Source organism: Prevotella sp. ne3005, assembly GCF_900110085.1.
GTDB lineage: Bacteria > Bacteroidota > Bacteroidia > Bacteroidales > Bacteroidaceae > Prevotella.
Map to the genome: position 1 here is coordinate 1 of NZ_FOCK01000004.1, position 57,671 is coordinate 57,671.

53 protein-coding genes and 2 tRNA genes (1 of these 55 running past the window's edge) are annotated in these 57,671 nt (G+C 49.1%); 40 read left to right on the plus strand and 15 right to left on the minus strand.

From position 1 onward, the window contains the following. Positions 1–584: 584 nt before the first annotated feature. Positions 585–782: a DUF4248 domain-containing protein gene (locus BMY16_RS16035; RefSeq protein WP_091841055.1), complete on the minus strand. Its 198-nt coding sequence runs from the start codon at positions 780–782 to the stop codon at positions 585–587. A 359-nt stretch (positions 783–1,141) separates the two neighbouring features. Here BMY16_RS16035 and BMY16_RS06470 point away from each other — a divergent pair, with 359 nt between their 5' ends. The 18 genes from BMY16_RS06470 (at position 1,142) to BMY16_RS06550 (ending at position 18,074) form a co-directional block, all read left to right on the plus strand. Then, positions 1,142–1,693: an HU family DNA-binding protein gene (locus BMY16_RS06470; protein WP_139207152.1), complete on the plus strand. Its 552-nt coding sequence runs from the start codon at positions 1,142–1,144 to the stop codon at positions 1,691–1,693. A 76-nt stretch (positions 1,694–1,769) separates the two neighbouring features. After that, positions 1,770–1,886: a smalltalk protein gene (locus BMY16_RS15455; RefSeq protein ID WP_170836028.1), complete on the plus strand. Its 117-nt coding sequence runs from the start codon at positions 1,770–1,772 to the stop codon at positions 1,884–1,886. Between the two features lie 218 nt (positions 1,887–2,104). Beyond that, on the plus strand, positions 2,105–4,402 hold the full coding sequence (locus tag BMY16_RS06475) for a trypsin-like peptidase domain-containing protein (protein WP_091841059.1): 2,298 nt from the start codon (positions 2,105–2,107) through the stop codon (positions 4,400–4,402). A gap of 162 nt (positions 4,403–4,564) precedes the next feature. Next, positions 4,565–4,987 carry a type II 3-dehydroquinate dehydratase gene (gene aroQ, locus BMY16_RS06480; protein WP_091841061.1) on the plus strand — a complete coding sequence of 141 codons (423 nt, stop codon included), beginning with the start codon at positions 4,565–4,567 and terminating at the stop codon, positions 4,985–4,987. A 24-nt stretch (positions 4,988–5,011) separates the two neighbouring features. Then, positions 5,012–5,644: an O-methyltransferase gene (locus BMY16_RS06485; RefSeq protein WP_411267775.1), complete on the plus strand. Its 633-nt coding sequence runs from the start codon at positions 5,012–5,014 to the stop codon at positions 5,642–5,644. Positions 5,645–5,680: 36 nt separating this feature from the next. Then, positions 5,681–6,016, plus strand: a complete 336-nt coding sequence (gene rbfA / locus BMY16_RS06490) for a 30S ribosome-binding factor RbfA (protein WP_091841064.1) — start codon at positions 5,681–5,683, stop codon at positions 6,014–6,016. Between the two features lie 87 nt (positions 6,017–6,103). After that, the gene (locus tag BMY16_RS06495; RefSeq protein ID WP_091841066.1) at positions 6,104–7,333 is read left to right on the plus strand and encodes an FtsX-like permease family protein; all 1,230 of its coding nucleotides are present in this window, start codon (positions 6,104–6,106) and stop codon (positions 7,331–7,333) included. A 1-nt stretch (position 7,334) separates the two neighbouring features. Next, positions 7,335–8,237: a site-specific tyrosine recombinase/integron integrase gene (xerA, locus tag BMY16_RS06500; RefSeq protein WP_091841067.1), complete on the plus strand. Its 903-nt coding sequence runs from the start codon at positions 7,335–7,337 to the stop codon at positions 8,235–8,237. A gap of 142 nt (positions 8,238–8,379) precedes the next feature. Next, positions 8,380–11,196: a M16 family metallopeptidase gene (locus tag BMY16_RS06505; protein ID WP_091841069.1), complete on the plus strand. Its 2,817-nt coding sequence runs from the start codon at positions 8,380–8,382 to the stop codon at positions 11,194–11,196. Positions 11,197–11,254: 58 nt separating this feature from the next. After that, positions 11,255–12,511, plus strand: coding sequence for a methionine adenosyltransferase (gene metK, locus BMY16_RS06510; RefSeq protein WP_091841070.1), 1,257 nt, complete (start codon positions 11,255–11,257; stop codon positions 12,509–12,511). A gap of 3 nt (positions 12,512–12,514) precedes the next feature. Beyond that, complete coding sequence (locus BMY16_RS06515; protein WP_091841072.1) at positions 12,515–13,537, plus strand: DUF4271 domain-containing protein; 1,023 nt, start codon at positions 12,515–12,517, stop codon at positions 13,535–13,537. Positions 13,538–13,544: 7 nt separating this feature from the next. Then, positions 13,545–14,294, plus strand: a complete 750-nt coding sequence (locus BMY16_RS06520) for a uroporphyrinogen-III synthase (RefSeq protein WP_091841074.1) — start codon at positions 13,545–13,547, stop codon at positions 14,292–14,294. Between the two features lie 5 nt (positions 14,295–14,299). Further along, complete coding sequence (rnpA, locus tag BMY16_RS06525; RefSeq protein ID WP_170836029.1) at positions 14,300–14,686, plus strand: ribonuclease P protein component; 387 nt, start codon at positions 14,300–14,302, stop codon at positions 14,684–14,686. A gap of 3 nt (positions 14,687–14,689) precedes the next feature. After that, positions 14,690–14,920, plus strand: a complete 231-nt coding sequence (gene yidD, locus BMY16_RS06530) for a membrane protein insertion efficiency factor YidD (protein ID WP_170836030.1) — start codon at positions 14,690–14,692, stop codon at positions 14,918–14,920. Between the two features lie 35 nt (positions 14,921–14,955). After that, entirely contained in the window at positions 14,956–16,251 is a 1,296-nt protein-coding gene (gene tyrS, locus BMY16_RS06535; RefSeq protein ID WP_091841076.1) for a tyrosine--tRNA ligase, read from the plus strand. Between the two features lie 59 nt (positions 16,252–16,310). Beyond that, positions 16,311–16,381 (plus strand) — tRNA-Gln (locus BMY16_RS06540). 25 nt (positions 16,382–16,406) lie between these two features. Continuing rightward, positions 16,407–17,249 (plus strand): 5-dehydro-4-deoxy-D-glucuronate isomerase, encoded by an 843-nt coding sequence (gene kduI, locus BMY16_RS06545; RefSeq protein ID WP_091841077.1) that lies wholly within the window; start codon positions 16,407–16,409, stop codon positions 17,247–17,249. Between the two features lie 21 nt (positions 17,250–17,270). Further along, positions 17,271–18,074: a gluconate 5-dehydrogenase gene (locus BMY16_RS06550; RefSeq protein WP_091841079.1), complete on the plus strand. Its 804-nt coding sequence runs from the start codon at positions 17,271–17,273 to the stop codon at positions 18,072–18,074. A 65-nt stretch (positions 18,075–18,139) separates the two neighbouring features. On the opposite strand, the gene BMY16_RS06555 is transcribed toward BMY16_RS06550, so the two are convergent. After that, complete coding sequence (locus BMY16_RS06555) at positions 18,140–18,409, minus strand: HU family DNA-binding protein (protein ID WP_091841081.1); 270 nt, start codon at positions 18,407–18,409, stop codon at positions 18,140–18,142. 254 nt (positions 18,410–18,663) lie between these two features. Between BMY16_RS06555 and BMY16_RS06560 the strand changes: the two genes are divergently transcribed. The 4 genes from BMY16_RS06560 to BMY16_RS06575 all read left to right on the plus strand — a co-directional run bounded on the left by BMY16_RS06560 (position 18,664) and on the right by BMY16_RS06575 (position 24,656). Further along, positions 18,664–19,602, plus strand: a complete 939-nt coding sequence (locus BMY16_RS06560; protein WP_091841482.1) for a rhomboid family intramembrane serine protease — start codon at positions 18,664–18,666, stop codon at positions 19,600–19,602. Continuing rightward, complete coding sequence (locus tag BMY16_RS06565; protein WP_091841082.1) at positions 19,599–20,693, plus strand: endonuclease/exonuclease/phosphatase family protein; 1,095 nt, start codon at positions 19,599–19,601, stop codon at positions 20,691–20,693. Before BMY16_RS06560 ends, BMY16_RS06565 begins: the two co-directional genes overlap by 4 nt. 115 nt (positions 20,694–20,808) lie before the next feature. Next, complete coding sequence (secDF, locus tag BMY16_RS06570) at positions 20,809–23,838, plus strand: protein translocase subunit SecDF (protein ID WP_091841084.1); 3,030 nt, start codon at positions 20,809–20,811, stop codon at positions 23,836–23,838. Between the two features lie 218 nt (positions 23,839–24,056). Next, positions 24,057–24,656: a hypothetical protein gene (locus tag BMY16_RS06575; protein ID WP_091841085.1), complete on the plus strand. Its 600-nt coding sequence runs from the start codon at positions 24,057–24,059 to the stop codon at positions 24,654–24,656. Positions 24,657–24,717: 61 nt separating this feature from the next. Here the strand turns inward: BMY16_RS06575 and BMY16_RS06580 are convergent. Both BMY16_RS06580 and BMY16_RS06585 read right to left on the minus strand, forming a co-directional pair. Next, positions 24,718–24,789: transfer RNA gene (locus BMY16_RS06580), tRNA-Arg, on the minus strand. Positions 24,790–24,859: 70 nt separating this feature from the next. Beyond that, on the minus strand, positions 24,860–27,667 hold the full coding sequence (locus BMY16_RS06585) for a family 43 glycosylhydrolase (RefSeq protein ID WP_091841087.1): 2,808 nt from the start codon (positions 27,665–27,667) through the stop codon (positions 24,860–24,862). A gap of 147 nt (positions 27,668–27,814) precedes the next feature. Between BMY16_RS06585 and BMY16_RS06590 the strand changes: the two genes are divergently transcribed. Continuing rightward, complete coding sequence (locus tag BMY16_RS06590) at positions 27,815–29,848, plus strand: hypothetical protein (RefSeq protein WP_091841088.1); 2,034 nt, start codon at positions 27,815–27,817, stop codon at positions 29,846–29,848. 105 nt (positions 29,849–29,953) lie between these two features. Here BMY16_RS06590 and BMY16_RS06595 read toward each other — a convergent pair whose 3' ends face one another. The 3 genes from BMY16_RS06595 to BMY16_RS06605 all read right to left on the minus strand — a co-directional run bounded on the left by BMY16_RS06595 (position 29,954) and on the right by BMY16_RS06605 (position 32,585). Further along, entirely contained in the window at positions 29,954–31,135 is a 1,182-nt protein-coding gene (locus tag BMY16_RS06595) for a MalY/PatB family protein (protein WP_091841090.1), read from the minus strand. Further along, complete coding sequence (locus BMY16_RS06600; protein ID WP_091841092.1) at positions 31,132–31,977, minus strand: DUF3737 family protein; 846 nt, start codon at positions 31,975–31,977, stop codon at positions 31,132–31,134. The genes BMY16_RS06595 and BMY16_RS06600 overlap by 4 nt, the downstream gene beginning before the upstream one ends. Positions 31,978–32,096: 119 nt before the next feature. After that, positions 32,097–32,585, minus strand: a complete 489-nt coding sequence (locus BMY16_RS06605) for a DUF3836 domain-containing protein (RefSeq protein ID WP_091841094.1) — start codon at positions 32,583–32,585, stop codon at positions 32,097–32,099. A 144-nt stretch (positions 32,586–32,729) separates the two neighbouring features. Here BMY16_RS06605 and BMY16_RS06610 point away from each other — a divergent pair, with 144 nt between their 5' ends. Both BMY16_RS06610 and BMY16_RS06615 read left to right on the plus strand, forming a co-directional pair. Continuing rightward, positions 32,730–34,028, plus strand: coding sequence for a sensor histidine kinase (locus BMY16_RS06610; protein ID WP_091841096.1), 1,299 nt, complete (start codon positions 32,730–32,732; stop codon positions 34,026–34,028). Then, positions 34,025–34,726 (plus strand): response regulator transcription factor, encoded by a 702-nt coding sequence (locus BMY16_RS06615; protein ID WP_091841097.1) that lies wholly within the window; start codon positions 34,025–34,027, stop codon positions 34,724–34,726. Before BMY16_RS06610 ends, BMY16_RS06615 begins: the two co-directional genes overlap by 4 nt. An 11-nt stretch (positions 34,727–34,737) precedes the next feature. Here the strand turns inward: BMY16_RS06615 and BMY16_RS06620 are convergent, their stop codons facing one another. Genes BMY16_RS06620 through BMY16_RS06635 form a run of 4 tightly spaced genes read right to left on the minus strand, consistent with a single transcriptional unit; the run spans position 34,738 to position 37,976 of the window. Continuing rightward, the gene (locus tag BMY16_RS06620; RefSeq protein ID WP_091841099.1) at positions 34,738–36,006 is read right to left on the minus strand and encodes an outer membrane beta-barrel protein; all 1,269 of its coding nucleotides are present in this window, start codon (positions 36,004–36,006) and stop codon (positions 34,738–34,740) included. Then, a complete protein-coding gene (locus tag BMY16_RS06625) occupies positions 36,003–36,548 on the minus strand; it encodes an RNA polymerase sigma factor (RefSeq protein ID WP_091841101.1) in 546 nt (181 codons plus the stop codon). The genes BMY16_RS06620 and BMY16_RS06625 overlap by 4 nt, the downstream gene beginning before the upstream one ends. Positions 36,549–36,557: 9 nt before the next feature. After that, the gene (locus BMY16_RS06630; RefSeq protein ID WP_091841103.1) at positions 36,558–37,172 is read right to left on the minus strand and encodes a hypothetical protein; all 615 of its coding nucleotides are present in this window, start codon (positions 37,170–37,172) and stop codon (positions 36,558–36,560) included. 3 nt (positions 37,173–37,175) lie between these two features. Then, complete coding sequence (locus BMY16_RS06635; protein WP_091841104.1) at positions 37,176–37,976, minus strand: DUF4377 domain-containing protein; 801 nt, start codon at positions 37,974–37,976, stop codon at positions 37,176–37,178. 185 nt (positions 37,977–38,161) lie between these two features. Here BMY16_RS06635 and BMY16_RS06640 point away from each other — a divergent pair, with 185 nt between their 5' ends. Next, positions 38,162–38,746 carry a hypothetical protein gene (locus BMY16_RS06640; RefSeq protein WP_091841106.1) on the plus strand — a complete coding sequence of 195 codons (585 nt, stop codon included), beginning with the start codon at positions 38,162–38,164 and terminating at the stop codon, positions 38,744–38,746. Positions 38,747–39,630: 884 nt separating this feature from the next. On the opposite strand, the gene BMY16_RS06650 is transcribed toward BMY16_RS06640, so the two are convergent. Continuing rightward, positions 39,631–40,488 carry a VapE domain-containing protein gene (locus tag BMY16_RS06650; RefSeq protein WP_244512960.1) on the minus strand — a complete coding sequence of 286 codons (858 nt, stop codon included), beginning with the start codon at positions 40,486–40,488 and terminating at the stop codon, positions 39,631–39,633. A 329-nt stretch (positions 40,489–40,817) separates the two neighbouring features. Between BMY16_RS06650 and BMY16_RS15460 the strand changes: the two genes are divergently transcribed. The 3 genes from BMY16_RS15460 (at position 40,818) to BMY16_RS06660 (ending at position 42,870) form a co-directional block, all read left to right on the plus strand. Continuing rightward, positions 40,818–40,958: a hypothetical protein gene (locus tag BMY16_RS15460; protein ID WP_170836031.1), complete on the plus strand. Its 141-nt coding sequence runs from the start codon at positions 40,818–40,820 to the stop codon at positions 40,956–40,958. Continuing rightward, a complete protein-coding gene (locus BMY16_RS15920) occupies positions 40,955–41,080 on the plus strand; it encodes a hypothetical protein (RefSeq protein WP_262987322.1) in 126 nt (41 codons plus the stop codon). The genes BMY16_RS15460 and BMY16_RS15920 overlap by 4 nt, the downstream gene beginning before the upstream one ends. Before the next feature lie 743 nt (positions 41,081–41,823). Beyond that, entirely contained in the window at positions 41,824–42,870 is a 1,047-nt protein-coding gene (locus tag BMY16_RS06660; RefSeq protein WP_091841112.1) for a Fic family protein, read from the plus strand. Between the two features lie 51 nt (positions 42,871–42,921). Here the strand turns inward: BMY16_RS06660 and BMY16_RS06665 are convergent, their stop codons facing one another. From BMY16_RS06665 to BMY16_RS06675, 3 genes are all read right to left on the minus strand, one after another. Then, positions 42,922–43,557, minus strand: a complete 636-nt coding sequence (locus tag BMY16_RS06665; protein WP_091841114.1) for a hypothetical protein — start codon at positions 43,555–43,557, stop codon at positions 42,922–42,924. 108 nt (positions 43,558–43,665) lie between these two features. Beyond that, on the minus strand, positions 43,666–44,658 hold the full coding sequence (locus BMY16_RS06670; RefSeq protein ID WP_091841116.1) for a GNAT family N-acetyltransferase: 993 nt from the start codon (positions 44,656–44,658) through the stop codon (positions 43,666–43,668). A gap of 15 nt (positions 44,659–44,673) precedes the next feature. Beyond that, positions 44,674–45,498: a glycerol acyltransferase gene (locus tag BMY16_RS06675; protein WP_091841117.1), complete on the minus strand. Its 825-nt coding sequence runs from the start codon at positions 45,496–45,498 to the stop codon at positions 44,674–44,676. A 285-nt stretch (positions 45,499–45,783) separates the two neighbouring features. On the opposite strand from BMY16_RS06675, the gene mraZ reads away from it, so the two are divergent. The 11 genes in view from mraZ to BMY16_RS06730 are tightly spaced (at most 34 nt apart) and all read left to right on the plus strand, a layout consistent with a single transcriptional unit that may run on beyond the window. Next, complete coding sequence (gene mraZ, locus BMY16_RS06680) at positions 45,784–46,239, plus strand: division/cell wall cluster transcriptional repressor MraZ (RefSeq protein ID WP_091841119.1); 456 nt, start codon at positions 45,784–45,786, stop codon at positions 46,237–46,239. Further along, positions 46,236–47,162 carry a 16S rRNA (cytosine(1402)-N(4))-methyltransferase RsmH gene (gene rsmH / locus BMY16_RS06685; RefSeq protein ID WP_091841120.1) on the plus strand — a complete coding sequence of 309 codons (927 nt, stop codon included), beginning with the start codon at positions 46,236–46,238 and terminating at the stop codon, positions 47,160–47,162. The genes mraZ and rsmH overlap by 4 nt, the downstream gene beginning before the upstream one ends. Before the next feature lie 2 nt (positions 47,163–47,164). After that, positions 47,165–47,659, plus strand: coding sequence for an FtsL-like putative cell division protein (locus tag BMY16_RS06690; RefSeq protein WP_244512961.1), 495 nt, complete (start codon positions 47,165–47,167; stop codon positions 47,657–47,659). Continuing rightward, positions 47,656–49,779 (plus strand): penicillin-binding protein, encoded by a 2,124-nt coding sequence (locus tag BMY16_RS06695; protein ID WP_091841122.1) that lies wholly within the window; start codon positions 47,656–47,658, stop codon positions 49,777–49,779. The genes BMY16_RS06690 and BMY16_RS06695 overlap by 4 nt, the downstream gene beginning before the upstream one ends. Positions 49,780–49,799: 20 nt before the next feature. Continuing rightward, positions 49,800–51,251 carry a UDP-N-acetylmuramoyl-L-alanyl-D-glutamate--2,6-diaminopimelate ligase gene (locus tag BMY16_RS06700; protein WP_091841124.1) on the plus strand — a complete coding sequence of 484 codons (1,452 nt, stop codon included), beginning with the start codon at positions 49,800–49,802 and terminating at the stop codon, positions 51,249–51,251. 14 nt (positions 51,252–51,265) lie between these two features. Further along, positions 51,266–52,537: a phospho-N-acetylmuramoyl-pentapeptide-transferase gene (mraY, locus tag BMY16_RS06705; protein ID WP_091841125.1), complete on the plus strand. Its 1,272-nt coding sequence runs from the start codon at positions 51,266–51,268 to the stop codon at positions 52,535–52,537. Positions 52,538–52,545: 8 nt separating this feature from the next. Beyond that, on the plus strand, positions 52,546–53,877 hold the full coding sequence (gene murD, locus BMY16_RS06710) for a UDP-N-acetylmuramoyl-L-alanine--D-glutamate ligase (protein WP_091841127.1): 1,332 nt from the start codon (positions 52,546–52,548) through the stop codon (positions 53,875–53,877). A 3-nt stretch (positions 53,878–53,880) separates the two neighbouring features. Next, positions 53,881–55,137, plus strand: coding sequence for an FtsW/RodA/SpoVE family cell cycle protein (locus BMY16_RS06715; protein WP_091841128.1), 1,257 nt, complete (start codon positions 53,881–53,883; stop codon positions 55,135–55,137). A 34-nt stretch (positions 55,138–55,171) separates the two neighbouring features. Beyond that, a complete protein-coding gene (gene murG / locus BMY16_RS06720; RefSeq protein WP_091841130.1) occupies positions 55,172–56,275 on the plus strand; it encodes an undecaprenyldiphospho-muramoylpentapeptide beta-N-acetylglucosaminyltransferase in 1,104 nt (367 codons plus the stop codon). After that, the gene (gene murC / locus BMY16_RS06725; RefSeq protein WP_091841131.1) at positions 56,272–57,645 is read left to right on the plus strand and encodes a UDP-N-acetylmuramate--L-alanine ligase; all 1,374 of its coding nucleotides are present in this window, start codon (positions 56,272–56,274) and stop codon (positions 57,643–57,645) included. Before murG ends, murC begins: the two co-directional genes overlap by 4 nt. Positions 57,646–57,659: 14 nt before the next feature. Then, on the plus strand, positions 57,660–57,671 hold the 5' end (the start) of the coding sequence (locus tag BMY16_RS06730; RefSeq protein WP_091841133.1) for a cell division protein FtsQ/DivIB. The gene runs 744 nt beyond the window's last position; only the first 12 of its 756 coding nucleotides appear in the window; its start codon is at positions 57,660–57,662; the stop codon falls past the right edge of the window.

The window sequence follows — 57,671 nt, forward strand, 5'->3', positions numbered from 1 at the left end:
GCCTCGGGATGCTTGATCATATCCCTGTTGAAGTCGAGGCTGTCTCGCAGATAATCATCTGCTGACGATGGGAACCCTGCCTTGATGGACGGTGCAAACAGCAGATCCAGCCTCTCTTTGAATTCTCCTTTTATCAGTTTCATGTCATTATCATTCTTTTCACGCTGCAAATATAATAAAAGGGCTGTACCAAAGGTCGGTACAGCCCTGAAACTTTAACTATCTTTATCAATTTCTCCACGCGGTTACGCGGTTACACGGTTTCATTTTGGATTTCGTAGTTTGGTATTTGGGTGTGAAAAGGGTCTTATAGATTTATTATATATTATAATATATAATAAATTAATATATAATATATAATAAATAATATAGATGTTTTGAATCTCTCCCTTCTTCTTCTCTCCCTCTTCTCGGAGCTGGGCTGAAAATCGGAAAAACAAAATGAAACCGCGTAACCGCGTAACCGCGTGGATTTTTACTTTACTCCGACTAAAGTAGGAGTTTACTCCATGTAAACCTTTGGTTTACTACGGGTAAACATTTCGACACCCTTCGACAAGCTCAGGGACCGAAGAAGGGCACCCTTATGGGCGCCCTAGGTGTTGGTAGATCATGGAGACCTCGTTTGGAAGAAACGTCCGTCGGCGCAGTTTAACTAAGTGTGCCAGATCGGGATCGTCACTGAGCAATGGCTTGAGTTTCTGCCATGCTGAACGTGGTTGGATGTAAGGAAAGTAGAGTTGGGCGAGTTCCATGCGCCCCATAGTGGTTGATGTTTGCATAATAGATAGATAAGATTGGTTGTTTTTCTAAAAGCACTGCAAAGTTACTAAAAATCGGTGAGATTACCAAAAGAAAAGCGCAAATTATTTGGTATAAGTACTAATAAGTACTCGTAATTACTCATAAGTACTTTTAAGCATCATTTTTGCTTGCATATATCAGAAAAAATGGTTAACTTTGTACTCGCAAACAAGAAGTTGCGAGTACGAGTGAAGGCTGCGGCTCAGCATAGCTCGAGCGAGCTCGGCTCTGCATTCGCCTTGCACTTCCCTTGCAATGCATTTGGGAAATGGTACCACCTAGATTGCAAAGAGAGAACACTAATCATTAATCACTAATCACTAAACACTAAAAAAATATGGCAAGTGAAGTAATTGCATTTCCGGTGAATCTCCGGAAGAACAAGAACCAGTACAACGCCGGTTACGGCCAGTACTATCCCGAGGCTGACACCAAGGAGCCTCTGAGTCTGAAGGGTTTTGCCCATCACCTCGCTGAGCATGGCAAGCTCGTGGACTACCCCATGGCGGTGCTCGTGTTGCAGAACATCGTCAGCTGTCTGAAGGAGATGGTGACGCAGGGACAGCCTGTGAAGCTGGATGGCTTCGGTACCTTCAGCCCCAGCATCGAGAGCGACGGCAAGAAGGCGCAGGACACGGTGGAGAAGTCGCTCAATGTGGGCATCGACAACCTGATTGCGGGTGTACACCTGCGCTTTACCCCCGAGAACTCGAAGGGCGAGAAGCTCACCTCGCGTGCGCTGAAGGACGAATGTACCTTTAAGGCCGCCTACGTGATCGAGTCGAAGAAGAAGACCATCGATGGCAAGGAGCGTACCTATCAGGAGAAGATTCCTATCAGCTCGTTCGCAGTAGCAACTCATCAGGATTCCACTTCAGGAGGCGAATAAGCGAGAGGGGCGAAAGCCCCCACTCGCTTAGCTCGAGAGTTAAAAGTAAAAAGTTAAAGCAGAAAGGAGGTAAAAAATGAAAAAGAATGGTGTTTGGGAGGTTGTGCTCCGCATTTTTATCGCAGCAGCTACAGCAGCTCTGACGGCACTCGGAACTACCAGTTGCATGGGTAATGGCCCCATCTGGTTTTAACTGAAAGACAACAAATGGGAGTATCTTTGCAAACAAGGCATCCGATTCGGGTGCCTTGTTTTGTTTTAATAATCTATAGATTCTATTCTATATAGGTTCAAAATGAGCAAGAAAGCTCTACATGAATTTAAATTTATGTTAATAATGTGAAAAGGAGCAATCATTTAAACTAAAAAGCGTATATTTGCATCATAATACTAATCTAAAGAATTATTAATATGATCATTAAAAGATTATTTCATGTATATATTGTTGTCATTGTATCAATGATAACGTGTAGCACTATTAATGCTCAACCTAAATGGGTTAAAGTAAAAAACCAAAATTGCGAATATTACGAACCATATTATGTAGAAGGCTTCGAAGCTCATTGGGATGGCGGAAATAATAACGGGAAAGCCAATGGTGATGGAGTTTTAGAGAAATTTGTAAAAGGGCGTAAATACGGAATATATCAAGGTCCAATTGTAAACGGGCAGGTTAATGGCATGGCGACGTACACCTATTTTGGTGACGATGGAACAAAAAAAGTATATAACTGCATTTTTGAGAATGGAGAAGCTATTGGTAAGGGTACTATTAAATTTTTTGCCCCAAATGGCCAAATAACTTCATATGAAGGCGAAATTGTAAATTACTATAGCCACGGTTTTGGACAAGCGAAGTACCCAGATGGTTCCTCTTTTGAAGGACTATTCCGGATGAACCAACCATTCACCGGACAATTTAAAGTTATAAATAGCAAAGCATTCTGGATATACCAAGGTTCAAGAGTTGACAAATTACCCAAATCATATAAACCCAATTATTCTCCTCAAATAGGTACTCAATTAACCGAATACTTTGATGAAGAATGGAAACGTTGTAATTTAAGCAACGCTAAATTTTACAGGATAGTAACATACAAAGCACCAAATCGTCCACAAGGTAAAATTCGTGATTACTACATTTCTGGTAGACTCCAATCTGAATTTGATTGTGTTTACATTAATTATGATGATGATAACCTGAATTTTAATTCAGGGGAAACAATATGGTATTATGAAAATGGACAAATCTCAAGAAGGTGTAACTTTAAAAATAATATAATTATAGGCAAAGATATAAATTATTTCGATAATGGAAAAACAAATATTATAATAGAATATGACAACGAAGGAAGAATCTTATCGCATAAAAGATGGTACAAAAGTGGTAAACCAAACATCGTTGCTGATTATAAGGATGGAAGACTTATAAATGACCGATACACCGAATTTGACGAAGATGGCTTAGCCTGCCAAGTGATGGATGAGAATTTCAATCTTAATAAACAAACATGGGAAAGTAAGGACGATAATGCAAAATCAGAAGTATCGTCAAATCGCCTTTTTATTTCTGATGAAGGCGGGAACACAACAATAAGAACTAATTATATCGAGATTAACCAAAATGAAGATTTTTCTGTCGAGGGCATCGTGGATCTTTTAGATGAAAAAAACAACAATGTGGGATATGGTTTAGTTCTCGGATTTAAAGACTGGTCAAACCATTGTTTCTTTATCATTTCAGGAGATGGTCAATATAAAATTCAAAACACCTTTGAAGGCATAAACATAGTCATAAAAGATTGGTCAACATCTTCTGCAATTAATAGAGGTAAAGCAAGAAACCTTTTAAAGGTTATGAAAATTGGAGATAAAATGATGTTCTCAATCAATGGAACATTGGTTGAAAACATTGAAGCCATTCGATTCCGCGGTGGTTATACGGGTATGTTAGTTGGTGGCAAAGGGAATTTTTGTCTAGAGAACTTGTTATATAAAGAATATTTTTCATCTCAAGCTGCAAATTCTAGTAATCAACAAACGCCTTCTGAAAAATCCACAAAAGAAGAGCAGTGGGATGGGAACGGCACTGGATTCCTTATTGATAGTAGAGGTTATTTTGCTACAAATCATCACGTAATAAATGGTGCGAAAAAGATACAAATAAATATCATTAGAGATGGCTTGTTATGTAAATATAATGCCGAAGTGGTGCAAGCTGATCCACAAAATGATCTTGCAATAATCCGTATTAACGATCCCAAATTCACATCATTCAATAAAATTGCATACAATTTCAATACATCCGTAAAAGATGTAGGTACAAGCGTGTTCGCCCTTGGTTATCCAATGGCAAGCATTATGGGCCAAGAAGTAAAATTTACGGATGGAAAAATTAGCGCCAGAACAGGAATTCAAGGAGATGCTACAGTTTATCAAATCTCAGTTCCTATCCAACCTGGAAATAGTGGCGGTCCATTATTTGATTATGATGGCAATCTTGTAGGTATAACATCTTCAGGACTGAATAGGGCTTTACAAACAGAGAATGTTAATTATGCTATAAAGTCTTCTTATCTGAATGCTCTTATAGATGTTCTGCCTATTAGATTAAATATACCCAATGATATAACAATAAAAAACAAGTCTCTTACTGAAAAGATAAAGATCTTAGACGACTATGTTGCTCTTATTTTAATTAAAGAATAGAAAAATCGAGATTTGTACAGGGAATCCCTTGACTCTACAGGTCGCACTGATAGGCATCGAGCGATGTCTTTCTCCATATTCGCATGCAAAATTACGTTATTATTTTGAGATTTAGAAAAAATATCGTAATTTTGCAGCCGTATTATATATAATAAGGTGAAAATGAAGATTCAGATTATCAACGGACCGAACCTCAACCTGCTGGGGCAGCGTGAGCCAGGCATCTATGGCACAGAGTCGTTTGACAACTATCTGCCAGAGTTACGTAAGCGGTTTCCCGAGCTGCAGATAGACTACTATCAGAGCAACGTGGAGGGCGAGCTGATCAACAAGATGCAGGAGACGGGCTTCTTTGGCGGCTACGACGGCATCGTGCTCAACGCAGGGGCCTATACCCATACCAGCGTGGCCCTGCACGACTGCATCAGGAGTCTGAAGTGCCCCGTCGTCGAGGTACACATCTCGAACGTACACCAGCGCGAGGAGTTCCGTCATAAGTCGCTGATCTCGGCTGCCTGCAAGGGTGTGATCTGCGGATTCGGACTCGACAGCTACCGTCTGGCCATTGAGGCGTTGAAGAAGTGAATAGTGATTAGTGATTAGTGAATAGTGAATAGTGAGTTAGAGCAGTACGTTCTGGGGCATATTGAGCCGGAACCGGAGTATCTCTATAGGCTTTGGCGGGCGACGAACATCCACACCATCCACGGAAGGATGGCCAGCGGACATCTGCAAGGACGACTGCTGAAGATGCTCGTGAAGATGATCCGCCCGAAGAACATTCTGGAGATAGGAACGTTTAGCGGCTACAGCGCCATCTCGATGGCAGAGGGCCTCGACGACGACGGACGACTCTACACCTACGAGATCAACGACGAGATGGAGGACTTCACCCGCCCCTGGATAGAGGGTTCGGAGGTGGCCGACAAGATTGAGTTTATCATCGGCGACGCCCTGACAGAGGCTCCCAAGCTCGGCATCGCGTTTGATATGGTCTTCATGGATGGCGACAAGCGCACCTATCGCGACTGTTACGAGATGGTGATGACGATACTGAAGCCTGGCGGATTCATCCTCGCCGATAACACGCTCTGGGACGGACACGTGGTAGACCCTGCCTACGATAAGGACCACCAGACGCAGGGCATCGAGACGTTTAACGATTACATTGCCCAGGACTCAAGGGTGGAACAGGTGATATTGCCGTTAAGAGACGGACTGACGCTCATTAGGAAAATGTAAAAAGGTAAAAAGGTAAAAAGGTAAAAAAAGTAAGATATGCAAGAGACAAGACAAAACAAGATTGCGCGACTGCTCCAGAAGGAGCTCTCGCTGATATTCCAGCAGCAGACACGCGCCACACACGGTACGATGGTATCGGTGACGCGTACGAAGATATCCCCCGACCTGAGCATCTGCACAGCCTATCTGAGCGTGTTCCCCAGTGAGAAGGGCGAGGAGATTCTGACCAACATCAACGCTAACACCAAGTCCATACGTTATGAATTAGGTACGCGCGTGAGAAACCAGCTGCGCATCATCCCCGAGCTGCGATTCTTCATCGACGACTCGCTAGACTACATCGAACACATCGATGAACTGTTGAAAAAGTAAAAAGGTGAACTTTTGGAACAGCGAGAGCCATCAAGCTTGCTTGTTTGGCCGAGTCGTGACAAAAGTGCATATCGAACAAAGTGAGATATGAACTTCCCATTCTTTATAGCCCGTAGGTACTTATTCTCTAAGAAGTCGACCCACGCCATCAATGTGATCAGCGGCATCTCCATCATCGGTGTCGCTGTGGCAACGATGGCCCTGATGGTGACGCTCTCCGTATTCAACGGTTTCCACGACCTGGTGGCTTCTTTCTTTACGGATATCGATCCGCAGCTGAAGGTGGTTCCTGTAGAGGGAAAGACGGTGGCTGCCGACGATCCTATACTGACGGAGATTCGCCAGCTGCCACAGATCGACGTGGCCACCGAGACGGTTGAGGATATGGCGCTCGCCATCTATAAGGACCGTCAGGCGACGGTGGTCATCAAGGGCGTGGAGGATAATTTCCAGCAGCTCACCCACATCAATGATATCCTCCTGGGCAATGGCGAGTTCTGTCTTCACGCAGCAGATATGGACTATGGCATTCCGGGAATCCGTCTGGCAGAGATCCTGGGCATGGGCTACACCTATGACGAGCCCCTGCATATCTATGCGCCCCGAAGAGAGGGCCAGCTCGACATGGCCAATCCAGAGGAAGCCTTCGAGGAGGATGACCTCTATTCGCCAGGGGTGCTGTTCAACGTCAAGCAGTCGAAGTACGACCAGAAGTATATCCTCACCAGCATCGCTTTTGCCCGAAGGCTCTTCGGACAGCAGGGCATGCTCTCGTCGTTGGAACTGAGGCTGAAGCCAGGCAGCAGCTTCGACGGGGTGAAGAAGGAGATCAAGCGCCTCTGTGGCGACAAGTTCCTGGTAAAAGACCGTTTCGAACAGCAGGACGACACGTTTAAGATCATGAAGATTGAAAAGCTGATAGCCTACATCTTCCTGACCTTTATCCTGATGGTGGCCTGCTTTAATATCATCGGCTCGCTCTCCATGCTCATCATCGACAAGAAGGACGATGTGGTGACGCTGCGCAACCTCGGTGCTTCCGACAAGCAGATTGTGCGCATCTTCCTTTTCGAGGGGCGTATGATCTCTGCCATCGGTGCCATCGTGGGCATTGGTCTGGGGCTCCTGCTCTGCTGGGCTCAGCAGCAGTTCGGCTTGGTGGGGCTCGGATCGTCGAGTGGCTCGTTTATCATCGATGCCTACCCTGTGAGCGTGCATCCTGAGGATATCATCCTCATCTTCTTTACCGTCCTGATTGTAGGCTTCCTCGCAGTCTGGTACCCCGTCCACTACTTCGCCAAGCGTCTGCTTTCGTAGAATGAGCAACAGCAAAGACATCGTCAAGAGTTACGTGCGCTATCTGAAACTGCAGCGCAACATGTCGGTCAATACGCTCGACGCCTATCAGCGCGACCTGCGGAAACTGCTCGACTATCTGGAGCATGAAGACAAGAGCGTGAGCGACGTGACGCTGGAAGACCTGGAGCACTTCGCTGCAGGACTGCACGACATAGGTATCCATCCCCGTAGCCAGTGCCGCATCCTGAGCGGCATCAGGGCTTTTTTCAGATTCCTGCAGCTGGACGGCTATCGCGACGACGACCCCACGGAACTGCTGGAGTCGCCACAGATAGGCGACCATCTGCCTGAGGTGCTCTCAACGGCAGAGGTAGACCAGCTGGAGGCCAGCATAGACCTCTCGAAATGGGAGGGCCATCGCAACAGGGCCATCATCGAGGTGCTCTTCTCGTGTGGCCTGCGCGTCAGTGAACTGGTGAACCTGCAGCTGTCGCAACTCTATCTGGAGGAGGAGTTCGTCAGAGTGCTGGGTAAGGGCAGTAAGGAACGGCTCGTGCCCATCTCCAAACGGGCCATCCAGGAACTAGGCTATTGGTTTGACGACCGCAACCACATGACGATCAAGCCCGGTGAGGAGGACTACGTGTTTCTGAACCGCTACGGCAAGCACCTGACCCGGACCATGATCCTCATCATGATCAAGCGACAGGCCGAGGCGGCAGGCATCACCAAGACCATCTCACCCCACACGCTAAGACACTCGTTTGCCACTGCCCTGCTCGAAGGCGGTGCCGACTTGCGCGTCATCCAGGCACTCCTGGGTCATGAGAGCATCGGCACAACAGAGATCTACACCCATCTGGACACATCGCAGCTGAGACAGGAGATCCTGGAGCACCACCCGAGAAACATGAAAAGGTAAAAAGGTAAAAAAGTAAGAAGGTAAAAAGGTAAAAAGGTAAAAAGGTAAAAAAGGTAAAAAGGCGTAGTTTTTTCGATATTGCTGCGTCTAATCCATAAAAAAGGTGTATCTTTGCACCCAAGATTCCAAAAACCAAAATCTTATGAAGATGAAGAAATTACTCATGACCCTGCTGCTGGCGATAACTGGAGCAGTGACAATGACGGCTCAGCAGATGCCGCCGATTCCCGCAGATCCCGATGTACGTGTCGGAAAACTGGACAACGGACTGACGTATTACATCCGTCACAACAACTGGCCCGAGAACCGTGCCGAGTTCTACATTGCCCAAAAGGTGGGCTCTATTCAGGAAGATGACGACCAGCGCGGACTGGCCCATTTCCTGGAGCACATGGCCTTCAACGGCTCGAAGCACTTCAAGGGCAACGAGCTGCTGCGCTGGTGTGAGAGCGTGGGCATCCAGTTTGGTGGCGACCTGAACGCCTATACCAGCATCGAGGAGACGGTCTACAAAATCAGTAATGTACCCACCACCCGTGAGGGCATCATCGACTCTTGTCTGCTGATACTCTACGACTGGGCCGACGGACTGCTGCTGGAGCAGGATGAGATAGAGAAGGAGCGTGGCGTGATCCACGAGGAGTGGCGCCTGCGCACCAGTGCTGAGATGAGAATGCTCGAGCGCGACCTGCCCAAGCTCTATCCAGGTTCGAAGTTGGGCTACCGCATGCCTATCGGACTGATGGAGATTATCGACAACTTCGAGCGTCCGTTCCTGCAGGCATACTATGAGAAGTGGTATCGTCCAGACAACCAGGGTATCATCGTGGTGGGCGACGTGGACGTAGACAAGATTGAGCAGAAGATCAAGGATCTCTTCTCGCCCATCGTACTGCCAGAGAACCGTGCACTGGTAACGAAGGAGCCTGTGCCCGACAATGCCGAGGCTATCTACGTGATCGACAAGGACAAGGAGCAGCGCACCAACCAGGTGTGGGTGATGATGAAGCACGAGGCTTTCCCCGACTCACTGAAGGGAACCATAGCCTTTATGGTGGCTAACTATAGGAAGAGTGCAGCCCTCTCCATGCTGAACGACCGACTGAAGGAGTATGCCGAGAAGCCCGAGAGCCCGTTCCTGAGATCTTCAGCTTCGTATAGTGAGTATCTCTATTCAAGTGGCGCAGATGCCTTCGAGCTGGACGTTTATCCCAAAGACGGACAGACAGAGGCTGCCGTTCAGGCTGCATTGACCGAAGTCCGCAGGGCTGCTGAATTCGGATTCACGCCTACGGAGTACACACGCTTTAAGCAGGACTACATCAGCCAGCTCGACAAGCAGTACTCTAACAAGGACAAGCGTTACAACTCACAGTTCGTGGACCAGTATGTGGAGAACTTCCTGAACAACAAGCCCTTCCCCAGCATCGACTACTCATACTCGACAATGAAGCAGATAGTACCGATGCTGCCCGTTGACGTCGTGAATGCCATCATGAAGGAGTACTTCCTGACCAACGACAGCAACCTCGTGGTATTCAGCCTCAACACCGAGAAGGAAGGAGCTGTCTATCCTACGGAGGAGGGTCTGAAGGCTGCCATTGCCGCTGCACGCACAGCCCAGATTGAGGCCTACGTAGACAATGTGAAGGACGAGCCGCTGATCACCACACTCCCCAAGAAGGGTGCTATCACGAAAGAGACGAAGAACGACCTCTTCGGCTATACCGAGCTGGAGCTCTCGAACGGAGCAAAGGTTGTGCTGAAGCAGACTGACCTGAAGAAAGACCAGGTATTGATGCGCGGTGAAGGATTTGGAGGCTCAGCACTCTATGGCGAGAAGGACTTTGCTAATATCAAGATGTTCAACAACGTGATTGACGCCAGCGGTCTGGGTAACTTCTCCCACACAGAACTGGAGAAGGCACTCGCAGGCAAGATTGCAAGTGCATCGCTCTCAATAGAGCCCAACCGCGTACGTGTCAACGGCAGCTCTACGCCGAAGGACGTGGAGACCATGCTCCAGTTGGCATATCTCTACTTCACCAACATCGCCAAAGACCAGAAGTCGTATGACAACCTGATGCAGACCGCTGAGTTGAACCTGAAGAACCGCCTGTTGCAGCCCGAGTCAGTGCTTCAGGACTCGATGACAGCCACGCTGACCTGCAAGAATCCGCGCTTTAAGCCTATGGCAACGGAAGACCTGCCACAGGTGAACTATGACCGTATCCTCCAGATGGCCAAGGAGCAGACCGCTAATGCCGCTGCCTTCACCTTTACCATCATCGGTAACTACGACGAGGAGACGATCCGTCCGCTGATCGAGACCTATCTCGCATCACTGCCCGCTCAGAAGAACGTGGTGAAGAGTCAGGATGTATCCACCGATTTCAAGGGCGTCGCCATCAACAGCTTCAAGCACAAGGCTGAGACACCCAAGGCCTATGCCATCATGGAATGGTATACGAAGGGCATGGCTTATACACCCGAGAATGACATCAAGATGGACATGATTAGCCAGATTCTCGACATGGAGTATCTGAAGAAGATCCGTGAGGATGCCAGTGCCGCCTATACGGTGCAGTCAATGTCTTCCATCAACCGCAACGACTTCGAGACGACGGCTCAGATCCTCGCCATCTGTCCCATGAAGCCCGAGAAGGGCGATATAGCCATCACGATTCTTCGTGACGAGGTGGCAGCCCTGGCCAAGACCTGTGATGCCGACAAGCTGCAGAAGGTGAAGGAGTATATGCTGAAGAGCCACGCCGACCAGCTGAAGCAGAACAACTACTGGCTTGGTGTCATCAACGCTTGGCGTAAGTGGGGCATCGACTTCCACACCGACTACGAGAAGCTGGTGAATGCCCAGACACCGGAGAGCATCAGTGCTTGTGTTGCTGAAGTGCTGAAGGCCGGCAACCGCGCTGAGATCATCATGCTCCCCGCAGAGTAATGGAAAAAGGGAAAAAGGTAAAAAAGTAAAAAGGTAAAAAAGTAAAAAAATAGAGAGAATGAGTTATTTGTTTTCATCAGAATCAGTATCTGAGGGCCATCCCGACAAAGTGGCCGACCAGATTAGTGACGCAATACTAGACCAGTTCCTGGCATACGACGACAAGGCTCGCGTGGCCTGTGAGTCGTTTGTCACCACAGGTCAGGTGGTCATCATGGGTGAGGTGAGCAGCGATGTATATATCGACCTGCAGACCATCGCCCGCAATACCATCAAGCGCATAGGCTATACCAAGGCCGAGTACCAGTTCGACGGTGACTCGTGCGGTATCCTGAGTGCCATCCACGAACAGAGTGCCGACATCAACCGCGGAGTGGATAACGGCAATGAAGACGAGCAGGGTGCCGGCGACCAGGGTATGATGTTCGGTTATGCCACCAATGAGACGGAAAATTATATGCCCGTCAGCCTCGACTTGGCACACCTCATCATGCGCACTCTGGCCGATATCCGCAAGGAGGGTAAGGAGATGACCTACCTGCGCCCCGATGCCAAGAGTCAGGTGACAGTACAGTACAGCGATGCCGGCATCCCCGAGCGTATCGACACCATCGTCGTCTCTACCCAGCACGATGAGTTTGACGAAGACGAGAAGATGCTCGCCAAGATCAAGGACGACGTGATCAATATCCTCATCCCCCGAGTGAAGCAGCAGATACATTCGCAAAAAGTGCTCGATCTCTTCGGACTCGATATCAAATACTACGTGAACCCCACTGGTAAGTTCGTGATTGGCGGTCCTCACGGAGACACTGGTCTGACGGGTCGTAAGATCATCGTCGACACCTACGGTGGCAAGGGTGCCCATGGTGGCGGTGCCTTCTCTGGCAAGGACTCGTCTAAGGTAGACCGTAGTGCTGCCTACGCAGCCCGTCATATTGCCAAGAACATGGTGGCAGCAGGCGTTGCCGACGAGATGCTCGTACAGGTGAGTTATGCCATCGGTGTGGCCAAGCCCATGAACATCTATGTGAACACCTATGGCCGTAGTAAGGTACAGATGAGCGACGGTGAGATCGCCAAGAAGATTGAAGAGCTGTTCGACCTTCGTCCGAAGGCTATTGAGCGCACGCTGAAATTGCGCCAGCCGATGTACAGTGAGACTGCCGCCTATGGACATATGGGCCGTAAGTCGGAGATCATCAAGAAGACCTTCACCAGCCATTACCACGAGACGAAGACCATCGACGTGGAGCTCTTCACTTGGGAGAAGCTGGATCGCGTAGACGATATCCGCAAAGCATTCGGACTATAAGCTATGCTGGAACAGGATAGCATCACTATCAATGAATCAACGACCGTCATTGCCAATGACACGATGACGAGTCGCCCGGCAAGACCGCAGACACCCTATCAGGTGCTGCGGTCATTGCCGAAGGATGCTACGCCTGCCCAACAGGACTCTGCCATCCAGGCATGGTTTGAGCCTGGAGAGATCCACTACAGTTCACAGCCCGACACGCTGCACCTGCCAGGTCACGAGATTCCACGCGACCTGAAGAAGGTGGACCTGCCACAGTATTATCGCGAAAACTTCTTCTCTGCCAACACGCTCTACCATCCAGAACTTGACGGCGGACGCAATGGCGTGGCGGGCGACCCCGTACCCTACGCCATCCACAACGACCATATCATTACTGGTATTCTGATCTGCAGCTTCCTGCTCATCATGTTTGCCCTGTCGCGCATCTCCAGTTTCATGATCAACCAGGCCAAGCACTTCTTGTACATGCCAAAGGTCGAGCAGGAGTATACGGAGACGGGTACGGAGGTTAAGTTCCAGTTGGGATTCTCAGTCATCACCAGCCTTTATTACGCCCTCCTCTTCTATTTCTATGCGACCCGGAGGATTGCCGATACATTCATTCTGTCGTCAGAATATGCCATATTGGGTATCTACTTTGGAACCATGGTGGGCTACTTTGTCATCAAGGGCCTACTCTATACAATAGTCAACAATGTATTCTTCAGTCCAAAGAAAAATTTACAATTCCTAGGCACATTGTTGTTTATCGTTGCCATTGAGGGGGTGTGTTTGTTCCCTCTGGTGTTATTGCTGGCATACTTCCAGTTTTCCATGCAGAATGCTATCATTTATTGTATTTTTATACTCACTTTAGCCAAAATACTGACATTTTACAAGTCTTATACCATCTTTTTTAAGCAAAATAGGCTTTTTCTGCAAAATATTTTGTACTTTTGTGCCCTCGAAATGGTACCTTTAGTCATGATTTGGAGCGGACTAGTAGGAATCACATATATTTTGAAAGTAAATTATTAGGACACAGATGATCAAGAAGATTTTGGTTTCACAACCTAAGCCAACAAGTGAGAAGTCGCCATATTTTGATATCGCGAACAAATTCGGAGTAGAACTGGTCTTCCGCCCCTTTATTAAGGTGGAGCCCATTAGTTCGAAGGATTTCCGTGCACAGAAAGTGAGTATCCTGGATTACACCGCAATCGTATTCACTTCGCGTCACGCCATCGACCATTTCTTCAATATGGCCAAGGAACTGAGAGTTGCGATCCCCGAGGAGATGAAGTACTTCTGTGTCACAGAAACCATCGCCCTCTATATACAGAAATATGTGCAGTATCGCAAGCGTAAGGTATTCTTCGGAGAGACAGGCCGCATTGACGACCTCGTGCCTACGATGGTAAAGCACAAGACTGAGAAATATCTCGTTCCGATGAGCGATGTACACAACGATAGTCTTGCCCAGCTTCTCGACTCCAAGAAGCTGCAGCACAAGGAGTGCGTCATGTACAAGACCGTCAGCAACGATTTCACCCCTGAAGAGGTTAAGACATTCGACTATGACATGCTGATCTTCTTCAGTCCCTCTGGAATAGAGTCGCTCTGCAAGAACTTCCCCAACTTCAAGCAGGGTAAGATTGCCATTGCGACCTTCGGACCCACTACCGCCAAGGCAGCGAAAGAGGCTGGACTGAGACTGGACATCGAGGCTCCCTCAGAGAAATATCCCTCGATGACGGGTGCCCTGCAGCATTATCTGCTTGAGAAACAAGGTTAGGGAGTATGATGATGGCTCCTACCTTCAGGAAAAAGGAGCGCATCGTCAGCAACCTGCTGATAGAAACGCTCTTTGAGAAAGGCAACAGCCAATCGCTGGCAGCCTATCCGCTAAGGGCTGTTTTCCTGAAAAAGGAACGCCAGCAAGGACATGCCCCTGTACAGATTCTTATCAGTGTACCGAAAAAACGGTTCAAGCACGCTGTAGACCGCAACAGGGTAAAGCGGCAAATCCGAGAGGCCTATCGTCTTCACAAGCAGTTGCTCAGCAACTGTATTACGGATGATCAGGAATTACTGATTGCCTTTATCTGGCTCTCCGACAGTCATTGTCCGAGCAACGAGGTGGAAAAGCGAATGATCAGTCTGCTGCAGCGCATAGCAAAGAAGTGAAAAGTGAAGTGGTTGTCTCACATATTGTCCTCTCTGCTGGTACTACCCATCCGTTTCTATCAGCTGTGTATCTCTCCCCTGCTCGGGCCGTCCTGCCGATTCCAGCCCACCTGCAGTGAATATGCACGTCAGGCCATTATGAAGCACGGCCCCATCAAAGGATTGGGATTGGCCATCTGGCGCATCTTAAGGTGTAACCCCTGGGGAGGCAGCGGATACGATCCGGTTCCCTAATAATATATAAGGTATATAATAATAGAAAAAGAGATATGAAGAATTTTGTTGAAGAACTGAAATGGCGTGGCATGCTGGCTCAGATCATGCCAGGGACAGAGGAACTCCTCCAGAAGGAGATGGTAACGGCCTACTTAGGTACCGACCCCACAGCCGATTCTCTGCACATCGGACACCTGTGTGGTATCATGATGCTCCGTCATCTGCAGCGTTGCGGCCATAGGCCCATCATCCTTGTGGGTGGTGCTACAGGTATGATTGGCGACCCTTCGGGTAAGAGTCAGGAGCGTAATCTGCTCAATGACGAGACCCTGCGCCACAATCAGGAGTGCATCAAGAAACAGGTGGCCAAGTTCCTCGACTTCGAGTCGAAGGAGCCTAATGCCGCTATCATGGTTAACAACTACGACTGGATGAAGAACTTCACCTTCCTCGACTTCGCCCGTGAGGTAGGTAAGCACATCACCGTCAACTATATGATGGCCAAGGAGAGTGTACAGCAGCGACTGAACGGTACAGCCCGTGACGGTCTGAGCTTTACAGAGTTCACCTACCAGCTGTTGCAGGGTTATGACTTCCTCTATCTCTACCAGCACTATGGTGTGAAGCTGCAGTTAGGCGGCAACGACCAGTGGGGAAACATGACCACGGGTACGGAACTCATCCGTCGCACCCTCGGCAATGAGGTGGAGACTTTCGCCCTCACCTGTCCGCTCATCACGAAGAGCGACGGTAAGAAATTCGGTAAGACCGAGAGTGGTAACATCTGGCTCGATCCCGCTCGTACCACTCCTTATAAGTTCTATCAGTTCTGGCTCAACGTCAGCGACGAGGATGCCGAGCGCTATATCAAGATCTTCACCTCACTGGAGAAGGATGTTATTGATGCTCTTATCGAGGAGCATAAGCAGGATCCGGGACGCCGTGTACTGCAGAAGCGCCTGGCAGAAGAGGTTACAGTCATGGTTCACTCTCAGGAGGCCCTCGACACAGCCATTGAGGCTTCAAACATCCTTTTCGGCAAGTCGACGAAAGAGGGATTGGAGAAACTCGACGAGCAGACTTTCCTCGATGTGTTCGACGGCGTGCCTCAGTTCGAGATTAGCAAGGATCAGTTAGGACAGCCTGCTATCGAGCTGCTGACCACAATGGCTCCCGTCTTCCCTTCAAAGGGTGAGATGCGCAAGATGGTACAGGGTGGTGGTGTCTCTCTGAACAAGGAGAAGCTGACCGACCAGAACCGTGCCATTACAGCCGAAGATCTCATCGATGGCAAGTATCTTTTGGCCCAAAAAGGCAAGAAGAATTACTATCTGCTGATTGTAAAGTAAGAAAGATAAGTGAAAATTTGGCGGAATGCCAAATTTTCACTACCTTTGCAACCGCATTCTGGACGATGGTGTAATGGTAACACTACAGGTTTTGGTTCTGTCATTCCCGGTTCGAATCCGAGTCGTCCAACTCTACAGGAACAAATCACAAGCTTATGAAGACTAACTACGAGATACGATATGCTGCCCACCCGGAAGATGCCAGGCATTATGACACAGCCCGGTTACGCCGTGACTTCCTGATTGAGAATTTATTCGTCTCTGAGGAGGTGAATATGGTCTACTCCATGTATGACCGTATGGTCGTAGGTGGTGCAATGCCCGTTAGTGAAGCTCTGAAGCTTGAAGCTATCGATCCATTGAAAGCCGACTTTTTCACCACCCGTCGTGAGGTTGGCATCTACAATGTAGGTGGCTCTGGAATGGTCAAGGTGGGCGAAGAGATCTTTGAGTTGGGTTATAAGGAAGCACTTTATATCGGGCGTGGCGACCGCGATGTCATCTTCAGCAGTAAGGATGCCCAGAAGCCTGCCAAGTTCTATTTCAACTCCACCACTGCCCATACAGCCTATCCCAGCCGTAAGATTACGAAACAGGATGCTGTTGTGGCACACATGGGAAGCCTTGAGATGTCGAACGAGCGCAACATCAATAAGATGATTGTGAATCAGGTGCTCCCCACCTGTCAACTGCAGATGGGAATGACCGAGCTGGCCACAGGCTCAGTATGGAACACCATGCCAGCCCATGTCCACTCACGCCGCATGGAGGCCTACTTCTATTTCGAACTCCCCGAGGATCAGGCTGCCTGCCATTTTATGGGGGAACCGCAGGAGACACGTCACATCTGGCTCCACAACGAGCAGGCGGTGATTTCACCGGAATGGAGCATCCATAGTGCAGCTGCCACCCACAACTACACCTTCATTTGGGGTATGGGCGGCGAAAACCTCGACTATGGCGACCAGGACTTTTCAAACATTACTGATTTAAAATAAACTTCTAAAACAAAACAAATTATGGCAAATTTATTTTCCCTCGAAGGTAAGAACGCCTGGATCACAGGTGCCTCTTACGGTATTGGTTTCAACATTGCCAAGGCTTTCGTAGCCGCAGGCATTAAGACCATCATTTTCAACGACATTAACGAAGCAGCCCTGCAGCGCGGTCTCGACAACTACAAAGAGGCTGGCATCGACAACGTGAAGGGTTATGTTTGTGACGTAACTGACGAGAATGCCGTAAAAGCACTCGTAGAGAAGATCCACCAGGAGGTAGGTCAGATTGACATCCTCGTCAACAACGCCGGTATCATCAAGCGTATCCCCATGCACGAGATGAAGCGTGCCGAGTTCCAGCAGGTCATCGACATCGACCTCGTTGGTCCGTTCATCTGCTCTTCAGCCGTTATTCCTGAGATGATGGAGCGTCGTGAGGGTAAGATCATCAACATCTGCTCGATGATGTCTGAGCTGGGTCGTGAAACGGTATCTGCCTATGCAGCTGCCAAGGGTGGTCTGAAGATGCTTACCCGCAACATCTGCTCAGAATATGGTGAGTATAATATCCAGTGTAACGGTATCGGCCCGGGCTATATTGCTACCCCGCAGACGGCACCACTCCGTGAGCGCCAGCCAGATGGCAGCCGTCATCCCTTCGACAGCTTCATCTGCGCCAAGACACCTGCAGGGCGCTGGCTCGATCCTTCAGAGCTGGGTGGTCCCGCTGTATTCTTGGCTTCACACGCCTCTGACGCTGTCAACGGCCACGTGCTATATGTGGATGGTGGTATCCTCGCTTACATTGGCAAACAGCCGAAATAAACAATACAACATAAAAGAAGGGGTTCCGATTGGAACCCCTTCAATTTTTATTTACAATTCGAAGATTACAAAGCAGCTGTGAGCTCAGCACCAGCCTTGAACTTAGCCACCTTCTTAGCAGCGATCTTGATCTTAGCCTTAGTAGCGGGGTTGATACCCTCACGAGCTGGGCGCTCGTTTACGCTGAACGTACCGAAACCTACAAGCTGAATCTTGTCACCTGCTACGAGAGCATCCTTGATGGCTGCAACTGTTGCGTCGAGAGCCTTCTTTGCGTCTACCTTTGAGAGACCAGCACCTGCTGCAATCTTCTCGATTAATTCTGTTTTGTTCATAATTGAGATAATTTTAAAGAATTATTAATAGTAATAACTAATATTTAGTCGAATTCTTTGGCAAATATAGTAGAAAGTATTCAAACAAACAACAAAAAAACGGAAAAAATTACTTTTTTATTGAAAAATAGTTGTATTCAGGCATATTTCAGCATAAAAAAGAGATAATTTTAGTAATTTTGCGACCGAATAGCGTAATAAAGCGCAAAAGCAGAGAATAGAAATTCATTAAATAGTAAATCGATAATCAAATGATGTTCCGCATACCAACTATCACGAAGAATCTGCTGATCATTAACTTGATCGCATTTTTAGCCACAATCGTTCTTGAGTTAAGGGGAATCGACCTGAAAGATATCGGTGGCCTCCACTTTTTCATGGCCAGCGACTTCCACCTGTACCAACTGGTGACCTATCTTTTCCTCCACGCCAATTTCATGCATATCCTGAGTAATATGTTCGGACTCTGGATGTTCGGTTGCGTGATTGAGAACGTATGGGGTCCTAAAAAATTCCTTTTTTATTACATCTCATGCGGCATAGGAGCTGGATTACTACAGGAGATTGCCCAACTTGGCTCGTTTTATATGACCATCACAGCCCAAGACCCAAGTGTCAGTTTTGGTGAAATCTTTGCCATCGGACAGCAACTGAGTCATCAACTGAATGCCTGGACCACCATCGGTGCATCGGGCGCCGTCTATGCTGTGATATTGGCTTTCGGTATGAGCTTCCCCAACGAGCGGCTCTTTATCATCCCGTTCCCCTTCCCCATCAAAGCCAAGTGGTTCGTACTGTTCTATGTCGCCATAGAGTTCTTCTCAGCCCTTGGCTCTTCTGGCGACGGTGTAGCACACACAGCCCACCTTGGCGGTATGCTCTTCGGATTCCTGATGATACGATACTGGAACCGTCATCCCAGTTCTGGATTCGACCGCGGAAGAGGGCAGCAGTTCTTCGAGAACCTGAAACGCAACTTCGAACAGCGTCAGCGCCAACACCAGCAGAACAACAATAATCACATGCATGCTGAACGGGGCAGTTCTAAGGAAGACGACCGCGAGTTTAATGCCCGTAAACGTCAGAATCAGGAGGAGATAGATGCCATTCTCGACAAAATCCGCAAGAGTGGCTACGACAGTCTGACCAAGGAAGAGAAGAAGAAGCTCTTCGACGCAAGCAACCAACGATGATCAAGCAACTGAAGTCATTTACCATCAATATCGTGGCAGGCGCCAATGCGGCGACTATCCTGCTCATGGTGCTGTCGGGCTATTCCGACCGCATTCATCCACAGGAATATCCCACATTGTCGGTCATGGGCATGGCTTTTCCTGTGTTCCTGATTGTCAATCTGCTGTTTCTCTTCTTCTGGCTGACGTTCAAGTGGAAGAAAATGTGGATTCCCATCCTTGGATTTGCCCTCGTCTATGTGCCACTGACCGTCTACATGCCCATCCACAAGACACAAGAAGTGCCAGAGGGAACCATCAAGCTCCTATCATACAACGTATGCCAATATGGTGGTAACTATAAGTATGAGTATGGTTTCGAGACGGTTTATGAGTATTTGAAAGATCAGGATGCCGACATTGTCTGCCTGCAGGAGGACGTGGACTCTTGGCGCAGGTTCTGCTTCCAGTGGTATAAAAAGATCTACGCCTACAACGACACGACCATCTTCCGCAACGACCGCAATGGCATGAACGGCGTGGGCATCCACACGAAATACCCCATCCTGAAGAAAGAGCGCATTCCCTATAAGTCGGTGGGAAACGGGTCGGTGGCCTACTATCTGAAAATACAAGACGATACGGTCATCGTCATTAACAACCATTTGGAAGGCACCCATCTTTCTAATGAAGACCGTGATAACTATAAACGCATGCTAAAGGGTGAGATGAAACGCGACACCGCCAAGGCAGAAACGCTCATGCTGATTGAAAAGCTGGGGAAATATGCTGCCAAGCGGGCGCCTGAGGCAGAGGCTGTACACAACTATATCAAGAGCCACCGCCAGTACCCGATAATTGTCTGCGGCGACTTCAACGACAACCCCATCTCCTACTCCCGCCGAACCATCGCCCAGGGACTCACAGACTGCTTCAAGGAAACAGGCTGCGGCATCGGTTTGTCATATAATCAGAAAGGATTTTTCTTCCGCATCGACCACATTTTCTGCTCCGATGATTTCACGCCCTACAATTGCGAGATAGACTCCAAAATGGACGCAAGTGACCATTATCCTATCATTTGCAGGCTAAAATTAGTCGATAAACCTTAAAAAAACGACGAAAATCGCCTATAAATTTTTCCTTGTCTAAAAAAATGTCTATATTTGCACGCTAAAATTGTACGCGAACAGAATTAAATATAAATAAATAACATTAAAAATCAAAATGCAAAACAAAGGAATTGTAAAGTTTATCGCAGTGCTTCTGATTCTCGTGTGCTGCTTCTACCTTTCCTTCTCATTCGTGACACGCCACTACGAGAGTAAGGCTGCCGCTATGGGTGAGGAGGCAGGTGCGGAGTACCTCGACTCAATCAAAAACGAGAAGGTGTATATGGGCATCTATTCTCTGAAGCAGTGCCGTGAGATGGAGATTGGCCTGGGTCTTGACCTGAAAGGCGGTATGAACGTGATTCTTGAGGTGTCAGTGCCTGATGTGGTGGACGTGCTCGCCGACCACAAGACCGACGCAGCCTACAAGAAGGCTATGGAGCTCGCCAAGAAGGAAGAAGAGACCAGTCAGGCAGACTTCGTTTCTCTGTTCGTGAAGTATTGGAAACAGGAAGGCAACGGCCGTCCCCTCGCCGCCATCTTTGCTACCCAGCAGATGAAGGGCAAGGTCAGCACACAGTCAAGCGACTCCGAAGTGGAGGCTGCCATCCGTGCTGAGGTTCAGAGCGCCGTTGACAACTCATTCAACGTAGTCCGTAACCGTATCGACAAGTTCGGTGTTGTACAGCCGAACATCCAGAAGCTCGAAGGCCAGAGCGGCCGCATCATGGTCGAGATGCCTGGTATCAAGGAGCCCGAGCGCGTTCGTAAGCTCCTCCAGGGTTCTGCCAACCTTGAGTTCTGGGAGACCTACAACAGCAATGAGATCACCCCGCTGCTGGCTCAGTTGAACCAGCGCTATGCCGCTCAGGGCGGTGAGGCCACAGCCGACACTACAGCCGTAGAGGCTACCGCTGAGGCTGCTGCCGACACCGTGAAGGCTGCTGCTGGTGACCTGGCTGCCAAGCTCGCCAAGAAAGACGACAAGGCTCAGGACAGCAAGGCCATCGAGGCTGCCAAGAAGCAGAACCCCCTGTTCTCTATCTTCCAGCCCACACAGGGTAACACCCTCGCCGTTGTTGGTTATGCCAATGCCCGCGATACTGCAGAGATCAACAAGATCATCTACTCTGAGCTTGCCCGTCAGATTCTGCCTGCAGAGCTGAAGCTCCGCTGGGGTGCCAAGCCCGAGGACTTCGGAGGTCAGGACACCAAGGGTGACATCTTCGAGCTCTATGCTCTGAAGATCACCGAGCCTTCAGGTCGTGCTCCGCTGGAGGGTGATGTTATCACCAGCTCTAAGGATGACTTTGAGCCCAACTCTGGCCGTCCCTGCGTATCTATGCAGATGAACTCTGACGGTGCCCGCCGCTGGAGCCAGATCACCAAGCAGAATATCGGTAAGGCCGTAGCCATCGTGCTCGACGACGCCGTCTATACTGCTCCCCGCATCCTCACTCAGATCGACGGCGGTAACTCTCAGATCACTGGTAACTTCACCATCGAGGACACCAAGGACCTGGCTAACACGCTGAACTCTGGTAAGATGCCCGCCCCGACTCGTATCGTACAGGAAGAGGTGGTTGGTCCCTCACTCGGTGCCCAGTCCATCCAGCAGGGTATCATGTCATTCATCGTGGCCTTCGTGCTGCTGATGATCTACATGATCATGCTTTACGGTTTCATCCCCGGTATCCTCTCCGATATCGCCCTGCTCTTCAACCTGTTCTTCACACTCGGTATCCTCACCTCATTCCAGGCAGCCCTGACGATGCCCGGTATCGCCGGTATCGTGCTGACCCTCGGTACTGCTGTGGATGCCAACGTGCTGATCTACGAGCGTATCAAGGAAGAACTGAAGAAAGGTCTTGGCGTGAAGGAAGCCCTCAACAAGGGTTATGCTAACGCCTTCAGTGCTATCTTCGACTCTAACTTCACCTCTCTGATCACTGGTATCATCCTGCTCTACTTCGGTACAGGTCCTGTCAAGGGCTTCGCCACCACATGGATCATCGGTATCGTCTGCTCATTCTTCACAGCCGTATATCTCACTCGTATCGTCTACGACTACATGCTGAAGAAGGACAAGTGGACCAACCTCACCTTCGTGACTGGCTACTCTAAGAACCTGATGCAGAATGCCCACTACAACTTCATGGGTACCTATAAGAAGTCGTTCATCGTCTACGGTGTGTTCGCCATCCTGTTCTGCATCTCATTCGCCGTTCGCGGCCTGAGCCAGAGCATCGACTTCACCGGTGGTCGTAACTACGTGGTGACCCTCGACAAGGAGACTCCCGTTGAGACCGTTCGTCAGGCTATGGCTGGTGCTTTCGTTAACACCATGGGTGAGAAGGCCAATCAGGAGGCCAACACCTCTGTCATCGCCCTGGGTACCGATGGTAAGACCGTACGTATCTCTACCAACTGGGATATCGAGTCAAACAATCCTGAGGTCGACGACCAGGCAGAGACCATCCTCTTCAACACCCTGAAGAAGGCCGGCCTCGTCAGCCAGGAGAACGTTGAGCACTTCAAGAACCCCGACGTTCGTGAGGGTGGTTCAATCATCTCTTCTCAGAAAGTAGGTCCTTCAGTGGCTAAGGATATCACCTATGGCGCTATCATCAGCGTACTCATTGCCCTGGTGGCCATCTTCCTCTACATCCTGCTGCGCTTCCGCAACCTCGCCTTCTCTGTAGGCGCCATCGTTGCCCTGGCCCTCGATGCACTGGTTGTGCTCGGCCTCTACTCTGCCCTCTGGGGTATCCTGCCCATGTCGCTGGAGATCGACCAGGTATTCATCGGTGCCATCCTGACCGTGATTGGTTACTCTATCAACGATAAGGTGGTGGTGTTCGACCGTATCCGTGAGAACATCGGCCTCTATGGCAAGCGTGACCGCCAGCAGTTGTTCAACGACTCGCTGAACCAGACTCTGGCCCGTACCATCAACACCTCTGTGACGACCTTGATCGTGCTGCTGGCTATCTTCATCCTCGGTGGTGATAGCATCCGCTCGTTCTCATTCGCCATGATCCTGGGTGTTATCTTCGGTACCCTCAGTTCACTCCTCATCGCCGCCCCCACGGCCTACCTGACCATGGGTCGCACCATCAAGGAAGACGAGACTCCCGAGAAGTAAGGCTTACACCTTATTAATATATATAGGAAGGCTGCACTCGAAAGGTGCAGCCTTCTTTTTTCTCTTAAAAAAGAGTAAATTGAGAGAATTTACACACCTAAAGCAGAAAAAAACAGCAATAATGTGCTGACATATCGAAATTCTTCGTAACTTTGCAGTCGAAAATTAGTTAGTAACCATTTTAAGTTTTTTTCGACTTGACTAAGTTTAGTACAAAAATGATGGCCCTTGCGGCACTGGTGCTGGCCCTGATGATGACCAGCTGCGGAAATCGTGCCCAAACGGTAGCACAGGCCGAACCTCAGGTTGTAGACAGCTCTGAAGATCTGGCCTTGACAGGCGTGATGAATATGGAAATGCGCACAGAGGCCGAAAAGGGAATGGTTCTCGAAAGAGTAAAGGACATCTACCGACTGGTGAAATCCGATTATATGCTCCATGGAGGTTCCTATGAGAACGAGTTATTTGATAAAGCCTTCTGTTCCAAATCATGGAACAAACTGCTCATGGCTGTGCGCTGCAAGGAAGAGCAGACTGGCTCACTCTTCTTCGAGATGAACCATTGGTCGATGACTCGCTACTCAGGCGTCCTGTTGTCATTCGATGAGTTTGAAGTGGAGTCGCTTGACCTGTTCAGCGACGTCAAGCGCGCAACGGTGACGTTTACCGTTTATGAGTCCGACACCTACACACCAGCCCGTATCTACCTTGTTTACGAAGATGGCCGCTGGATGATTGACGACTTCCGCAATCTGAAATACATGATTGACGTACGCAATGCCATGTGGGACTACATTGCCAAGCCGGATATGATTTAATTCCCCCATTACACAGATAAAGATTTCCCCAGCCATCACCGGCTGGGGATTTTTCGACTAGTACCCCGACCGAGAATCGAACTCGGAACTAAGCTTTAGGAGAGCCTTGTTATATCCATTTAACTATCAGGGCGCACAGTATCCTGCAAAAGGGAAACAAATTTGTGGCTGCAAAGATACAGCATTTTTGGCGGACTACCAAACTAATGGGCGACTTTTTGCTGAAAATAGTCAAATCGGGCCTCTCCGCTGATGCCGTAACAGAACAATCCCGTGCGGATGCCCTTCCAATAGCCAGCACGCATGGGGAAGGCCTCACCAGCTGAGATGAAGTGCTCGCCATCGAGGCTGTAGAAGAACTGGTGGCGGTTTTGCTGCGAGTCGTTCGTGACGCGAAGCCACACTTTCGTGAACCGTCCTTTCCTGACCAGTTGCCGTTGTCCGCCAGCCTCCACGCAGATGCCATCCTTGCACAGACCGACAGCACGAAACAGCTTGCCAGAACAGAAGAGGCCAGCGAAGTTGTCGCCAGAGGAAGAGGTGACCAGCGTCGTACTCTCACTCTGCCAACCCACGATCTTCTGCGTGAGCATATTTCGACAGGTCTTCAGACTGTCGGCAGGCATGGCCTTGAGCGTAAGACAGCCTTTGTTCAGATTCCAATGGGAGGCGACGGGATTGTGGTTCCACTGCCACTGCAGGCCGAGGGGGCCAGAGAAGTCGTCATCGGTCTGAAGCAGAGGAGCAGAGGGCGATGGAATGGGCTTTGTCCATGCTGCCACAGGCTCGCCGACTCCATTGCCATCGTAGTCGACACCCATCAGCGGCCAGTCGTCCTGCCAGCGGGCAGGCTGGAGATGGACCACACGACCCAGAACGGGCGTTTCCTGAAAATGATAGAACCACCAACTGCCGTCAGGTGCATCAACCAAAGCTCCCTGATGGGGACCGTTGACCTTCGTGGAGCCCTGCTCCAGCACCACACGGCGCTGATAAGGACCATAGATGTTGCGCGAACGGAGTACCGTCTGCCATCCCTGACCTACACCTCCCTCTGGGATAATCAGGTAATACCAGCCATGACGCTTCAGGAACTTCGTACCCTCAGCCACAGGCCCTTCGTAGACCGTGGTACCCTCATCGAGCAGCGTCTTGCCATCAGTAGACATCTTATGTACGATGATAGGGCCTGCCCCATGACGGCTGCGCCCCAGATAGGCTTGTCCATCTTCATCCCAGAAAGGACAGGGGTCTTCCCATTTCTCCACACGACGCACGAGATGGAGAGGCGACCAAGGGCCGTGGGGATCTTTGGCAGTAGACATATAGAGACCCTCTTCGGGGGTGCAGAAGTAGACGTAGTAAAGTCCGTCGTGATAACGTATGGCTGGTGCCCACGATCCTCCTGCATAATGCTGATTGCCGTCCCATCCAGGCTCATCGAAGCGTGAATAGATCTGGCTGATATATTGCCAGTTCACCATGTCATCGCTCTCCAATACCTGCATGCCGAGGAAATGGAAGTCGGATGCCACCATATAATATTTCGCGCCCACACGGATGACATCGGGGTCGGAGAAATCGGCATTCAGCACAGGATTACGGTAGGTGCCGTCGCCCTGATCGCCCCAGCCTTCCGTATCTATCTCCACAAAGTCGGGACGGGCATCGGGCTCATCCGTCAGGATGCGCACATTCTCAAAGCTCACGTTGCGGGCATGGCGCACAAAGAATCCCTTGGCGGGCAGGTTGCCCCACATCGTGGCTTCAGGATAGGCTTTCTCCTTCTCATTGGCGATGGAATCGTAGATTTCTGCCAATTGCGCGGCCTTTATACCCCCCTTATGGTGGAGGGAGATGTTGGATAGCGACACATGGCGCACAGGATAGTCGGGCAGGCCCGTAATGCTGCATCCCATGGTGCCCGCATTCCGAATCTGGATATTGTCAAGATGCACACCATCGATACGCCCCACATGGTCGATGGGAACGATCGTCTCCATATTAGCCCCGCCAGAGAGATAACCCCGTCCACGATTACCCAAGCGGATGAAGATGGGCGACTCGGTGCCCTCAACGGTGACATCAGAGACATTGACATTTTCCAATACACCACCATCGACGATCTCCAGCGAGATGGCCGAAGAACCTATCCACTGACCGAAGAACTTCTCTTTCTGATCACTGCTGGGCTTCACCACAATGCCCGAGATGTTGATGTTGCGGAAGCCACCATTGGTCTCTGTTCCCAGTTTGACAGCATTGCAATGGCTCGACACCACACAATCGGAGATACGCACATTCTCACACAAACGGGGCGAAGTGGACTTCAGGGTGATGCCGTCATCATCGCTATCGGCCATGATCCCTTTCACAATCACATCGTGGCAGCCATCGATATCAAGGGCATCATTATTATAGTTATTGCGGTTAAAAACCTTGATTCCATCGATGCGCAGGCGGTTGCAGGCCAGATAGTGCTGCATCCAACAGCCACTGTTTTTCAGCGTGATATCCTTCACCGTGATGTCCTCGCTCTGGATGAACCGCAGCAGGTGGGGACGGGTGATGCCCTCATCGTTCCACGAGAGTTTCTGAAACGCCCTGCCCCGTCCATCGATAGTGCCATGACCAGAGATCACCACATTCTTGACCTTATCGGCATAGAGGAGTTGGATAGTGGTGGTATGGGTGCGCAGCGACACATAGTCCGATTTCATCGGCAGATAATCCTTCAAGTCAGTACTGCCGTAGAGCGTGGCCCCCTGCTCCAGATAGAGATGCACATCACTCTTCAGGATCACCGTACCTATTTTATATATACCAGCAGGCACCACCACACGTCCGCCACCGGCCTTCGAGCAGTCGTCGATGGCTTGTTGGAGTGCAGCAGTGCTATGCTTGGTGGTATCGCTCTTGGCACCATAGTTCATGATGTTATAGTCAGCCGCCTCCGATGGAATGGCCATGAACGCAAGGAAGGCATTCAACAGAAAAAACAGTCTTTTCATCGTAGAAATAGTCTTAAGTGTTCAAGTAATCGTATCATTTTGTTTTATTGATGTTGCAAAGATACATTATTTTCCGTAAAAACCATTTCCGAATCTGATTTATTTGCTAACTTTGCACAAATTTCATTCTTAAAACCAATCACTTATATGAAACGACTATTCATTCTCCCCCTTCTGCTGCTGGCTGCCCTTTCGGCTCAGGCGCAGAACCCCTATCTCCCCTTGTGGGAACATCTGCCCGATGGCGAACCACGTGTATTCGAGGATCCCGACCAGCCTGGCAAGTTCAGAGCCTATATCATCGGCTCGCACGACACCAATTACTCGGCCTACTGTGGTAGCGACATCCGCATGTGGTCGGCTCCCGTTGAGGATCTGAGCCAGTGGCGCGATGAAGGTCCTATCTTCACGCATTACGTCGATGGTCAGTGGGACACGATGTTTGCCCCCGATCTGGTGGAGGTTAAAGACAAGGCCACAGGTAAGAAGACCTATTACCTCTATCCCCACTCCCGTGGTTGGCGGCGCGTGCCGATGGTTTGTAAGGGCGATCGCCCCAATGGGCCTTTCACTCCCATCAACCTCACAGAAGACGGGCGCCAGTGTGTAGAGGGCTCACTGATTGATTTCGACCCCTCCGTATTCATCGAGACAATCACCAATAAGAAGGACAAGGACTTCGATAAAGGTTTCCGTGCCTATGTGTTCTACGGTTTCCAGCACTCTACGGCTTGCGAGCTCGACCAGAACACGATGTACTCGAAGCGCGAGGGCACAGAACTCATCGACCCGTTTATCCCTGCCAGCAGCGCCGACGGCCGTCTGCTCGACAAGGAGGGCTCAGAGTACAAGGCCCTCTATCAAGGGCAGAACCCGCTCGACTTCAACTTCTTTGAGGCCTCAAGCATCCGTCAGGTAGGCAATAAGTATGTGATGGTATTCTCCGGCTACAGCGGTAAGGAATACGGACTGAACAACACTAACTCTGCCCTGCGCTATGCCTTTGGCGACTCTCCACTGGGTCCCTGGCGCTCAGGTGGTGTACTGGTTGACTCTCGTGGTGTGGTTCCTGGCGAGGACGGCTCAAAGCTCATCACCACCAATGCAGGCCACAACACCCATGGCTCGATTCAGGAGATCAATGGTCAGTGGTATGTGTTCTACCACCGTCCCCCACGTGGCTTCGGCTTTGCCCGTCAGGCCATGGTGGCTCCGGTAAAGATTACCTGGGACAAGAAGCCTGTGGCCAAGGGCGGCATGGTGAAGATTACGGGTTATGACCCCTATGCCAAAGACAATGAATGGACGGCCAAGGCTGCCGACGGCAACGAATATACTGGTGCCGAGGTTACCTCCGAGGGCTTCCAGATTTTTGGTCTGCCTCCTTATCAGTATTACTCTGCTGGTTATGCTTGTTTCTGGACAGGTGGCACCAACAGCAACGAGTGGATGCAGGACAACCATGACATCTGGAACAACTCGATGGATCTCGCCGGAATCACCAATGGTGGTATCGTGGGCTTTAAGTACTTTGGCTTTGGCGGTCTGGCTCAGGCCACGAAAGGTCTCAAGGCTTTTACTGGCATCCAGAAGGGCGATGGCGCTGTATTAAACCTGAACCTGACAGCAGGCGGACATGGTGCCTTTAAGATCCACGTCAAGTTGGACGATCCCTGGAAGGGCGATGAAATCGCAGTATTTGAGATTCCTTCCGATGCGCCCAAGACTGCCATGATGTATCAGCAGCCTGTACCAGCCGTTGAGGGGCTTCAGGGCAAACACGCCATCTACCTCGTGGCAGAAGGAGCAGACATCCAGGCGCCTCAGCGCCCACAATGGGGTCCCCGCAGGCCCCAGCGCCCCCAGGGTCTCTTCGACCTTCACGGCATTGGATTCTCGAAGGGCGAAGCAGCCTTTGAGGCCCCCGTTGTACCTCAGGTAACGATAGAGGCCGACGGTCAGACGCTGATCATCCCTGCCACGCCGATCCGTTTCACCAATCTGAACGGCTATACCGATCAGACGCGCTATCAGGTGTATGGTAAGCTCTGTAAAGACTCCAAGCTCACTGCTACAGCCTCCGATCCATCGGTGAAATTTGAGATTAGTCCCATTGTCGAGGGCCGCGCTACCATCAAAGCCACCTACAACGGACTGACCAAAATATTCCTGATCAACTAAGGGATGACCTCCCTTAAAGTAAAACAACTTGTTTTACCTTCGTTAAGATAGTCTTTTACACGCTAAGGAACTATCTCTTTCTGGGTAAAACAAGTTGTTTTACTTTTAGCCTAAATACTTCTTGATTCTCTGGAGGGCATCTAAGAGCCGACTGCGCTGGATGGCAATGTTGAAGCGCACATATCCCTCACCCGTCTGGGGGCCATACATCGTGCCTGGATTAATCCACACCTTAGCCTCTGCAAGTAACTGATCGCAGAGCTCCTGCGAGGTGATGCCCATCGCAGAGATATCCACCCAGGGAAGATAGGTTCCTTCGAGACGGCACACCTTCCATTGGGGGATGTTTTCTCCGATGAAATCGCACAAAAGCTGATAATTGCCCCAGAGATACTGGTTGAGTTCATCGATCCAATCTTCACTCTCGTTATAGGCAGCCTGAAGGGCCACAATACCGAAGGGATTCACGTCGCACACCTCATTAATATTGATGGCACGATCGATTCTACGACGCCACGAGGGATGCGAACAGATGATGTTGGCAATCTGAAGACCAGCGGTATTGAAGTTCTTCGAGGGTGAGTTCATCACCACGCCATCGTCGGTAATCGTTCCAAAGGGCACAAACTCATGGCCAGGCATGATAAGTTCGCAGTGGATCTCGTCGCTTGCAACCTTCACCCCATGCCGTTTGCAGATGTCATACATCCGCTGCAGCTCCTCCTTGGTCCATACGCGCCCTGAGGGGTTATGAGGATTACAAAGCAGGAAGAGTGTGGTCTTCTCATCGGCACATTTGGTTTCGAAATCATCGAAGTCCACCTCGAAAGTATCGTCTACGGCCTTCAAGGGCGACCCCAACACCTCACAGCCATTGTTCTTGATACTGGAGAAGAAGCAGTTATAGGCCGGCGAGAGGATAAGCACCTTTTCCCCAGGCATGGTGAGCGCCTTGATGACACACGACATGGCAGGCACCACAGCCGTGGTGTAGAGGATCCACGAACGCTGGATATCCCACTGATGACGACGATGGAACCAGGAGATCACAGCCTCGTAGTAGCTCTCTGGCACGATATTGTAGCCAAATACGCCATGCTCCACGCGTTGCTGCAGGGCCTTCTGGATGGCAGGAGCCACACGGAAGTCCATATCGGCCACCCAAAGGGGAATGACCTCAGGCGACGGACTTATTCCCGAGCTTTGCTCGCCTACCCGTGGCCTTTCATCCCATTTCACGCAGTTAGTACCTCTGCGCTCGATCAATTCGTCAAAGTTGTACTTCATTTTCTAACCTCTATCACGCAATTGTTTGGTTGGCGCACATTCTCATCGATAGTGATACTACCGATGGAATCGGCGATAATATGTCCTGAGGTGGGATTCTTGATGTTCTCGATATGCCCCTTGATATCTGCCTCAACGGTGGAATACTCAAACATACGGTCACACATCGGATCGATGGTACAGTTCTCCAACACGAGGTTCTGTGTGTAGCAAAGCAACTGCTCTCCAGCCAAGTGACAATTCACAAGGCGCACGTTCTTCGAATGCCACGCCAGATACTCACCATCGAGCACAGAGTCGTAGACCGTTACATTCTCACACTCCCAGAAAGAGTCCTTGGTCAGGATATTGGCGTGATGGATCTCTACGTTCTTGCAGTATTGGAACACATACTTCGAGTCGCTCTCCAAGCCATCGACGTAGATATTCTCCGAGAACATAAACGGATAGGTGCCGCCATGCAGCTTCACGTTCTTGAGCTTGATACCATTCACTTTCCAAAAGGTCTCATCGGCATCAGTGATCTCCACATTCTCGAGTTCGAGGTTGTTCATCTCCCGGAAGAACTTCGGCCCGTCGATGCGTGAGTTCTTCATCACCATGTCGTTGGAATACCAGATAGCAGAACGGGAGCCAAGGGCGAAATAGCAATTCTCAATATACGACTTGTCCACGTGCCACCAGGGATATTTGCCATAGAACTTACAGTCGTAAGCCTCCATATTCTGACATTGCTTGATACCCGACTCGCCATCGGTGATCGTTACATTCTCCAGTCGCAGGTCATGGCAAGCGAATAAAGGGCGCTCACCTCCGAATTTCTTGTCCTTAATTAATTCCATTGTTTTGTATTGTATTGTTTCGGTTGCAAAGTTACAAATAAAAATCCGTAATCTTTCTACCAAGATCACGGATTCTTTAACCGATTTAAGGGTTTTTATATTTTGTAGAGAGAGATTTTTCAATTATTGGTGGCCAGCAGATGACTGTCGAGCGATTCCATCACCATCATACGACTGGACAGATACATATTATCCTGGGTCTCATTCATCTTATACGTCTTAACAGAAGTCAAAGTGGGAGCTACCTGACGATAGAGGGTCACCTCTGAGGGCAGATCGTAAGCCTGCTTCTCGTCATTCCACTGGCTAACCTCCACATTATAACCATTCTTGTAATATTTGTAAGAGAGGCGGGTGCTCTTCTTCCACATCTTCTTGGCCTCATCCCAGCTCAGCATCTCCTTGTTGGAGAGACGGCCCTGCTCGTCGTACTCATAGCGGTATTCCATCTTCTGGGTCATCTGCTGATCAGCATTCTGGGCATACACCTCAATCTTGTTAACCACTCCGTCCTCCATGTCACCGTTGTACATGTAGTTTGCATCGTTGCTGTTGATGGCGTTGAAGTACATTGTCAGTACTGTTGCTGCTGTGATAATTGATTCCATAACTCTTTGCTTTAAAAATTAAACTTTGCCTGTTAGACGTTGCAAAGGTATGAAAAACTACATGCATTTAAGGTTATTTAAATGTTATCTTTAGGTTAAATCTTTTGGCCGAATCATTTTTTTGTGTTACTTTTGCCCTCGGTTATGCAGAAAAACAAGTATAAATATGTGTCTGTAGGGGCGATGGTGGCGGTGATGCTGCTATTGGGTCTCTATATGTGGATGACCTACCGTGCCGAGGTGCGCGACATCTCGGAGCGTGCAGGCAACCAGCTGCCCTGGGCCATGTTCTATGAGAGCTACAACCGCGCAGAGATCCTGTCGCAGGGCGATACGCTCAGTCTGCCAGAGTTACGTGGCAACCTCTCGCTGGTATCATCGGTAGAGGGCATGAACGATGTGCTGAGCCATAAATACCATTCCGAGGTGTCGCTCGACACACTGTCCCAGTTTGTCGACAGTCTACTCAGCGTGGTGAACCTCGACCGTAACTTCACCATCATGGAGGTGGACCATAACGGGAAGATACTCCGCAGCAGTAATGACCTCCTGACGCCTACCTCGCTGAAGACCCGCGTGTTCAGCATTCGTCGCGACCAGTCGAAGGGACTACAACTGGCTCTTAACAACCCCTTCCCCACACTAGCACGCAGACTCAGTCCGCTGTTCTTTGCCAGTGCCATCATCCTCATCCTCTTTGGCGCTATCCTCATCAGGCTGTTGCGCTATCTCGACGAACAGCAGAAGATGGCAGAATTGCGTAACGACTTCAGTTATGCAATGGTTCACGACATGAAGTCGCCCCTATCGAGCATCATCATGGGAACGCGTTTCCTGCATAGCGGTAAGGTTGACAACAAACCCGAGATAAAGGAAAAGTACTTCTCCATCATCGAAGACGAAGCCAACCATCTGCTGGCACTCGTCAACAAGCTGCTCACCATCTCGAAGCTCGAGAACAAGAAGCTCATCCTTAACAAGCAGCGTGTAGCCCTCGTGCCCATCATCGATGATCTCGTAGAGAAGGCCAAGGCCAAGACGGAGAAGCCCATCCACTTCACCATCGACCTGCTGGCAAAGCATGTAATGGCTGATGAGCAATATCTCTCCGAGGCCATCTCCAATCTGATCGATAACGCCATCAAATACTCCAAGCCCGATGCCATCGAGATCAAGATCACCTCGCATCCCACAGACAAATACGACGTTGTCAAGGTGCGCGACAACGGCATTGGCATCTCCAAGGACGACCAACACATCATCTTCGACAAGTTCGGAAGGGCTGCCATCCACGAACACAACCGCAAAGGCGGCGTCTCTGGCTTTGGCCTCGGACTGAACTATGTAGACCAGGTGATGCAGGCCCATGGAGGTAAGGTGACCGTCTCGAGTGAGATAGACAAATTTTCAGAATTCACCCTCTATATTCCTAAGAACGTATGATCAAACTACTGATTGTTGAAGACGACGCATCGCTCGCCTATATCGAGAAGACAGGACTGGAAGATATCATCGGAGGTTACGAAGTGACCACTGCCGCCAATGGCAAGGAAGGTCTGAAGGCATGGGAGGAATCACACCCCGACGTCATCATCTCCGACATTGACATGCCCGTAATGAACGGCTTTGAGATGGTGGAGCGCATCCGCGAGACGGATGGCGACGTGATCATCATCTTCACCTCAGCCCTCACCTCACCCAACGATGTCAAGGCCGGCTATCGTCTGGGAATCAACAACTACGTAAAGAAGCCTTTCGTCCCTGAAGAGCTCGATGCCCATATCCAGGCCCTGATGAAGATGCGTGGAGGAGCCAAGACCCAGAAGGAGACCAACCACTATAAACTGGGCAAGCTAACCCTCGATGCAGAACACGCCACCTTGCGCAACGACGAGACCAACCTGTCACAGACCATCACCCTGCGTGAGGCCCAGATCCTGCAGCTGTTGGCAGAGAATAAGAATAATGTGGTACGTCGTGAGGCCATCCTCAGCCGTTTCTGGAATACGGAGGATGACTATTTCGCCTCGCGTTCGCTCGATGTTTTCGTCAATAAACTCCGTAAGCTCGTGGCTGATGAGCCCAGAATCACCCTGAAGACTGTGCGTGGCATCGGCCTGCAACTCATCGTCAACGCCTAACCCCTAACGGACTATTTCCCCAAGTTCACACGCAGACCCACCTGCAGGTTCAGACTCGTGGGCTTATCCTTGAAGAAGTTCCTGACGCTGCTGCCATTGTTGAAGTAGCGTTTCACACCTGGTTCTACATAGATACCCAATTGTGGAATCACATCATACTCTATGCCTAACGATCCCTGGACAGAGAATTGCCATCCGTCATGAGAGACAGGATAGTCCACACCTTCTTGCTCCATGTGGGCCTTGACGTTATAGTCGACTTGTCCACCTGCAGCGGCATAGACACTCAAGCCCTTATAGCTCCACACCTTATATTGTGCATTCACAGGGACACCTATATAATATAATGTCTGCTCTTTCGAAAGCGGAGTGCCTGCCATGATGTTCACAAAATCAGAGCGCAGGCGGGTATAGACCAAGCCCGTAGTGATGGAAAGACGCGATGAAATGGGAATATTTGCAGTCAGTCCGAATGAGATTGGCTGATAGTGCTTCTGACGCTCCTCATAGTCCACCAGATAGATAAGTTCCCCATTGGAAGCCCGAGTCAGAGAACGAGCAGGCAACTGATCACGATAATTATAGTTTGCTGCCATCGTCGGACTCATCAGCACGCCATTGGCACTCATCTGACTTCCAGAACCGCCTTGGGCATAGAGGCCAAAGCTCACGTGGCCTCGCTGGCGCTTCTTGGTGGCCTCAGCAATCTTGGCATCGAGCACTCTAAGCTGCTCCTGTTCATTCGTCAGCGTTTCTTGCTTCTTTTGAACAGGTTTCTCCGATGGAATGGGCTTTTCTTCCTTTGAGGGCTGTTCTGCTGTAACCGCTTCAGGGGCCATCGCCTGTGCCTCTTCTGTCTCAGACGTGATGTCCTGCGAGAAGAGAGCGGTCTGCTTAAAGTGCTGTATTGGGGGGATGATGGCATCTCCTTCAGAAGGAATCTCTGGTGAATCGGACTTCGGTTCTTCCGATTTCATCGGAGTCGCAGGAGCCTCCAAGGCTTGAGCAGCCTCTCTTTTGGCCATCTCGTCGCGCCCCAGCTGCCACATCAGATAGCCATTGCAGGTGATAACCCCTATGAAGGCTGCTGCCACAGCGATGCGCTTGCCCCACAACGGGATGAGACGGGCTGGGCGCTTCGGAGCCTCCTTTTCAGAAGACTGCATGATTCCCTCCTGCTGCAGACGGGCCTCGATGTCAGCCCACAAATCGGCTGGAGCAGGCACCTCGTGGTCTGCCAGCTTGTCGCGTAGCTGTTTTGTCCAATCTTCTTGTTTCATCTCTTTTGTGAGTTTAAATAGTCACTAATCATTTCCTTTAAAAGCTTCTTCGCGTGGAAGAACTGAGAGGCTGAGGAGTGTTCCTTGATGCCTAGTCGCTGGGCGATGTCTTTGTGCGAGAGTTGTCCGAAGACGTAAAGGTTGAGCACCATTCTGCATCCTGCAGGAAGCCTTCCTATCATTTGGTCGAGTATGTCAGGCGGTACTTCGTCTACATCCGGCACCCCTTCGTCAGTAGTCTCCTCTGGTATCTGGGATATCATTGTCACCCGTTCATGTTCTTTTATCCAGTCGATGGCGCGATTGGCAACGATCCTGGCCACCCAGTTTTTCAGCGAGCCCTCGCCACGATAGTCGAACGTCTGGATGGAGGTCAGGATTTTCACGAAACTGTCTTGCAGCACGTCCCTCGCATCGTCACGATCAGGAACATACCTCAGCGCTATGGCCATGGTATAGCCTGAAAAGCGGTCATACAGGCGTCGCATCGCCTTGCCATCACCGCCAAGAATCGCGTCGAGCAGTTGCCGTTCTGTCTCCACAGTCCCTCTTTATTTTTTCTTCCTGCCCGTCGTCTGGAATGATAGAGTCAAAGGTGGATTGAAACCATATCTTTTTATCTCCAGATTCTCACGATTCACAAAAATACAACTATCCATGTTAACTGCTCCAGACCACACATCTTTATTATAATCATACATCAACGATGATGAATTGGCTTCTAGCATAGAAGTTCTGATTTCAGGAATAAAAAACCATTCTACCCCATTCATTTTAAATGTTGTGCTAGGCTGACTTGGACTATTTGCATAATAAGCATTCCCTGTTGATATACCTACAAAAGACATCTTAATTGGCCAATAAGATTGCTTATTATAAATGATGGATGCGTTTTTGCCAACCAATTTCCTATACAGATACTCAACGGGAAAATGGCTAATGATCCTATACTCTGAATCCCATTCAGTGGAAAACGTAGCAGTATCCACAACCTGCTTGTCCACTATCCACGCCATATCGAAAGTGCCACTTGACCTAATGTCGATATCTGAATTGAGTCTTTCTTTGTCCTCGTATATGGATGCAACTGAATCCAAAGCAGGATCTGCTGTACATGCCATCAACAAGGCTATACCACCTATTATAAAAACTGTAAACTTCTTCATATCTCAATATAAATATAACTCTGATTCAACTGCTTCAAACTCTTCTTTTGGAGCAAAAACAAGACAACTGTCCTCTGGGATTACTCTTTGGCTAATCATCTCTTCCTTCCTGACTCGATATTGGTGCTTTCCTTGAATGGGACACTCAGCAGGAGTGATGCTCAAACGCCAACGACAATTGTAGAAATTATAACCTTCAGAAGCCAGATCATATTTATGAAACATCTCATCATTAGCACCATATATCTCATAAAGTCCAAAGTTCAGCGTTTCACTACCATCAATAGCATTTCCACAAATGAAGAATAATAGTCCATTAGGGTCAGGACCTATGGGTTTCATCATGATCCTCTGCAAATCCATTGTTACTTCACGACGTCCCTCTGTCCTAATGCCTACATGCTGTGTACTTAACACCTCTTTCAGCTTAAAGGTATATGCAGGACCATCCATAATCATCGGATTAGTGGTAGTAGCTTCTATTTTCAGTCTATAACGATAACCCTCCTTAAAGAAAAAGCCACTAATTTCATTAATGCAGAACCTTACTGGTATTTCACCTTTCTTGGTATGATCGCTATTCTCAATATGGCCCTCCATCTGAGGGACTTGAATTGGATAGTTACCCCAGCACGAATTACCTATTACAAATTCTGGCTCGATGGTTACCGTCCATATTTCCGTTTGGGGTTTCCAGTTGTCAGGTTCCGCCTCAAAATCGTCAAACGTGCAAGCCGTAAACAAACCTGCCCCTATTATCAGTATGATTACCAAGAATTTCTGTTTCATTTCAATCTGTTTCATTTGTTATTCCTATAGATATAACTGCAAAATTACAAAACCTTGCACGCAAATCCAAAGATTTAAGATTCATTAAGAAAAAGATTCCCCTTGGCCCATTTGTTAATCATTCTTAATTTCACTCCTAATCCATGCAAGGTTTTTAAAGTTCTCAGTTATCTAAGTAGTAACAAATAATAAAAAGGTATATGAAACGAGCATTTAAAACTATCGGAATTTTTCTTTCTGCCATCCTTTTGCTGGCCAGTTGTAGTAGCGATGATGATGAACCTGAGATGAAGAATAGCGCAAACGAAGGCGTTGTTTATAACGGACACGGGGAAGCAGTAAATTCATCTCCTTTATCTGTGTTCTTAAGTGAAGAACTACGTCTGCCTTATTGGGATGTTAAAGGCCTTGGACATTACACATTCTTTAGCTACAAAGTTTTAGATGGTCATATTATAGACTATTTGCAGGACTCATGTATTGTTATAAATAGCATAGAGGAATTCCGTCTAGCCTATCATGGAACAAAGACCATTCCAGAAATCAATTTCACCAACAACACACTCCTTATCTGCAGAACCCATGGGAGTGATATTTCCAGATTAGGTGAGGTGGGGTTAAGTGACCAGGGCGATGAATACGAACTAAGATACAAGATTCTTCATTATCTTGAGCGTACTTCATTGTGTGTTGAGTGGCCTATCTATTACTGGCGTTTAAGCCCCAAGTTGCAGAAAAAGCCAATTGTAATGATACGAAAGGATATACATATAGGTGAAGGATAGAATGAATTTTCAGATCCATGCAAGATTTCTATCTTTTCTACAATATAGATACACCTGAAAATGAGTCATATAAATTAATAGTAGTAATTCCATATGAAGATTGCAGAGCCATGATTGACACATGATTATTTATGGTGAAAAGTGCCATCCGAATTATCGGGTGGCACCTTATTACAATTGATTAGTTGTTTCCAATTATGCAAATCACATTATGCAAAACGCATAATTCAAGTTAAATATTTTAAACCATGTCTATCATGTTTTTGATGGTAACACATATTATAATCAGAAAGCTATGCGCGAGGCGTTTGATCAGCCAGTAGTGTTCAGAGTTCTATCAAGAAATTGCTGGAGTACGGCCTTATCTCAGTAGATGCAGGAACTTATTTTATTGCAGATCAGTTGATGCGCCTTTGGCTTATTGAATAGATGGACGTCATCTATGGTTCGTTCAGACGTCTTGAACAACTCATTCAGACTATCTCTATACCCTATAAGGGATTATCTGAACACGAGAAAGAGACTATCCGAATAGCTCATAGAGACTATCTGAACAACCTAAAGATGACCCTACATGCATACTTATGCACTTGGGGTTTGGACGTCATAAAGGGGGACTTTACCCGGAGTAAAGTCGGAGTTTATGACGGGTAAAGTCGGAGTTCCCACGGCGGGAACTATTTCGGCGTAAGTTTTGAATAAATACTCGGATAATTATGCGAACACGATTTTGCATAATTAAAGCGTTTTTTTTGCTGAAACACCCCACCATCCCACCCAAATCTCTCGGAAGGCCTTTGTTTACTGGGGGTTGAGCATGGTGGGGTGTTTGCAAACACCCCACCAACACTACACCAACACCCCACCACTCTCATTCCAAAGAATTAGGCTACTTTCACAGGGACAACCTTGTAATACGACTGGTTACTATGGTTCTTACACTCAAATCCCAGTTCCTTCAAGGCCAATCCCAGATGCACCTTCGTGCTATGGTCGCTCTTGATGGAGGGGTACTCCTTCTGAATCAGCTTCAGGATATCCCCGCTCTTCATTCGGATTCCCTGCTCTCCCTCTCTGGGCTTGCGGATACAGACCTCAATGACTTCAGCGATGTCCTTCTGCTCCATGTAGTTGAGGTTCAACTCCTGAATACGGGCCACCTCGTTGGGGTTAAACCAGTAGGGGGCCTTCAGTTCACGAATCTCGTAGACCACCTGGGCATAAAGCTGCTCATAATCAATCTCGCCCGTATTGTCTATCAACATACCGTCTGGAATCTGGATGCAGATGTAGCGACGAGAGCCTGTAGCATCCGTCAATGGATGGGGATTGTTGGTGGTTGCCACAAACGAGGCATAACGAGGTCGATCCTCCTGGGCACAACCATAGATGGGGCGCCCATTCACCTTGCTCTTAGAGAGCGTCTGCTTCAGAGCCGCATGCTGGCTGGGGCGGATAGCCTCGAGTTCGTCGAGGTTCACAATGAGGTTGCTCGTCAAGGCCATCTCCTTGTCGAACTTGTTCGAGAGGTTCAGATGGTCCAGGAAGTACATGCGCAACTCTGGAGGGAGCAAACGGGTCACAAAAGTGGTCTTTCCACAACCCTGACTTCCGATGAACGTAGGCACGCACTCATTTCCATGAAGCGTGTCCATCTGTCGCCAGTGGGCCACAGTAGAGCGTAACCAGATGGTGAGGAAGTTCAGCACCTCAGAACTGATGCCGGGCAAGCGCCCAAACAACTTGGCGAAATGTGCAAAGATACAAAATTTTTTCGCGATTTGCAAATATTTCCTAAAGAAATATGGCAGAAAAGTCTTGATATTAACAAAACTTAGCAATTGGCACTTTGTAGCCTCAGATTAAATTAAAGGCCTTAGGTGGAGTGTTGGTGTAGTGTTGGTGGGGTGTTTGCGAACACCCCACCACGCTCAAACCCCAGTAAACAAAGGCCTTCCGAGAGTTTTTGGTGGGATGGTGGGGTGTTTCAGCGAAAAAACTCAAATAACATTTGGTTTTTTGCTCACTTATTCGTATCTTTGTCCCCATAATCATTTAATTGTTATGGACTATGACATTCTTCAATCAGTTTCACAAGGAGGTGACGGAGCGCAAGATGCGGAAAATAGCCGTATCGCAGCTATCGCCGATGAACTCGAACGACTTTGCGCAATATATGAAGCGCAATGTAGAATTGGCCAAACAGATGTGACACACTTCGATGCAGAGCAGCGTGCTGCAGAGCAGATGGCAAAGGAGCATGGTTTTTGGATTCCCATGATGGAGGTATTCGATCTTGGAGTTGTATCTTTGCAGTTATATAAGAAAGAATGATAGTCCCATGAGTACAAATGATAAAAGTGATTTGGAGGCCCCTCCTATGTACCAATGGAGTTTTTTATACAACTATTGGCTACTATTATGTGTTCCGCTCTATTTCCTATGGCTCCCAATAATTGTCTGCATTTTCGTAGGAGTCCCTTCGATTATTGTTTGGCTTTTCCTGTTTTATATTCTTATTTGCTCAATATTGCAGGCAATTAATATTCATCATGCTTTGAATAATAATGATAAGCCACTGGCAATAAAGATGATCCTTCTTCAAATCATTGGTATAATATTCGCAGTTTGGCCAATCCTTGTCGATATAGACTATTCTATTCGATATATGGTACAGCACGATATTTTTAGTTCTTTTCCTTAAACTTTTCAATACACCTACGAACATAATGGCAACATGACGCAAAAATAAACATGATAATTGAAAAGAATTCCAGATAAACGATAGAAAGAGGTGTTATACTATTACGGGGTAACACCTTTTGTTTGTTAGTATTTAATCCACTCGTTGAGGGGAAAACGATGCCCAAACTATTTCATGATTATTTTGGCTTCTTGTGCATTATTTAACATTTTAGCCCGATTGTTTAATTGATGAGCATTTGTTTTGTGTTTCACGTTTTTATCTATCTGAAATGTGTTTTTCTCCCAATTCCTTCTTTTATTCACTAATAATTCTTATATTTGCAGCGGAAACGTGCAAGATTTATGAGGCTTGGCAGTTATACAAGTAAGCTATGACAAAAGAGAATAAGGAACTATTGCTGCGGTTACTCCAACAACACAAGGAGTTGGGCATATCCAATCAGATAGACTTTGATAAGTTCTATCTCTATTCCATCATTACCCACTCCACAGCCATTGAGGGCAGTACAGTGACAGAAGTGGAGGCCCAATTGCTTTTCGATGAGGGAATTACGAGTAGCAAACGCACCATGTTGGAGCAGCAAATGAATCTTGACTTGAAGGTTGCATACGACTATGGACGCGAATGGATTAAAAAACACGAACCTATCACTGTTGATTGGCTCATCCTACTGGCCTCGAAAGTAATGGCTCGTACGGGTAGCGAGTACCATTCAATAGGTGGAGACTTCTCTGCTGCCAAAGGTGAACTCCGCAAGCTCAACGTTACTGCCGGCTTTGGTGGCAAATCGTACATGTCATACCAGAAAGTTCCTGCTCGTCTTGCAGCCTTTTGCGAGGAACTTAATAAACGACGCAAAGCCATTGATCCTTCTGACATTACAGCCGTTTACGATCTCAGTTTCTGGGCACACTTCGAATTGGTGACCATCCATCCCTGGGCTGATGGTAATGGACGTACATGTAGGTTGTTGATGAACTTACTGCAATGGGAGTTTGGTGTATTGCCAACCAAAGTGCTCAAAGAGGATAAAGCCGAATATATTCAGGCACTGATTGATACTCGTGAGAGCGAAGACATTAATGTTTTCCTCGACTGCATGGCCCGTCATCATTGTCAGCATCTGCAGGCCGATATCGACCAATATGTCAAGTCTGTAGCATCGGAAGTGGTCGATAAATCTGCTTTGGCGCAGGAAATGGTCGATAAATGGTCGATTAAGCCCTCTTTGGCCGAGAAACTGGTCGATATTCTGAACTATGTGGCCGATAAAGGAGAATTCACAACAGAGACAATCGTACAGCATTTCGGCATTCCAGCCACTACCGCCAAGCGATATCTCCGCCAACTCGCCGAGTTTGGCTACCTCGAAGCCCATGGCGCCAACAAGAACCGCACGTATTCAATGGCAAAATAACATAATAGGTGCCACCCGATAATCCGGATGGCACCTTTTTCTGTAGTATATTTAGAACTGATATCTGAGGCCAGCGTTGAAGACGCCCTGAATGCCAACACCTAGTTCGCCAAAGACTCGCAGACGATCACCTGCCTCAATTCCTAACGGCGTGACCTGTCCGATAAGGCCTACTTTTCGATCGGTATATTCATCACAATGGTCGATAACCGTTGTTCTACAATGTTCGGCACCACAACTTATTATCATTGTGGATGACTCCACTTTATCAGTCTTTGTATGAAGACAAGGGCCAGCGACAAGTTTTGAATAAAGGCCGAAATGCTTGCTTCTCACCCAATTGAACTTAATGGATGGCATCAAGGCATAGTAACGCTCCGTAAAATCGCCTATCTGCACCTTGCCTTGTACGATGTCCTTCTGCCTATTGATAAATGTAAACACGCCACCAACACTGATCCAGCGCGAGATGCGATAAAAGTACTCCAACGACAATGGACCAAAATTACGGTCGTTTTCATAGAAGGCTTGTTCTGCATGCGGACAGGATGGGTCGCTGTCTACAAACATGGCAAAAGCAATGGTGGGATAGCCATAGCTGGCTGAAATCTCATGTTTGGGCATCTTTTCCTGGGCTTGCGCACTGACGCTAGCCAGAAGTAGAATGCCAAGAATTGTTTGTTTCATCTGTTGAATTTAATTGGTTCATCTACCATTAAAACAGGAAATAAGGAATTAGTTGCATGAAAAGCATGCAATTTATGGTTAATTAACAAAAAAGCGGTTGTCTTTCCCTTACGAGCGTTCCTTGTAGATGACATTATTGGCTCCGCTGGTGATCTTGAGGGCCTCAGGATGCTCCTTGATGAACGAGTCGATGTGGCGCACACGCTTGTCTTCAAGAATCTCATCGATGGCAATCAGGATACCTGTCTCCTCCACATCGCCAAAGCCGTAGTTGATGGCTGTACCAAAGAGTTTCATCGTGGGCGAAAGGCTCATGTAGGCATTCACCAATGGGGGAATATTGTATCCGAGTTTGCGAATCTCAGTATTCAACACCTTATAGTCTTCCTTAAAGCTCTTGCCACTGAAGAGTTTCTCCAATTCAGAAGGATCAGTATCCAATTTCAGCGGTTTCATCGGGATAATCAGCTTTTCCTTGTCATCAAAATAGGTCTTCAGGAAGTAAAGAATCATATCGCGACCCTTACGGATATACGAGGGATACATGGTCATCTTGCCAAAGAAGTACTTCACATTGGGCTTGATGACAGTCAGTGCACCCAATCCGTCCCAGAGGTTATCGAGGGCAAAGAGACTCTTGGCACCCATACGCGAACTCTGATAAGGCAGAGCGACAAAGGAGCGTCCGAGTTCAATGGTCCAGGGAGCATAGTCTTTTATGAAGGTCTCTGAGAAGTGGAACATGTGGCTCGTAGCCAGGATGGGCTGACCCTTCTCATCGTACTCCCAGTCCTGTCCCAGCAGATAGCGATAGCCTCCGATGATCTCCTCGGCCTCAGGATTCCAGACAATCAGTTGCTTGTAACAGTTCTCACAAATATCGAATTCATCGATATCCATCGACTTTCCCGTACCTCCACCAGCTTCACGGAAGGCAATCTCGCGAAGGCGTCCAATCTCCTTCATCACGTTAGGTGCATTGTGTGCCGTAATCACGTAAATCTCGTTATGACTCTTGTTGGTCATACGAAGCTGGCGCTCTGAGGTAAGCTCGCTCTTGAGAACTTCCTTTTCAATCGGCTGGATAATCTCCTGTTCCATTTCCTCTTTCTATGATTATAGTTTATAGACTTGATCTTTCACGAATTGTGCCCATTCCATCGGTGTTTTACTCTTGTCGAAGGTCTGCCAAGGGATGGGTTTCCCAATACTGATCTGGAAGGTCTTGTGAACGTTTTTGTACATCTCATCGACCAGGAAAAGCATGGCAAGGTTGAATGGCAGACATTTGTCGCTGAAGTTGGCGAGGCGATAGAAGAATTTGGAGTTCTGGCCACTGAAGTGGATGGGCACCACATCGCGCTGATATTCCACACTCTTCGAGATGAAGGTCTTCGACCAGGGGATGTCACAAATCACACCGTTTTGCTTGCGAGAACAGAGTCCTGCAGGGAACATCAGCATGTGATTATCGCTCTCAAAACCTGCCTTCACCATCGCAGGGAAGTTACGGCTCTGGCCTCCTGTCTTGTTGATGGGAATACAGACTGGAGCCAATCCTGGCAGATTCATCAGCAAGTCGTTGACCAAATAACGGAAACGCCCGTCGTAGTGGCGCCCGATAATAGCTCCCAGAGCCACACCGTCTTCTCCGCCAAGGGGATGGTTGCTGACGAAGGTATAGAGCTTTCCGTCCTGAGGATCAGGCAGATTCTCCTTCCCTTCTATCTCAAGTGTCATATCGAGGTACTTGACACATTCCTCCAGCCACTCGACACCCGATTTGTCGCGATTCTCCCAAAGAAAGGCGTTCACATCGTCCTGATGGGCAATACGCTTTAGCCAGCCCACGAGAGGCCGGGGGATGTACTTTGCCTTACTACCCATCTTGCTTTTTAAGATCTGATCAATGTCGATGGTCTTCTCTGTAACAATTGCCATTTTCTCTTCAAAAACACTAACGTGGTGCAAAAATAGCACATTTCTTTCAATAATGAGCATAAAATGACGAAAAATCTTTCTTTTTAAAAGTATTTTGTACACAACGGCCACTTTTTGACGACCAATCTATCACAAATTAACCTTAAAAAACACTTCTTTTGTCATCCTAACGGAAGGAGGCAAATCAATAAATAAAGTTAAAATTGAAAAAAAGTGGGGAAAAGTGGCGGAAAGTGGGGAAATTTATCTATCTTTGTAACCGATTTAAAATATAAAGATGTACGTATGCGTTTTTTAGGGAATATAGAAGCAAAAACCGACACGAAGGGAAGAGCCTTTCTGCCAGCCGTTTTCCGCAAGGTGCTCCAGGCATCTGGCGAGGAGAACCTGGTGCTGAGAAAGGATGTTTTCCAGAAATGTCTGGTCATCTATCCCGAAAGCGTATGGAATGAACGCCTCGATCAGCTCAAGCAGCAGTTGCGCCCTTGGAAGCAGGCTCATCAGCAGATGTTCCGACAGTTTGTTTCGGAAGCCGAAGTGGTGACACTCGACGGCAACGGGCGATTCCTGATTTCCAAGCGTCTACAGAAAATAGCAGAAATTGACCAGGACATCCAGTTTATCGGCATGGACGACACCATAGAAATATGGTCGCCCACGAATCTGGAGAAGACCCTAAAGACCGATGAAGAATTCGGTACTGAATTTGAAGACATCATGAACGTCGAAGACAACCGATGACCACCGCCGAGACATATCACATTCCAGTACTCCTTCAGGAGAGCATCGACGGGCTTGATATCAAGCCCGATGGTGTTTATGTAGACGTTACCTTCGGTGGCGGCGGGCACAGTAGGGAGATACTGCGCAGACTCGGAAAGAAAGGCCATCTTTACAGCTTCGATCAGGACGAAGACGCAGAACAGAACATCGTTGACGACGAGCGGTTTACCTTCGTCAGAAGCAACTTCAGATACCTGAAGAACTGGATGCGCTACTATGATGTGGATCATATCGACGGACTGTTAGCCGACCTAGGGGTTTCAAGTCACCACTTTGACGATGAGACCCGCGGTTTCTCGTTCCGCTTCGACGCACCACTCGACATGCGGATGAACAAACGGGCTGGCATGACGGCAGCGGAGATCCTGAAGACCTATGATGAAGAGCAGCTGTCGGACATCTTCTATCTCTACGGAGAGTTGAAGAATGCACGGAAAATAGCCTCGGCCATCGTGAAGGTGCGCTATGAGCAGCCCATAGAGACCACAGGCGACCTGATCAAGGTCACGGAAAAGCTGTTTCAGCGGGAGCGCGAGAAGAAAGAGATGGCAAAAATGTTCCAGGCCCTGCGCATTGAGGTGAACCACGAGATGACAGCCCTGAAAGAGATGCTTAACGGCGCAAAAGACGTCCTGGGCGAAGGCGGCAGACTGTCGGTGATCACCTATCACTCGTTGGAAGATCGTATTGTGAAGAATTTCATGAAAGCTGGCAATGCCGAAGGGAAGGTCAAGCAGGATTTCTTCGGAAGGACAGAGGCCCCTTTCCGGGCCATCAGTAACAAGGTCATCGTACCGAGTGATGAGGAACAACAGCAGAACCCGCGTAGCCGGAGTGCAAAATTGAGAATTGCAGAAAGAGTTGAGATTGAAGAAAAATAGATATGAGTAAGACTGACGATATAAAACTGGAAATCCAGGATGGCATCGAGGAAGAGCCTGCCGTCAAGAAGGAGGAACATGACCTGATAGACGAGGCCGCCGAGATGAAAGAGCAGGCCAGGAAGACCATCCAGCTGATTAAGGAGAAAGCCAAGGAGGAAGACCCCAAGCTGACATCGACGATGACACTGAGGACGATCCTGGGTGGCGACTTCCTGACAGCCGATATGGTGCGACGTCAGATCTGGCTGTTTGTACTGATGGTGATCTTCACCATCCTCTACGTCGCCTTCAGATACCAGTGTCAACAGGATATGATTGCCATCGACAAACTGGAAAAGGAAGTGCTCGACGCCAAGTACAAGGCCCTCTCCAGCTCCAGTACCCTCACGGAGAAATGTCGTGAGAGCCATGTGCTCGAAGCCCTGAAACAGAACAAGGATAGTCTGCTTCATATCGCAGATCAGCCACCTTATATTATATATATAGAGGAATGAGCAAGTTTAAGAGCGACAAAGTAATGCCCCGCTACTTTGCTATTGCGGTAGTCATGACATTGATTGGTTTTGCCATCGTAGGCAAGGCCATGTACATCATGACTGCCAAGAAGCAGTATTGGAGCGATGTGGCTGCCCGTCTGAAGCGCGACAGTGTCATCGTGAAGCCCAACCGTGGTAACATTCTCAGCAGCGACGGCCAGCTGATGGCCAGCAGCATCCCCGAATATAAGATCTACATGGACTTCCAGGCTGGTACTGATGACTCGTTAGGCCAGGCCCGTCACGACTCCATCTGGGAAGTGGAGATAGACAGCATCTGCGACGGTCTGAACAAGATCTTCCCCAAGAAAACAGCTGCGGAGTTCAAAGCCCACCTGCTCGAAGGCAAACAGAAAGTATTGAAAAACGGTTCTGTAGGTGCCCGTCACTGGGCTATCTGGCCTCGCCGTATCGACTATAACACCTTCTGTGAAGTGCGTATGCTGCCCATCTTCAAGGAGCGCACCTATAAGGGTGGCTTCCACTGGGAGGAGTTTAATGCCCGTCGTAAGCCCTTCACCACCCTCGCCCGCCGCACCATCGGCGACCTCTATGGCGAGATCGACAGTGCGAAGAACGGTCTGGAGTTGGCCTTCGACAAGGAGTTGCGCGGCACCAACGGACTCATGCATCGTAGAAAGGTGCTTCAGAAATATCTGGACATTCCTGTTCTGGCACCCATCGACGGTTGTGACATTGTGACCACCATCGACGTAGGTATGCAGGACCTGGCTGAACGTGCCCTGATTGAGGAGTTGAAAGACCCACAGGTAAATGGTGAGATGGGCGTTGCCATCCTGATGGAGGTGAAGACTGGCGACGTGAAGGCTATTGTAAACATGCAGCGTGCTGCCGACGGCGAATATTATGAGATGGTAAACAATGCCGTCAGCTTCCGTTGTGAGCCAGGTTCAGTTTTCAAAGTGGCCTCTTTCCTCGTAGCTCTCGACGACGGTGTGGCCGACACCAGCCTCGTGATTCATACGGGTAGCGGTGTGATGGAGATGCACGGCAGACTGATGAAAGATCACAACTGGCGCCGTGGCGGTTATCAGGATATCAATATGGCCCGAGCCCTGGAAGTGAGTTCCAACATCGGTGTCAGCTGGGTTATCGACAAGTTCTATGGTGCCAATCCCACAAAATATGTACAGGGTCTCTACCGTGTAGGCATCCACGAGGATCTGAAACTGCCTATCCAAGGCTACCATCCTCCCTATATCCGTATGCCAGACACCAAGACCACCGACCGTGCCAAGTACTGGAGTAAGACCACCTTGCCCTGGATGAGTATCGGCTATGAGACACAGATTGCCCCCATCAACACGGTGGCTTTCTATAATGCCATTGCCAACAACGGCAGGATGATGCAGCCCCGTTTCGTAAAACAGTTGGTAAAAGACGGACAGGTCGTCAAGGAATATGAACCCGTGGTGCTCAAAGAGCGGATTGCCAAGCCTCAGGCCATCAAGACGATGCAGACCATCTTGGAACATGTCGTCAGCCAAGGCCTTGGCAGGAAAGCAGGATCCAAGTCGTTCAAGGTGGCAGGTAAGACAGGTACGGCCCAGGTGGCTGACCAGCACGGCAGCTACCACTCGGGAACCACCCGCTACTGGCTCTCGTTTGCAGGTTATTTCCCTGCTGACAATCCTAAATATACCTGTATCGTCTGCATCAAGAAGTCGGGACTGCCCGCTTCTGGCGGTGGCATGAGCGGTGTTGTATTCCACCATATTGCAGAGGGTGTGATGGCCCAGAACCTGAAACGAAGCGTAGATGATGCCCATGACGAGACCTCCGTGATGACACCTGAAGTCAAAGGAGGCGACATCGCCGCCTCAGACTATGTGCTCAGACAACTTGGTGTCAAGGCAGGCAACAGCATCGACGAACAAAAAACCTCGAAAGGCATCGTGCCCAACGTGCTGGGCATGGGAGCCCGCGACGCTGTCTACCAGTTAGAGGTCCGTGGCGTAAAGGCCAGGTTAAGGGGCAGAGGCCGTGTGAAGTCACAAAGCATCTATGCGGGAACAGCCATTAAGCAGGGAATGGTGTGCGACTTAGTATTGGAATAATCTATAATAAGGAATAAGATATGAAACTGAACGAACTGCTCAAAAATGTAGAAGTACTCAACATCCTCGGTGATGCGGACATCGAGATTACGGGTGTCAACATTGATTCCCGCCGCATCGAGGCAGGACATCTGTTCGTGGCCATCCCAGGTACGCAGACCGACGGCCACAAGTTCATTCCTAAAGCCATCGAACAGGGAGCGGTAGCCGTCTTGTGCGAATACTTCCCTAACAGACGCGAACCGGGTATCACCTATATCGCCGTAGAGTCGACGGAAGACTGGGTGGGCGAGGTAGCTACACAGTTCTATGGCGATCCGTCACGCCAACTGAAGTTGGTTGGTGTGACAGGTACGAACGGTAAGACCACCATCGCCACCTTATTATATAATATGTTTCGCCAGTTCGGCCACAAGTGCGGTCTGCTCTCCACCGTCTGTAACTATATCGAGGGTGAGGCAATCCCGGCAGACCACACCACTCCCGACCCCATAGAACTGAACCGTCTCCTGGCCCAGATGGTGGAAGCCGGCTGCGAATATGCATTCATGGAGTGTTCGAGTCATGCCATAGCCCAGAAACGTATTGGCGGACTGAGATTTACTGGTGGACTCTTCACCAATCTGACCCGTGATCATCTGGACTACCACGGCACGTTCGAGAACTACCGTGATGCCAAGAAAGCTTTCTTCGACGGACTCGACAAGGATGCCTTTGCCATCACCAATGCAGATGACAAGAACGGCATGGTGATGGTGCAGAACTGTCGCGCTCAGATCAAGACATACTCTACTCGTACGATGGCCGACTTCAAGGCTAAGATCATCGAATGCCATTTCGAGGGTATGTATCTCGAAATCGATGGCAGAGAGGTCGGCGTACAGTTTATCGGCAAGTTCAATGTCAGCAACCTGCTCGCCGTCTACGGAGCTGCCGTCATGCTGGGTAAGAAGCCCGAGGATATCCTCGTTATCCTGAGTACACTGAAGAGTGTCAACGGACGACTGGAACCCATCCATTCACCTGAAGGCTACACCGCCATTGTAGACTATGCCCACACCCCCGATGCACTGGAGAATGTGCTGAACGCCATCCATGAAGTGCTCGATGGCAAGGGAAAGGTTATTACCGTCTGTGGTGCTGGTGGCAACCGCGACAAAGGCAAGCGCCCGCTGATGGCACAAGAGGCCGTGAAGCAGAGCGACAAAGTGATTATCACCAGCGACAACCCCCGTTTCGAGGAACCGCAGGATATCATTGATGATATGTTGGCTGGTCTGGATGCCAAGCAGATGAAAAAGGTTGTCAGCATCGTCGACCGTCGCGAGGCCATCCGTACCGCTTGTATGATGGCTGAAAAGGGTGACGTTATCCTCATTGCCGGCAAGGGGCATGAGGACTATCAGGAGATTCAGGGTGTAAAACACCACTTCGATGACAAGGAAGTGGTAAGAGACATTTTTGGTATTTAGAAGTTTAAAGAGTTATGCTATACTACATCTTCCGTTTTTTAGAGCAGTATGATATTCCGGGAGCGCACATGTGGAGCTACATCTCCTTCCGTGCGCTGCTGACGCTGATTCTCGCCCTGCTGATCTCTGCCTGGTTTGGTGAGAAGTTCATACGATGGATGAAACGTAAGAAGATCTTCGAAACGGAGCGCGACCCGGCAATCGATCCATTTGGAGTCGAGAAGAAAGGTGTGCCGACGATGGGTGGTATCATCATCATCGTCAGTATCCTGATTCCTGTCATTCTGCTTTGCCGAATGCGAAACATCTACATCATCCTCATGATTATCACCACGGTATGGCTGGGATTCCTCGGATTCCTCGATGACTATATCAAGATATTCAAACGCAACAAGGACGGACTGAAGGGCAAGTACAAGATTGTGGGACAGGTGAGCATCGGCTTCATCGTGGGTCTGACACTTTGGCTGAGTCCCGATGTCGTCGTCAGGGAGAACATCAACGTTTCGCAACAAAACCAGGAGATTGTCGTTAAACACAAGAAGGAAGCCGTGAAGTCCCTGCAGACCACCATTCCCTTCATCAAGAACCACAACCTGAACTACTCAGACGTGATGGGTTTCTTAGGCCAATATAAGGTTGCCGCCGGATGGATGCTCTTCGTCTTTGTCACCATCTTCGCTGTGACAGGCGTTTCCAATGGCGCCAACCTCAATGACGGCATGGATGGTATGTGTGCAGGCAACTCTGCCATCGTGGGCGTTGCATTAGGCATACTCGCCTATGTGTCGTCGCACATCGGCTATGCCTCGTATTTCGACATCATGTATATCCCCCACTCTGAGGAACTGGTGGTGTTCCTTTGTGCATTCGTTGGTGCCATGATCGGTTTCCTGTGGTACAATGCTTTCCCCGCCCAGGTATTTATGGGCGACACGGGTTCACTAACCATCGGCGGCATCATCGGTGTGTGTGCCGTCATCATCCATAAGGAGCTGTTACTCCCGATTCTCTGCGGTATTTTCTTCGTGGAGAGCCTGAGTGTTATCATACAGACCCAGTGGTTTAAGATCCAGAAGCGGAAAGGTAAGCGGGTACGTGTGTTCCGTGCCACACCTATTCACGACAACTTCCGGAAACTGGATTCACAGCTCGACGCTACCAGTACTTATATTCTTAAAGGATGGCCCCGCCGTCCGTTCCACGAGTCAAAGATCACCATCCGCTTCTGGATTACATCCATTATCTTAGCGGCTTTGGCCATCATAACATTAAAGATGAGATAAAAAGAAAGATGAAAAGAATCGTTATATTAGGAGCAGGAGAGAGCGGCGCAGGTGCAGCCGTACTTGCCAAGAAAGAAGGCTTCGACGTGTTTGTATCAGACATGTCGAAGATTGCCGACAAATACAAGAAACAGTTGAATGACCATCAGATTGAATGGGAAGAGGGACATCATAGCGAGGAGAAAATCCTCAATGCCGACGAGATTATCAAGAGTCCTGGCATCCCTGACACCGCCCCCATGATACAGAAGGTCAAGGAGAAGGGCATCCATATTATCAGCGAGATTGAGTTTGCCGGCCGTTACACACAGTCAAAGATGGTATGCATCACAGGCTCAAATGGTAAGACCACTACCACCTCGCTCATCTACCACATCTTCAAGGATGCAGGCTACGACGTGGGACTGGCCGGTAACATCGGTAACTCACTCGCCCTCCAGGTGGCAGAGGATCCACACGAATACTACGTCATCGAACTCAGTTCGTTCCAATTGGACAACATGTACGACTTCCGTGCCGACATCGCCATCCTGTTGAACATCACCCCCGACCATCTGGACCGCTACAACTTCGAGATGCAGAACTATGTGGACTCCAAGATGCGAATCATCCAGAACCAGACACCCAAAGATGCCTTCATCTACTGGGCCGACGATCCCATCATCAAACGGGAACTGGAGAAATACGACATTAAGTCCATACAATACCCCTTCTCTGAGCTGAAGGAGAAAGGTGTCATCGGCTATATCGAGGAAGGCCAGTACAAGATTGAAGAGCCAGAGCCATTCAACATGGAACAGGAGAGTCTCAGTCTCACTGGTAAACATAATATCTACAATTCGCTGGCAGCCGGTATTGCAGCCAACATCGCAGGAATCAAGAAAGAAGAGATCCGCAAGTGCCTCAGCGACTTCCCCGGTGTGGAGCACCGTCTGGAGAAGGTCTGCATGGTTCGTGGCGTGCAATATATCAACGACTCTAAAGCCACGAATGTCGACGCCTGCTGGTATGCACTGGAGGCCATGAAGACTAAGGTCATCCTCATCATCGGCGGCAAGGACAAGGGCAATGACTACAGCCCCATCAAGCCGCTGGTGAAGGAGAAATGCTCTGGTCTGGTGTATCTCGGTGCCGACAACCAGAAGCTGCACGACAACTTCGACGGCATGGGCATCCCTGTCCGCGACACCCACTCTATGAAGGAGTGTATCGAGGCCTGTTACGAGATGGCCCAGCCCGGAGAGACTGTTCTGCTCAGCCCATGCTGCGCCTCCTTCGACCTCTTCAAGAATATGGAGGACCGTGGTGAACAATTCAAGGAATTGGTAAGAAACCTATAAGATATGAACAAAAGGATAGGTAACATCTTCAAAGGAGACAAGGTCATCTGGATGGTATTCTTCTTCCTCTGTATGATCAGCATCGTCGAGGTCTTTTCGGCCTCGAGCAACCTGACATACAAGAGTCAGAACTATATCGGGCCGATTGCGTTCCACACGGTCACCATTATCATTGGCGCCATCGTGGCTGTGGTCACCCTGAACGTCCCGTGCCGTTACTTCAAGTTGATGACACCTTTCCTACTGGTAATCTCAGGCTTTACACTACTCTGGGTACTCATTGGCGGAGAGTCCATCAATGGTGCCAACCGCGTTATCTCCCTCCCCGGCGGCATCACCTTCCAACCCTCAGAGATTGCAAAGGGCACGATGGTGCTCATCACGGCACAGATTCTCAGTGCCATGCAACGGGAGGAGGGTGCCGACAAGAAGGCCTTCAAATATATCCTCTGGATTGTTGTTCCGACGGCAGCCCTTATCGGCATCGAGAACCTGTCGACAGCAGCCCTGCTCTTTGCAGTCATCTTCCTGATGATGTTCATTGGTCGCGTGCCGATGATCCAGATGGGAAAGTTGGTGGGAGCCTGTGCTGTCCTTGTAGCCGTATTCCTGACCTTGGTACTCACTTTGGGAAGTATCGGGGAGAGTCAGGAGAGCAGTGAGCAGACGACAGAAGCAGTCAGTGGAGAGACAGATACGAAAGTCATCAAGGGCGGCGGCGTCTTCCACCGTTTTGTGACCTGGCGCAACCGTATCGTCAAACACCTCGACAAGAAGGACATCTCTCCAGATAAATACGATCTTGATAAAGATGCCCAAGTGGCTCACGCCAACATTGCCATCGTGTCGAGCAACATCATCGGCAAGGGTCCAGGCCAATCGGTTGAACGAGACTTCCTTTCACAGGCCTTCTCCGACTTTATCTTTGCCATTGTCATCGAGGAATTGGGCATCATCGGAGCCTCGTTTGTAGTGCTGCTCTATATTGTGCTGCTTTACAGGACGGCCCGTATTGCCAGCCGTTGCGAGAATAATTTCCCGGCTTTCTTGGTAATGGGCCTGGCCTTGCTACTCGTAGTCCAGGCAGTCTTCAACATGCTGGTGGCAGTAGGCATCGCCCCTGTGACGGGACAACCGCTGCCTCTAATCAGTAAAGGTGGTACCTCAACCATCATCAACTGCGCCTACATTGGTGCAATCTTAAGTGTTAGTCGCTCTGCGAAAAAAAGAGAGCAAAAAATGGCGCTAAAAGAAATTTAATTTGTAATTTTGCACCCTCATATATAAATAAGGTATGGAAAAAGAGTTGAGAGTCATCATTAGCGGAGGCGGCACAGGAGGACATATCTTCCCTGCTGTCAGTATTGCAAATGCAATCAAGGCACTACGTCCGGATGCAAAAATCCTTTTCGTCGGTGCCTTGGGACGTATGGAGATGCAACGCGTTCCTGCAGCGGGTTATGAGATCAAAGGCCTGCCCATCTGTGGCTTCGACCGCAAGAACCTGCTGAAGAACTTCAAGGTGCTCTATAAGATCTGGAAGAGCCAACGGATGGCCAAACAAATTATCAAGGACTTTCAGCCACAGGTCGCTGTGGGTGTGGGTGGCTATGCCAGTGGTCCCACACTGAACAAGGCTGCAGCGATGGGTATTCCCTGCCTGATCCAGGAGCAAAACTCCTATGCCGGTGTTACAAACAAGCTCCTTGCCAAGAAAGCCGAGAAGATTTGTGTGGCATACGAAGGCATGGAACGTTTCTTCCCTGCCGAGAAGATTATCCTGACAGGAAACCCTGTCCGCCAGGCATTGCTCGACACAACCATCTCTCGTGAGGATGCCATCAAGAGCTTCGGTCTGGACCCGACCAAAAAGACCATCCTGCTCGTAGGTGGCAGTCTGGGGGCCAGGACCATCAACGAGAGTGTATTACAGCATCTCGACCTTGTCAGATCATCCGATGTACAGTTCATCTGGCAGACAGGCAAATACTACAGTGCCGCTATCGCTGAACAGTTGAAGGGTCAGGACATCCCCAACCTGAAGGTGACCGACTTCATCTCCGATATGGGTGCTGCTTATAAGGCCGCCGACCTCGTCATCAGCCGTGCTGGAGCGAGCAGTATCTCCGAGTTCTGTCTGATTGGCAAGCCCGTCATCCTCGTACCCAGTCCGAATGTGGCAGAAGACCACCAGACCAAGAATGCACTTGCCCTCTCCACACGCAGCGCAGCCATCTACGTGAAGGATGCCGAGGCCCCCGCCACACTGCTGGAACTGGCCATCAAGACCGTCAACGACGGAGCCAAGCAGAAGTCGCTCAGTGAGAATGTCCTGAAACTGGCCCTCCCCGACTCGGCAGAAATTATCGCAAAAGAAGTAATCAAATTAGCACAATGAATACAGAAGATATCAAAGCAGTCTATTTCGTAGGAGCCGGTGGCATCGGCATGAGTGCCATCGCCCGCTACTTCCTCAAGAAAGGACATGTCGTGGCCGGCTATGATAAGACCCCCTCAGATCTGACACGCCAGCTTGAGAAAGAGGGCATGCTCATTCATTATGAGGAGGATATAGAGCAGATTCCCTTTGCCTGCAAGCAGAGCAAGTCATGCCTCGTCATTTATACACCGGCCATCCCGGCAGAACACAAAGAACTCGTCTTCTTCCGTGAGAACGGCTTTGAGATCCAGAAACGCGCCCAGGTTCTCGGAACCCTGACGCAAGCCCATAAGGGACTTTGTGTGGCCGGTACCCATGGTAAGACAACCACATCAACCATGTGTGCCCATATCATGCACCAGAGCCATCTCGACTGCAACGCCTTCCTCGGTGGTATCTCGAAGAACTATGGCACCAACTATATCCTCTCCGACTCCGACTTCGTGGTCATCGAGGCCGATGAGTTCGACCGTTCTTTCCACTGGCTGCGTCCCTGGATGAGCGTCATCACCAGCACGGACCCCGACCACCTTGACATTTATGGTACGAAGGAGGCTTATCTGGAGAGTTTCCGCCACTATTCGGAATTGATCCAGTCGGGCGGTGCTTTGATTATCCACCGCGACTTAGAGATGAAAGAACATCTGCAGGAGGGTGTCCGCCGTTATGACTATAGTCTCAACGAGGGCGATTTCCATGCAGAGAACATCCGTATTGAGAATGGTGAGATCACCTTCGATTTCATCTCGCCGATTGAGAATGTCAAGAATGTGCAGCTCGGACAGCCCATTCCCATCAACATTGAAAACGGCATCGCTGCCATGGCAATGGCACAACTCAACGGTTGTACGGCTGAGGAGCTCAAATACGGTATGCAGACCTACGGTGGCGTGGACCGTCGCTTCGATTTCAAGATCAAGACCGACAAGCTGGTCTTCCTCAGCGATTATGCCCACCACCCGAAAGAGATCTACCAGAGTGCTAAGAGCATCCGTGAATTGTATAAGGACAAGCATATCACGGCCATCTTCCAGCCACACCTCTATACCCGCACCCGCGACTTCTATAAAGATTTCGCCGACGCGCTGAGCCAGCTCGACGAGGTGGTGCTCACCGAGATCTACCCAGCCCGTGAGGCACCTATCGAGGGTGTCACCTCACAACTTATCTTCGACAACCTGAAGCCGGGCGTGAAGAAAGAGATGATCCAGAAGGATAAGGTACTGGACTATGTCAAGACCCACCAGTTCGAGGTGCTGATCGTTCTCGGTGCTGGCGACCTCGACAATCAGGTTCCACAGATTACCAAGATATTAAACAGTAAATAGTCAAACAAAGAAATATGCCGGCCATC

What these genes read in the sequence shown, in the direction of transcription:
- BMY16_RS16035 (WP_091841055.1), bottom strand. Translation starts at nt 782, where the DNA reads ATGCAAACATCAACCACTATGGGGCGCATGGAACTCGCCCAACTCTAC.
- BMY16_RS06470 (WP_139207152.1), top strand. Translation starts at nt 1,142, where the DNA reads ATGGCAAGTGAAGTAATTGCATTTCCGGTGAATCTCCGGAAGAACAAG.
- BMY16_RS15455 (WP_170836028.1), top strand. Translation starts at nt 1,770, where the DNA reads ATGAAAAAGAATGGTGTTTGGGAGGTTGTGCTCCGCATTTTTATCGCA.
- BMY16_RS06475 (WP_091841059.1), top strand. Translation starts at nt 2,105, where the DNA reads ATGATCATTAAAAGATTATTTCATGTATATATTGTTGTCATTGTATCA.
- aroQ (WP_091841061.1), top strand. Translation starts at nt 4,565, where the DNA reads ATGAAGATTCAGATTATCAACGGACCGAACCTCAACCTGCTGGGGCAG.
- rbfA (WP_091841064.1), top strand. Translation starts at nt 5,681, where the DNA reads ATGCAAGAGACAAGACAAAACAAGATTGCGCGACTGCTCCAGAAGGAG.
- BMY16_RS06495 (WP_091841066.1), top strand. Translation starts at nt 6,104, where the DNA reads ATGAACTTCCCATTCTTTATAGCCCGTAGGTACTTATTCTCTAAGAAG.
- xerA (WP_091841067.1), top strand. Translation starts at nt 7,335, where the DNA reads ATGAGCAACAGCAAAGACATCGTCAAGAGTTACGTGCGCTATCTGAAA.
- BMY16_RS06505 (WP_091841069.1), top strand. Translation starts at nt 8,380, where the DNA reads ATGAAGATGAAGAAATTACTCATGACCCTGCTGCTGGCGATAACTGGA.
- metK (WP_091841070.1), top strand. Translation starts at nt 11,255, where the DNA reads ATGAGTTATTTGTTTTCATCAGAATCAGTATCTGAGGGCCATCCCGAC.
- BMY16_RS06515 (WP_091841072.1), top strand. Translation starts at nt 12,515, where the DNA reads ATGCTGGAACAGGATAGCATCACTATCAATGAATCAACGACCGTCATT.
- BMY16_RS06520 (WP_091841074.1), top strand. Translation starts at nt 13,545, where the DNA reads ATGATCAAGAAGATTTTGGTTTCACAACCTAAGCCAACAAGTGAGAAG.
- rnpA (WP_170836029.1), top strand. Translation starts at nt 14,300, where the DNA reads ATGATGATGGCTCCTACCTTCAGGAAAAAGGAGCGCATCGTCAGCAAC.
- tyrS (WP_091841076.1), top strand. Translation starts at nt 14,956, where the DNA reads ATGAAGAATTTTGTTGAAGAACTGAAATGGCGTGGCATGCTGGCTCAG.
- kduI (WP_091841077.1), top strand. Translation starts at nt 16,407, where the DNA reads ATGAAGACTAACTACGAGATACGATATGCTGCCCACCCGGAAGATGCC.
- BMY16_RS06550 (WP_091841079.1), top strand. Translation starts at nt 17,271, where the DNA reads ATGGCAAATTTATTTTCCCTCGAAGGTAAGAACGCCTGGATCACAGGT.
- BMY16_RS06555 (WP_091841081.1), bottom strand. Translation starts at nt 18,409, where the DNA reads ATGAACAAAACAGAATTAATCGAGAAGATTGCAGCAGGTGCTGGTCTC.
- BMY16_RS06560 (WP_091841482.1), top strand. Translation starts at nt 18,664, where the DNA reads ATGTTCCGCATACCAACTATCACGAAGAATCTGCTGATCATTAACTTG.
- BMY16_RS06565 (WP_091841082.1), top strand. Translation starts at nt 19,599, where the DNA reads ATGATCAAGCAACTGAAGTCATTTACCATCAATATCGTGGCAGGCGCC.
- secDF (WP_091841084.1), top strand. Translation starts at nt 20,809, where the DNA reads ATGCAAAACAAAGGAATTGTAAAGTTTATCGCAGTGCTTCTGATTCTC.
- BMY16_RS06575 (WP_091841085.1), top strand. Translation starts at nt 24,057, where the DNA reads ATGATGGCCCTTGCGGCACTGGTGCTGGCCCTGATGATGACCAGCTGC.
- BMY16_RS06585 (WP_091841087.1), bottom strand. Translation starts at nt 27,667, where the DNA reads ATGAAAAGACTGTTTTTTCTGTTGAATGCCTTCCTTGCGTTCATGGCC.
- BMY16_RS06590 (WP_091841088.1), top strand. Translation starts at nt 27,815, where the DNA reads ATGAAACGACTATTCATTCTCCCCCTTCTGCTGCTGGCTGCCCTTTCG.
- BMY16_RS06595 (WP_091841090.1), bottom strand. Translation starts at nt 31,135, where the DNA reads ATGAAGTACAACTTTGACGAATTGATCGAGCGCAGAGGTACTAACTGC.
- BMY16_RS06600 (WP_091841092.1), bottom strand. Translation starts at nt 31,977, where the DNA reads ATGGAATTAATTAAGGACAAGAAATTCGGAGGTGAGCGCCCTTTATTC.
- BMY16_RS06605 (WP_091841094.1), bottom strand. Translation starts at nt 32,585, where the DNA reads ATGGAATCAATTATCACAGCAGCAACAGTACTGACAATGTACTTCAAC.
- BMY16_RS06610 (WP_091841096.1), top strand. Translation starts at nt 32,730, where the DNA reads ATGCAGAAAAACAAGTATAAATATGTGTCTGTAGGGGCGATGGTGGCG.
- BMY16_RS06615 (WP_091841097.1), top strand. Translation starts at nt 34,025, where the DNA reads ATGATCAAACTACTGATTGTTGAAGACGACGCATCGCTCGCCTATATC.
- BMY16_RS06620 (WP_091841099.1), bottom strand. Translation starts at nt 36,006, where the DNA reads ATGAAACAAGAAGATTGGACAAAACAGCTACGCGACAAGCTGGCAGAC.
- BMY16_RS06630 (WP_091841103.1), bottom strand. Translation starts at nt 37,172, where the DNA reads ATGAAGAAGTTTACAGTTTTTATAATAGGTGGTATAGCCTTGTTGATG.
- BMY16_RS06635 (WP_091841104.1), bottom strand. Translation starts at nt 37,976, where the DNA reads ATGAAACAGATTGAAATGAAACAGAAATTCTTGGTAATCATACTGATA.
- BMY16_RS06640 (WP_091841106.1), top strand. Translation starts at nt 38,162, where the DNA reads ATGAAACGAGCATTTAAAACTATCGGAATTTTTCTTTCTGCCATCCTT.
- BMY16_RS15460 (WP_170836031.1), top strand. Translation starts at nt 40,818, where the DNA reads ATGACATTCTTCAATCAGTTTCACAAGGAGGTGACGGAGCGCAAGATG.
- BMY16_RS06660 (WP_091841112.1), top strand. Translation starts at nt 41,824, where the DNA reads ATGACAAAAGAGAATAAGGAACTATTGCTGCGGTTACTCCAACAACAC.
- BMY16_RS06665 (WP_091841114.1), bottom strand. Translation starts at nt 43,557, where the DNA reads ATGAAACAAACAATTCTTGGCATTCTACTTCTGGCTAGCGTCAGTGCG.
- BMY16_RS06670 (WP_091841116.1), bottom strand. Translation starts at nt 44,658, where the DNA reads ATGGAACAGGAGATTATCCAGCCGATTGAAAAGGAAGTTCTCAAGAGC.
- BMY16_RS06675 (WP_091841117.1), bottom strand. Translation starts at nt 45,498, where the DNA reads ATGGCAATTGTTACAGAGAAGACCATCGACATTGATCAGATCTTAAAA.
- mraZ (WP_091841119.1), top strand. Translation starts at nt 45,784, where the DNA reads ATGCGTTTTTTAGGGAATATAGAAGCAAAAACCGACACGAAGGGAAGA.
- rsmH (WP_091841120.1), top strand. Translation starts at nt 46,236, where the DNA reads ATGACCACCGCCGAGACATATCACATTCCAGTACTCCTTCAGGAGAGC.
- BMY16_RS06690 (WP_244512961.1), top strand. Translation starts at nt 47,165, where the DNA reads ATGAGTAAGACTGACGATATAAAACTGGAAATCCAGGATGGCATCGAG.
- BMY16_RS06695 (WP_091841122.1), top strand. Translation starts at nt 47,656, where the DNA reads ATGAGCAAGTTTAAGAGCGACAAAGTAATGCCCCGCTACTTTGCTATT.
- BMY16_RS06700 (WP_091841124.1), top strand. Translation starts at nt 49,800, where the DNA reads ATGAAACTGAACGAACTGCTCAAAAATGTAGAAGTACTCAACATCCTC.
- mraY (WP_091841125.1), top strand. Translation starts at nt 51,266, where the DNA reads ATGCTATACTACATCTTCCGTTTTTTAGAGCAGTATGATATTCCGGGA.
- murD (WP_091841127.1), top strand. Translation starts at nt 52,546, where the DNA reads ATGAAAAGAATCGTTATATTAGGAGCAGGAGAGAGCGGCGCAGGTGCA.
- BMY16_RS06715 (WP_091841128.1), top strand. Translation starts at nt 53,881, where the DNA reads ATGAACAAAAGGATAGGTAACATCTTCAAAGGAGACAAGGTCATCTGG.
- murG (WP_091841130.1), top strand. Translation starts at nt 55,172, where the DNA reads ATGGAAAAAGAGTTGAGAGTCATCATTAGCGGAGGCGGCACAGGAGGA.
- murC (WP_091841131.1), top strand. Translation starts at nt 56,272, where the DNA reads ATGAATACAGAAGATATCAAAGCAGTCTATTTCGTAGGAGCCGGTGGC.